The 57,671-nt window shown below is 34.6% G+C and carries 48 protein-coding genes, 4 pseudogenes and 1 riboswitch (2 of these 53 cut by a window edge); of the genes and pseudogenes, 19 read left to right on the top strand and 33 right to left on the bottom strand.

Going from position 1 to position 57,671, the window contains the following annotated elements:
* Positions 1-313: the end of a Cof-type HAD-IIB family hydrolase gene (locus JFU18_RS16140; protein ID WP_002130116.1), read on the top strand. The gene continues 509 nt to the left of window position 1, outside the view; only the last 313 of its 822 coding nucleotides appear in the window; the start codon falls outside the window, past its left edge; it ends in the stop codon at positions 311-313.
* Between the two features lie 209 nt (positions 314-522).
* On the top strand, positions 523-816 hold the full coding sequence (locus tag JFU18_RS16135; protein WP_000953390.1) for a DUF3817 domain-containing protein: 294 nt from the start codon (positions 523-525) through the stop codon (positions 814-816).
* Between the two features lie 38 nt (positions 817-854).
* Here JFU18_RS16135 and JFU18_RS16130 read toward each other — a convergent pair whose 3' ends face one another.
* From JFU18_RS16130 to JFU18_RS16110, 5 genes are read right to left on the bottom strand one after another with little or no spacing between them, the layout of a single operon-like run.
* A complete protein-coding gene (locus JFU18_RS16130; RefSeq protein ID WP_002192234.1) occupies positions 855-1,532 on the bottom strand; it encodes a uracil-DNA glycosylase in 678 nt (225 codons plus the stop codon).
* 19 nt (positions 1,533-1,551) lie between these two features.
* On the bottom strand, positions 1,552-2,544 hold the full coding sequence (locus tag JFU18_RS16125) for an ABC transporter permease (RefSeq protein WP_002089839.1): 993 nt from the start codon (positions 2,542-2,544) through the stop codon (positions 1,552-1,554).
* The gene (locus tag JFU18_RS16120; protein ID WP_201032198.1) at positions 2,537-3,454 is read right to left on the bottom strand and encodes an ABC transporter ATP-binding protein; all 918 of its coding nucleotides are present in this window, start codon (positions 3,452-3,454) and stop codon (positions 2,537-2,539) included. Before JFU18_RS16120 ends, JFU18_RS16125 begins: the two co-directional genes overlap by 8 nt.
* Positions 3,451-4,332 carry an SGNH/GDSL hydrolase family protein gene (locus JFU18_RS16115; protein WP_002034946.1) on the bottom strand — a complete coding sequence of 294 codons (882 nt, stop codon included), beginning with the start codon at positions 4,330-4,332 and terminating at the stop codon, positions 3,451-3,453. The genes JFU18_RS16120 and JFU18_RS16115 overlap by 4 nt, the downstream gene beginning before the upstream one ends.
* 10 nt (positions 4,333-4,342) lie before the next feature.
* Complete coding sequence (locus tag JFU18_RS16110) at positions 4,343-5,320, bottom strand: LacI family DNA-binding transcriptional regulator (RefSeq protein WP_201034563.1); 978 nt, start codon at positions 5,318-5,320, stop codon at positions 4,343-4,345.
* A 98-nt stretch (positions 5,321-5,418) separates the two neighbouring features.
* On the opposite strand from JFU18_RS16110, the gene JFU18_RS16105 reads away from it, so the two are divergent.
* The gene (locus JFU18_RS16105) at positions 5,419-6,045 is read left to right on the top strand and encodes a YczE/YyaS/YitT family protein (RefSeq protein WP_201032199.1); all 627 of its coding nucleotides are present in this window, start codon (positions 5,419-5,421) and stop codon (positions 6,043-6,045) included.
* A gap of 29 nt (positions 6,046-6,074) precedes the next feature.
* Here JFU18_RS16105 and JFU18_RS16100 read toward each other — a convergent pair whose 3' ends face one another.
* The 3 genes from JFU18_RS16100 to JFU18_RS16090 all read right to left on the bottom strand — a co-directional run bounded on the left by JFU18_RS16100 (position 6,075) and on the right by JFU18_RS16090 (position 9,696).
* Positions 6,075-7,370, bottom strand: coding sequence for a homoserine dehydrogenase (locus tag JFU18_RS16100; protein WP_085312885.1), 1,296 nt, complete (start codon positions 7,368-7,370; stop codon positions 6,075-6,077).
* Between the two features lie 138 nt (positions 7,371-7,508).
* Positions 7,509-8,414: a homoserine O-acetyltransferase MetA gene (gene metA, locus JFU18_RS16095; protein ID WP_085312886.1), complete on the bottom strand. Its 906-nt coding sequence runs from the start codon at positions 8,412-8,414 to the stop codon at positions 7,509-7,511.
* Positions 8,398-9,696 (bottom strand): bifunctional O-acetylhomoserine aminocarboxypropyltransferase/cysteine synthase, encoded by a 1,299-nt coding sequence (locus JFU18_RS16090; RefSeq protein ID WP_137058429.1) that lies wholly within the window; start codon positions 9,694-9,696, stop codon positions 8,398-8,400. Before JFU18_RS16090 ends, metA begins: the two co-directional genes overlap by 17 nt.
* Positions 9,697-9,787: 91 nt before the next feature.
* Positions 9,788-9,892, bottom strand: a riboswitch (SAM riboswitch).
* Positions 9,893-10,211: 319 nt separating this feature from the next.
* On the opposite strand from JFU18_RS16090, the gene JFU18_RS16085 reads away from it, so the two are divergent.
* Positions 10,212-11,441 carry a chloride channel protein gene (locus JFU18_RS16085; RefSeq protein WP_201032200.1) on the top strand — a complete coding sequence of 410 codons (1,230 nt, stop codon included), beginning with the start codon at positions 10,212-10,214 and terminating at the stop codon, positions 11,439-11,441.
* Positions 11,442-11,629: 188 nt separating this feature from the next.
* Here the strand turns inward: JFU18_RS16085 and JFU18_RS16080 are convergent, their stop codons facing one another.
* Entirely contained in the window at positions 11,630-12,325 is a 696-nt protein-coding gene (locus JFU18_RS16080; RefSeq protein WP_201032201.1) for a YjjG family noncanonical pyrimidine nucleotidase, read from the bottom strand.
* Between the two features lie 107 nt (positions 12,326-12,432).
* Between JFU18_RS16080 and JFU18_RS16075 the strand changes: the two genes are divergently transcribed.
* Positions 12,433-13,104 carry a transcriptional regulator YeiL gene (locus tag JFU18_RS16075; RefSeq protein WP_201034564.1) on the top strand — a complete coding sequence of 224 codons (672 nt, stop codon included), beginning with the start codon at positions 12,433-12,435 and terminating at the stop codon, positions 13,102-13,104.
* Between the two features lie 61 nt (positions 13,105-13,165).
* On the opposite strand, the gene JFU18_RS16070 is transcribed toward JFU18_RS16075, so the two are convergent.
* From JFU18_RS16070 to JFU18_RS16060, 3 genes are all read right to left on the bottom strand, one after another.
* Positions 13,166-13,792 (bottom strand): FMN-dependent NADH-azoreductase, encoded by a 627-nt coding sequence (locus tag JFU18_RS16070; RefSeq protein WP_201032203.1) that lies wholly within the window; start codon positions 13,790-13,792, stop codon positions 13,166-13,168.
* A 193-nt stretch (positions 13,793-13,985) separates the two neighbouring features.
* On the bottom strand, positions 13,986-14,633 hold the full coding sequence (locus JFU18_RS16065) for a response regulator (protein WP_002016393.1): 648 nt from the start codon (positions 14,631-14,633) through the stop codon (positions 13,986-13,988).
* Positions 14,634-14,653: 20 nt separating this feature from the next.
* Positions 14,654-16,225: a GAF domain-containing sensor histidine kinase gene (locus JFU18_RS16060; protein WP_201032204.1), complete on the bottom strand. Its 1,572-nt coding sequence runs from the start codon at positions 16,223-16,225 to the stop codon at positions 14,654-14,656.
* 134 nt (positions 16,226-16,359) lie between these two features.
* Between JFU18_RS16060 and pdxK the strand changes: the two genes are divergently transcribed.
* On the top strand, positions 16,360-17,184 hold the full coding sequence (pdxK, locus tag JFU18_RS16055; RefSeq protein WP_002016397.1) for a pyridoxine/pyridoxal/pyridoxamine kinase: 825 nt from the start codon (positions 16,360-16,362) through the stop codon (positions 17,182-17,184).
* A gap of 111 nt (positions 17,185-17,295) precedes the next feature.
* Here the strand turns inward: pdxK and JFU18_RS16050 are convergent, their stop codons facing one another.
* The 8 genes and pseudogenes from JFU18_RS16050 to JFU18_RS16015 all read right to left on the bottom strand — a co-directional run bounded on the left by JFU18_RS16050 (position 17,296) and on the right by JFU18_RS16015 (position 26,588).
* Positions 17,296-18,351 (bottom strand): diguanylate cyclase, encoded by a 1,056-nt coding sequence (locus JFU18_RS16050; protein WP_201034565.1) that lies wholly within the window; start codon positions 18,349-18,351, stop codon positions 17,296-17,298.
* 146 nt (positions 18,352-18,497) lie between these two features.
* Entirely contained in the window at positions 18,498-18,701 is a 204-nt protein-coding gene (locus JFU18_RS16045; RefSeq protein ID WP_002130134.1) for a YbdD/YjiX family protein, read from the bottom strand.
* A complete protein-coding gene (cstA, locus tag JFU18_RS16040; protein ID WP_002089870.1) occupies positions 18,694-20,769 on the bottom strand; it encodes a carbon starvation protein CstA in 2,076 nt (691 codons plus the stop codon). The genes JFU18_RS16045 and cstA overlap by 8 nt, the downstream gene beginning before the upstream one ends.
* Before the next feature lie 122 nt (positions 20,770-20,891).
* Complete coding sequence (locus JFU18_RS16035; RefSeq protein ID WP_002089871.1) at positions 20,892-21,608, bottom strand: LytR/AlgR family response regulator transcription factor; 717 nt, start codon at positions 21,606-21,608, stop codon at positions 20,892-20,894.
* Positions 21,609-21,816: 208 nt separating this feature from the next.
* A complete protein-coding gene (locus JFU18_RS16030) occupies positions 21,817-23,016 on the bottom strand; it encodes an MFS transporter (RefSeq protein WP_002138953.1) in 1,200 nt (399 codons plus the stop codon).
* Between the two features lie 154 nt (positions 23,017-23,170).
* Positions 23,171-23,911: a WecB/TagA/CpsF family glycosyltransferase gene (locus JFU18_RS16025; RefSeq protein ID WP_002016406.1), complete on the bottom strand. Its 741-nt coding sequence runs from the start codon at positions 23,909-23,911 to the stop codon at positions 23,171-23,173.
* A gap of 21 nt (positions 23,912-23,932) precedes the next feature.
* Positions 23,933-25,041, bottom strand: a pseudogene (locus JFU18_RS16020) (glycosyltransferase family 4 protein).
* Positions 25,042-25,136: 95 nt separating this feature from the next.
* The gene (locus JFU18_RS16015) at positions 25,137-26,588 is read right to left on the bottom strand and encodes an O-antigen ligase family protein (protein ID WP_201032205.1); all 1,452 of its coding nucleotides are present in this window, start codon (positions 26,586-26,588) and stop codon (positions 25,137-25,139) included.
* Positions 26,589-27,083: 495 nt separating this feature from the next.
* Here JFU18_RS16015 and JFU18_RS16010 point away from each other — a divergent pair, with 495 nt between their 5' ends.
* The 3 genes and pseudogenes from JFU18_RS16010 (at position 27,084) to JFU18_RS30530 (ending at position 29,138) form a co-directional block, all read left to right on the top strand.
* Positions 27,084-27,716 carry a trimeric intracellular cation channel family protein gene (locus JFU18_RS16010; RefSeq protein WP_002016412.1) on the top strand — a complete coding sequence of 211 codons (633 nt, stop codon included), beginning with the start codon at positions 27,084-27,086 and terminating at the stop codon, positions 27,714-27,716.
* 123 nt (positions 27,717-27,839) lie between these two features.
* A pseudogene (locus tag JFU18_RS30535) lies at positions 27,840-28,337 on the top strand (protoglobin family protein); the annotation flags it as partial.
* 99 nt (positions 28,338-28,436) lie between these two features.
* Complete coding sequence (locus tag JFU18_RS30530) at positions 28,437-29,138, top strand: methyl-accepting chemotaxis protein (protein ID WP_374101398.1); 702 nt, start codon at positions 28,437-28,439, stop codon at positions 29,136-29,138.
* 78 nt (positions 29,139-29,216) lie between these two features.
* On the opposite strand, the pseudogene JFU18_RS16000 reads toward JFU18_RS30530, so the two are convergent.
* A pseudogene (locus JFU18_RS16000) lies at positions 29,217-30,531 on the bottom strand (ArnT family glycosyltransferase).
* Positions 30,532-30,897: 366 nt separating this feature from the next.
* Between JFU18_RS16000 and JFU18_RS15995 the strand changes: the two are divergent.
* The 7 genes from JFU18_RS15995 to JFU18_RS15965 all read left to right on the top strand — a co-directional run bounded on the left by JFU18_RS15995 (position 30,898) and on the right by JFU18_RS15965 (position 39,461).
* Positions 30,898-31,410, top strand: coding sequence for an acyl-CoA thioesterase (locus tag JFU18_RS15995; RefSeq protein ID WP_000412118.1), 513 nt, complete (start codon positions 30,898-30,900; stop codon positions 31,408-31,410).
* Positions 31,411-31,628: 218 nt separating this feature from the next.
* On the top strand, positions 31,629-32,357 hold the full coding sequence (locus tag JFU18_RS15990) for a glycosyltransferase family 2 protein (protein WP_201034567.1): 729 nt from the start codon (positions 31,629-31,631) through the stop codon (positions 32,355-32,357).
* A gap of 6 nt (positions 32,358-32,363) precedes the next feature.
* Positions 32,364-32,708 carry a DUF2304 domain-containing protein gene (locus JFU18_RS15985; RefSeq protein ID WP_002016417.1) on the top strand — a complete coding sequence of 115 codons (345 nt, stop codon included), beginning with the start codon at positions 32,364-32,366 and terminating at the stop codon, positions 32,706-32,708.
* A 231-nt stretch (positions 32,709-32,939) separates the two neighbouring features.
* Positions 32,940-33,920 (top strand): glycosyltransferase family 2 protein, encoded by a 981-nt coding sequence (locus JFU18_RS15980; RefSeq protein WP_201032208.1) that lies wholly within the window; start codon positions 32,940-32,942, stop codon positions 33,918-33,920.
* A 93-nt stretch (positions 33,921-34,013) separates the two neighbouring features.
* Entirely contained in the window at positions 34,014-35,435 is a 1,422-nt protein-coding gene (locus JFU18_RS15975) for an oligosaccharide flippase family protein (protein ID WP_060750549.1), read from the top strand.
* Positions 35,436-35,757: 322 nt separating this feature from the next.
* The gene (locus JFU18_RS15970; RefSeq protein WP_201032209.1) at positions 35,758-38,430 is read left to right on the top strand and encodes a YfhO family protein; all 2,673 of its coding nucleotides are present in this window, start codon (positions 35,758-35,760) and stop codon (positions 38,428-38,430) included.
* Positions 38,431-38,522: 92 nt separating this feature from the next.
* On the top strand, positions 38,523-39,461 hold the full coding sequence (locus tag JFU18_RS15965) for a glycosyltransferase family 2 protein (protein ID WP_201034568.1): 939 nt from the start codon (positions 38,523-38,525) through the stop codon (positions 39,459-39,461).
* A gap of 48 nt (positions 39,462-39,509) precedes the next feature.
* Here the strand turns inward: JFU18_RS15965 and JFU18_RS15960 are convergent, their stop codons facing one another.
* Together JFU18_RS15960 and JFU18_RS15955 are read right to left on the bottom strand one after the other, a co-directional pair.
* The gene (locus JFU18_RS15960) at positions 39,510-40,448 is read right to left on the bottom strand and encodes an SDR family NAD(P)-dependent oxidoreductase (RefSeq protein WP_201032211.1); all 939 of its coding nucleotides are present in this window, start codon (positions 40,446-40,448) and stop codon (positions 39,510-39,512) included.
* A 58-nt stretch (positions 40,449-40,506) separates the two neighbouring features.
* A complete protein-coding gene (locus tag JFU18_RS15955) occupies positions 40,507-41,079 on the bottom strand; it encodes a TetR/AcrR family transcriptional regulator (protein ID WP_002130146.1) in 573 nt (190 codons plus the stop codon).
* 169 nt (positions 41,080-41,248) lie between these two features.
* Here JFU18_RS15955 and JFU18_RS15950 point away from each other — a divergent pair, with 169 nt between their 5' ends.
* Positions 41,249-42,802: an ABC-F family ATP-binding cassette domain-containing protein gene (locus JFU18_RS15950; RefSeq protein WP_002138941.1), complete on the top strand. Its 1,554-nt coding sequence runs from the start codon at positions 41,249-41,251 to the stop codon at positions 42,800-42,802.
* A gap of 23 nt (positions 42,803-42,825) precedes the next feature.
* On the opposite strand, the gene JFU18_RS15945 is transcribed toward JFU18_RS15950, so the two are convergent.
* On the bottom strand, positions 42,826-43,707 hold the full coding sequence (locus JFU18_RS15945; RefSeq protein WP_085312899.1) for a TetR/AcrR family transcriptional regulator: 882 nt from the start codon (positions 43,705-43,707) through the stop codon (positions 42,826-42,828).
* A 284-nt stretch (positions 43,708-43,991) separates the two neighbouring features.
* Between JFU18_RS15945 and JFU18_RS15940 the strand changes: the two genes are divergently transcribed.
* The gene (locus JFU18_RS15940) at positions 43,992-47,108 is read left to right on the top strand and encodes an efflux RND transporter permease subunit (protein ID WP_085312900.1); all 3,117 of its coding nucleotides are present in this window, start codon (positions 43,992-43,994) and stop codon (positions 47,106-47,108) included.
* A 25-nt stretch (positions 47,109-47,133) separates the two neighbouring features.
* On the opposite strand, the gene msrB is transcribed toward JFU18_RS15940, so the two are convergent.
* The 7 genes and pseudogenes from msrB to lytS all read right to left on the bottom strand — a co-directional run bounded on the left by msrB (position 47,134) and on the right by lytS (position 53,349).
* Entirely contained in the window at positions 47,134-47,586 is a 453-nt protein-coding gene (gene msrB, locus JFU18_RS30525) for a peptide-methionine (R)-S-oxide reductase MsrB (protein ID WP_370458379.1), read from the bottom strand.
* Positions 47,587-47,631: 45 nt separating this feature from the next.
* Positions 47,632-48,099, bottom strand: a pseudogene (msrA, locus tag JFU18_RS30520) (peptide-methionine (S)-S-oxide reductase MsrA); the annotation flags it as partial.
* A 101-nt stretch (positions 48,100-48,200) separates the two neighbouring features.
* The gene (locus JFU18_RS15930) at positions 48,201-49,235 is read right to left on the bottom strand and encodes an AI-2E family transporter (protein ID WP_002068682.1); all 1,035 of its coding nucleotides are present in this window, start codon (positions 49,233-49,235) and stop codon (positions 48,201-48,203) included.
* 334 nt (positions 49,236-49,569) lie between these two features.
* On the bottom strand, positions 49,570-50,262 hold the full coding sequence (lrgB, locus tag JFU18_RS15925) for an antiholin-like protein LrgB (protein WP_000168872.1): 693 nt from the start codon (positions 50,260-50,262) through the stop codon (positions 49,570-49,572).
* Positions 50,263-50,296: 34 nt separating this feature from the next.
* Positions 50,297-50,728 (bottom strand): antiholin-like murein hydrolase modulator LrgA, encoded by a 432-nt coding sequence (gene lrgA / locus JFU18_RS15920; protein ID WP_201032213.1) that lies wholly within the window; start codon positions 50,726-50,728, stop codon positions 50,297-50,299.
* Between the two features lie 133 nt (positions 50,729-50,861).
* On the bottom strand, positions 50,862-51,602 hold the full coding sequence (locus tag JFU18_RS15915) for a LytR/AlgR family response regulator transcription factor (RefSeq protein ID WP_201034569.1): 741 nt from the start codon (positions 51,600-51,602) through the stop codon (positions 50,862-50,864).
* Positions 51,580-53,349, bottom strand: coding sequence for a two-component system sensor histidine kinase LytS (gene lytS / locus JFU18_RS15910; RefSeq protein WP_002089899.1), 1,770 nt, complete (start codon positions 53,347-53,349; stop codon positions 51,580-51,582). The genes JFU18_RS15915 and lytS overlap by 23 nt, the downstream gene beginning before the upstream one ends.
* A gap of 328 nt (positions 53,350-53,677) precedes the next feature.
* Between lytS and JFU18_RS15905 the strand changes: the two genes are divergently transcribed.
* On the top strand, positions 53,678-54,976 hold the full coding sequence (locus JFU18_RS15905) for an MFS transporter (protein WP_002089901.1): 1,299 nt from the start codon (positions 53,678-53,680) through the stop codon (positions 54,974-54,976).
* 119 nt (positions 54,977-55,095) lie between these two features.
* Here JFU18_RS15905 and JFU18_RS15900 read toward each other — a convergent pair whose 3' ends face one another.
* Together JFU18_RS15900 and JFU18_RS15895 are read right to left on the bottom strand one after the other, a co-directional pair.
* Positions 55,096-56,664, bottom strand: a complete 1,569-nt coding sequence (locus tag JFU18_RS15900; protein WP_201032216.1) for a BCCT family transporter — start codon at positions 56,662-56,664, stop codon at positions 55,096-55,098.
* 363 nt (positions 56,665-57,027) lie between these two features.
* Positions 57,028-57,671, bottom strand: the 3' portion of a protein-coding gene (locus tag JFU18_RS15895; RefSeq protein ID WP_201032217.1) for a nitric oxide synthase oxygenase. The gene runs 427 nt beyond the window's last position; the window shows 644 of its 1,071 coding nt (coding positions 428-1,071); its start codon lies beyond the right edge, outside the window — the gene reads right to left on this strand; its stop codon occupies positions 57,028-57,030.

Here is a 57,671-nt window from a genome sequence, read left to right as displayed (position 1 = left end):
ACAACTAGAAGGCCAATTAAGCGTTATGCGTTCTAAACCATTCTTCTTAGAATTTACTGAACATGGTGTTACAAAAGGAACGAGCTTAAACCAATTAATCCAAAAACTTGGTATTAAACGCGAAGAAGTTATTGCAATGGGCGATAGCTATAACGATCAAGCGATGATTGAATTTGCTGGTCTTGGCGTTGCGATGGGCAATGCACCCGATGATATTAAAGAAATCGCAAACTATGTGACAGATACAAATATGAACGATGGTGTTGCTAAAGTTGTAGAGAAATTTGTACTAAAAAGCGAAGCGCTTGTTTAATATTTTCATTCATAAAACCTATTTGAAGTCAAATACTTCAAATAGGTTTTTATTTAAATTGCAATGCTTTTGTGACTATATTTTGAACTTTGCACTATTCTCGTAGTGTAAACTTTCTTTTTGTATATAATTAAACAAAATAGACTATTTTATTTTGAAAAAGAATACAAATTTACTATATACAAGCATACATTAAAGGAGGCTACTTCATGTTATCTACACCAATCGGAAGATTAAGAGCAATCGGCTTAATTGAGGGGATTTCTTTTCTATTACTATTATTTGTAGCAATGCCATTAAAATATTTTGCAGGGTTTGCAACAGCTGTTAAAATTACAGGCATGGCTCATGGCGTTTTATTTATTCTATTCATCTTTGCAGTAATTCAAGTAACAATCGTACACCGTAAATCAATTTTATGGGCACTTGGGGCATTCGTTTCATCAGTTATCCCATTCGGTACTTTTGTACTAGATGCAAAACTAAAGAACGAACAACAATAATAAAAAGGTAGTTAACAACTGTTAACTACCTTTTCTATTTATAAATTTGGAATTTCCCAATCAATTTCTCTTTCGCCCATATTAGCTAAAATCGTATTTACTTTAGAGTACGGCTTACTTCCAAAGAAACCTCGTCTTGCTGATAATGGACTTGGATGTACAGACTCGATAATACGATGACTCGTATTCGTAATTAACTTTTTCTTCGCCTGAGCATGGCGTCCCCATAATATGAAAATAACTGGCTTTTCACGTTCATTTAATAGCTCAATTACGCGATCTGTGAAATGCTCCCATCCTTTTCCTTTATGAGAATTCGCCTCACCTTGACGAACCGTTAACACAGTATTTAATAGTAAAACCCCTTGCTCCGCCCATTTTACTAAATAACCATTATTCGGAATTTCATAATCGTATTCATCTCGAAGTTCTTTGTACATATTTAGCAATGATGGCGGCGTTTTAATACCAGGTTGTACCGAAAAGCTTAAACCATGCGCTTGATTCGGTCCATGATATGGGTCTTGTCCTAAAATAACGACCTTTGTATTTTCATAACTTGTATACTGAAGAGCGTTAAAAATATCTTCTACCTTTGGATAAATCACATGCTCCTCATACTCTTCTTTTAAAAAGTTAGCTAAATTTTGATAGTATTCTTTCTCAAATTCTGGCCCCAGTAATGGTCCCCAATCATTCTGCAAAATGTTTTCCATGCCTTCACTTCCTATCCAATTAATTCACCATATCCTGCCTTGTAAATACTACAAACGAAATGATAAGAGATACTACTGCCCAAACCGTTAAATTTATTAAAGAAAATCCCATTGATAACCCTTGTAATGCAGGAAGTTTTCCTGATAAATAATCCGTTAGCGATAAGTTGACACTAAAAATGTATTTCGCACCTTCCCAAGACGTTGCGAATGAACTTAAAATGCCGCCTGCAATTAACGCAGCTAACATAACGCCCATACCAGCTGGTGTATTACGAATTAAAACAGAGACCATAAATGATATAGTTCCAACAACGATAGCAACAAACCAAGCTAGTCCGTACGCCATTAAAATGTATTGCCACTGCGGAATAAGGTGTACAAAGTTTGTATTTAACGTTTCCTTATCAATGACGAATCCTGTTAACACAGGTAAATTCCATCCAGAGTATCCAAATACAAGCCCTGATAATGCGTAAGCAAACAAACCGACAAGAAGCAATATGAGCGAAATGAAAAATAACATCGTCACATATTTACTAAGGAGTATTTTCCAGCGCCGAATTGGCCTCGTCAGAAGCATTTTCATCGTACCATCACTTCGTTCTCCTGAAACAATATCAATGGCGACAATCATAACGAGCAATGGAATAAATAACGTTATTCCTTGTTCAATAAACGCCCTCACAAATGTCGGTGCTCCTGGCGCAGTCGGATTAATATTATGATCTAAATAATATTGTTGTTGTTCCACCCTTACTTTTAACCAATCCCGCCATTCTTCTGGCAATCTAGAATTGTTCAAGCGGTTTTGTGAATCAACAATTTGTTGCTGTAATGATACTTTCCAATCGGTCGTACCAAGCCTTTTTTGCGTCGTTTCTATTTCACGATACTGAGCATACACAAAAAGTGGAATCAAGATTGCTAAAATAAGCATGACAACAACAATTCGTTTCTTACGATAAATCTTTTCTGATTCATTTAAAACTAGATTCGCAAATTCACGCATGTTGCTCACCCCTTGTGAGTTCAATAAATAAATCTTCTAGCGTAAATACAAGCTCTTTGACGCTATGTACATCTATCCCGTTTTCTACAAAATGCTTATTCCAAACATTAATAGATGCAACATCCATACGACATAATAAACGCTCATCTTCTACACTAACTTCCTCTATCTCTTCAGCAGCTTCTAACATGTCTTTCGCTTTGGAAATCGGTGTAACGACCCATTCCACACGATCACTCGCTGTTTTGATCAACTCCTCAATAGGTGCAACTGTTATCATTTTTCCTTTATGAATAATAGCAACACGGTCGCATATCAGTTGCACTTCACTTAGCAAGTGACTCGAAATAAATACACTCATATTTTCTTCTTTTACAAGCTTATGTATAAATTCCCTAAGTTCTCTAATCCCAGCTGGATCTAAACCATTCGTCGGTTCATCTAATATGAGCAATTTCGGATTTCCAAGTAGCGCCTGTGCAATTCCAAGACGCTGCTTCATACCAAGGGAATATGTTTTTACCTTATCGTGAATACGCTCATCTAAATGAACCATTTTTGCAATTTCAATAATACGTTCATCTGATATATCACCAAGCATGCGCGCAAATTGCTTTAAGTTTTCCCATCCCGTTAAATATGTATAAAGCTCTGGGTTTTCAACTATACTTCCAATTTGACGCATCGCTTCTCTGAAATTTTCCTTAATAGAATAACCACCGATAGAAATAGTACCTTCTGTCGCTTTAATCAGTCCAACTAACATTCGAATTGTTGTCGTTTTCCCGGCTCCGTTCGGTCCTAAAAAGCCAAACACTTCTCCTTGTTTTACATCAAATGAAATGTCCTCTACAAGCGTCTTCTTTCCAATTACCTTCTTCAAGTCTCGTACAGAAAGTATCGTCGTCATTTTATCCCTCCTTGCTCTAGTTTTAATTTACTTACGACGTTTTGGACTAATCGCTCTGCCATATATGTGTAGCCTACTTCATTCGGATGAAAATGATCGGAGTATAATAAATCTTTTCCACGATTTTGGAATAAATCAAATGTCGGTGTAATATATACATTTTTATCATTTAATGCTAACTTCTCTAAAGAAGCATTCCAATCAACAACAATATTTGATGAACCTCTTAAATCTTCTACATCCTCAAAAGGATTGTATAAACCTAGCCAAAAAATAGGACTATCTGTGTTTAATTTACGAATTTCTTCTATAATTTTCTTCGCTTCATTTTGAAACGTTTCCGTATCAGGACGATACGTCTCTAAATCTATCTTTCCGAGCGATTCCCATCCTGGGAATAAATCATTTCCTCCAATTGTTAAAACAATTACATCTGCTTGCTTAATTGAATATTGAGCTCCGCTGCTTTCGATTTGTTTTAATAAATCAGGCATTTTCGCACCACTAACTGCCAAATTGCTTAGTGCAACTTTTTGTTTATAATCTTTTTGTAAATTCTCTTTCATTCGTCCAATATAGCCAATTCCTTCTTTATCACCAACGCCGCGCGTTAACGAATCACCTAAACTAACTACTTGTAACGTTCCCGTTTTCTTTTTCTCTTTTGCCACTACGTCAGTCTTCGTAATTAATTTTGAAGCTTTCGGATTTAATACATCATTTACACCCGAAACAAAACCGTATGCAAATAAACAGAAAGACGCAATTGTAATGAGTAGAATTACTTTTACTAATTTTGATCTCATATCAAAACCCCTTTTAGCCCCTATAGATTGTCCATAATTATACCAAACGAATTTTCGAAAAGCGATTTTCACACCTTCTCTATTATGTCGTTTCCCTATCTACCAAATCTGGTAATAACTCTACATGTTTCACATCTATTTCCTCATCATTAATCTTTTCATATAATAATTCAAATGCCTTTACACCAACATTTTTACTAGAATGCGAAATCGTCGTAATACCTAATATATTTGCCACCTCTTGATCATCACATCCGATAATCGTAATATCCTCTGGGATACGAATTCCTTGTTTTTTCGCCTCCGTTACCATTCCTGCAGCAATATGATTGCAAGATACAAGAAAAGCCGTCGGTTTTACAGACATACGAGCCCATTCTCTGACTACATTGCGCCCATCTTCCACCGTAAAACAGCCCTTAAACTTCCAGGCATCTAACGGTGTTACAACAATCTGTTGAAGTGAATCCTCATACGCCTTTTTTCGCCTCTGGCTATTAATACTATTACTTCTTCCAATGCAATATCCGATACGTGTATGACCAGCATCTATTAAGCTTTTCATCCCGCGCAAAAATACTTTGTAGTAATCAATATGTACACTCGAAATGAAATTCGAATCTATTTCTTCACACATCACAATTGGACCAAACTTCGTATACTCTTCAAGTTTTTCCTTACTATTTGTCCGTGAACATATAATTACTCCATCAAGCTTTTTCATTTTTAACATATGTAAAATTTCAAGCTCTTTTTCTCCGCTATAATTTGTCTGGCAAAGCATCATATTATAATTGTTCTTTGCGGTTTCCTTTGATATCCCCCCAATAATGGCACTGTAATATTGATCATTTACGTGCGGCAATAAAACGCCAATTACATTCGTTTTTCCTTTCACTAAATGAATCGCATTCACATTTTGCGTATAATTTAATTCTTCAATAATCGCTAAAATCTCTTTTCGTTTCTGTTCATTCACATACGGATGATTATTGAGTACACGTGAAACAGTTGAAACAGATACCCCAGCAAGTTCAGCAATCTTTCTTATATTAGTCATCTCATTCTCCCCTTCCCTTCAAAAATTCTCGCTTGACCTGGTAAGCTTTCCACAGTATATCCTTTCTTAGCAAATACATTTTGAAAGGATATACAACTATGCTTCGATTCAAACTAGAATATATATTTTTCATTGGCGGTTTACTCATTCTCGCCATCGGTATTAATATGATGACGACAATTACTTCCTTTGGACTTAGCCCTTATGATTCCTTCTTTATTGCACTATATCAAAATTTTGGGATAAGTATTGGTTTTTGGATTTTCATGATTAACTTTGTTTTTACCCTGATCGTACTCTTTTGGGACAAAAAACAAATTACAATCGGCACAATTGTAACGATGATTCTTATTTCTCTTTTTGTTGATTGGGTTGGTTCTATTACGACCATTATGGAAATTATCCGCTCTCTTCCAAAATATATAACACTTATTTGCGGAAACCTATTCGTCGGAGCCGGAATTGGTCTTTACGTCTCTACTAACCTTTGTGCAGCACCTCAAGAGGCTTTCGTTTTAACTGTTGCTGAGAAAAAGAAATGGACATTTAGAAGAACAGAAATTTCATTAGCTTTTTTATTTTTAACATTAAGCTTCTTATTAGATGGGCCAATCTATTTTGGAACAATTATCTTATCCTTTACAACAGGTTGGATTATTCAAGCATTTATTCAAGTTGGTACGCAGATTTTAAATAGAAAAAACCCTATTAAGCAAGCCGCTTAATAGGGTTTTTCGTTTTATTAGAAGAGATACTACTTAGCATCTCCTTCAATTCGATAGTTTGCTTTCACACAATCTATTTCTTCATACGATTGCAATGTATGTAGAATGTACTCATAATCCGCAAGAGAAGCACGATGCGTTACAATTACGATTTCTGCTTTCCCTTTCTCTTCAAGTGGCATTTGAATAATCTTTTCAAAACTAACACCGCGCTCAGAGAACAATGATGTAATTTTTGCAAACACACCAATTTCGTCTTTCACATGAAGTCTTAAAAACTTTTTCACAACAATTTCATCTGGCTCTTTTAGTACCTTTTGATATTGCGGGACTACAGCACTATTTCCGTTTACACCTAGCCTAATATTTTGCATTACAGCAACTAGGTCAGAAACAACAGCTGTCGCTGTCGGTAAACTTCCTGCTCCCGGACCATAAAACATCGTTTCTCCTACCGCTTCACCATACACATAGACAGCATTATATTCATTTTGCACTGCCGCAAGAGGGTGTGCATTTGGAAGTAAAGTTGGCTCAACTGTAACCTCTAATTTCTCGCCATCTCGCTTTGCAAGACCAATTAATTTAATTGTATAGCCTAAGCTCTTACTATATTCAATATCTTCTGCTGTAATAGAAGTAATTCCTTTTACCTTCACATCTCCAAGCTCTACATTTGTAGAGAAACCAAGGGTAGCCAAAATCGTCATTTTTCTTGCTGCATCTAAACCTTCTACGTCTGATGTTGGATCTGCTTCTGCAAATCCAAGCTGCTGAGCTTCTTTTAACACGTCGTTATATGCTCTCCCTTCGTCTGACATTTTCGTCAAAATAAAATTTGTCGTTCCATTTACAATTCCCATTACTTTCGTAATAAGATCTGAGGAAAGTCCTTCTACGATGCTTCGTAAAATTGGAATCCCTCCAGCTACACTTGCTTCGTAAAATAAATCAGCCTTATTATCTTTTGCTACCGCTAAGAGTTCCGCTCCGTGTAACGCCATTAAATCTTTATTTGCAGTCACAACGTGCTTCCCGCTTTTTAAAGCTTGTAAAATATATGCTTTTGCATCATCAATGCCGCCCATTACTTCAATGACAACATCAATATTAGGATTATCTAAAATTTCATTCACATCTTGTGTTAATAGAGTAGAAGGCACGTCTACTTCTCTCTCTTTCTCAATGTTTTGCACCAATACTTTCGTTACTTTCACTGGACAACCTACTTGGTGTATAAGTCGTTCTTGATGATCTGTAATAATACGAACTACACCACTACCAACTGTCCCAAGACCTAATAACCCCACTTGAATTTCTTTCATAATACTGTCCACCCCTCAAAAATTGTGTTTAGATGCCATTATATAGACAAAAAATCTGAAAAACAATTTATTTTGAATATTAGGAAAAATAAAGGTTAATCTTTACAAATAAAACGCTACCACATGTTATACAATCATTTACAATATATAAGGGGTTTCTTGATACACGTAATAATTCAGCCAATTAGAGAATAATAAATTCCCATGACTCCTCCACCTAACAATCGGCTTCTCATTTGGATTATTATGTTTAAAATAATTTTTTGGCACATCAATATTTAACCCTTTTTGGCAGTCCCGTTCGTATTCTTTCTTTAACGTATCACAACTGTATTCACTATGTCCGAGTGCGAAAACTTGCCTTCCCTCTTGCCCAATAGCAAGATGAACGCCTGCTTCTTCAGAATTGGCTAGTAACGTTAATTCTTTCACCTTTTCAATATCGCTCTCTCGTACTTCTGTATGACGAGAATGCGGGGCAAAAAACACTTCATCAAACCCTTGTAACAATTTCACATGTTGCTCGCGAACCTCATGTTCAAATACACCAAACATTTTTTCTGCAAGAGGATACTTCGGCACACCATAGTGGTAATACAAACCAGCTTGTGCCCCCCAGCAAATATGAAGCGTAGATGTTACATTCGTTTTTGAATACTCCATAATACGTCCAAGCTCTTCCCAATAATCTACTTCTTCAAAAGAAAGAGTTTCAACTGGTGCTCCTGTAATAATGAGTCCATCAAATTTTTCATTCTCAATATCACGGAATGTTTTATAGAAGCTCGTTAAATGGTCCTGCGCTACATTGCGAGACAGATGCGATTCCATATGAAGTAAATGAACATCTAATTGCAACGGTGTATTTCCAATTAAACGAAGTAATTGCGCCTCTGTTTCTTGTTTTGTAGGCATTAAATTTAATATAGCAATTTTCAAAGCACGTATATCTTGTGTTACTGCTCGCTCCTTCGTCATTACAAAAATATTTTCCTTCTGCAATACTTTGCGAGCTGGTAAATCTTTATCAATTATGATCGGCATGTTGTTTGCCTCCGACTAGCGCCGCTTCTAAATCTGCAATAATATCAGAAACATCTTCTATACCGACCGATAAACGGATTAAATCAGATGTAACGCCAGCTAAACGCTGATTTTCTGCGCTTAATTGTCTGTGCGTTGTACTAGCAGGGTGTATTACACAAGTTCTTGCATCAGCTACATGCGTTACAAGAGTTGCAAGCTTTACATTTGCGATAAATTCTTTTGCTGCTTCTAATCCGCCCTTAATACCAAATGTTAAAACTCCACTAGCACCTTTTTTCAAATACGTTTGTGCTAACGAGTAATTTTCATTGCTATCTAGTCCCGGATAATTCACCCATTCAATACGTTCATGGTTAGCAAGCCACTTAGCAACTTCGAGAGCATTTTCACTATGACGCTCCATTCGTAAATGCAATGTTTCCAGGCCAATGTTGCTAATATATGCATTGAATGGGCTCATACAGTTTCCGTAGTCTCTTAATAACTGAACGCGTGCTTTCACAATATACGCTGCTGCTCCAAAATTTTGAACATAGCTTACGCCGTGATAACTCGGGTCAGGTTCGACAAGCTCAGGATATTTTCCATTTGTCCAATCAAAGTTCCCTCCATCTATTACAATCCCGCCTAGAGAACTTGCATGGCCATCAATATATTTCGTTGTAGAATGGACAATGATATTTGCCCCATGTTCAAACGCCTGGCATAAATAAGGCGTCGCCAATGTATTATCAACGATAAAAGGTACTTCTAATTCTTTTGCTGCCGCTGAAAGTTCTTTGAAATTCAAAACGTTCATTGCTGGATTTCCTAACGACTCTGCATAAACGAGTTTTGTCTTATCATTAGCAAGTGCCGCAATTTCATCTGCCGTTAAATTAGGATTAAAGAACGTAACATCGATGCCAAGCTTACGCAAACTCACTCCAAATAAATTAAACGTTCCTCCGTAAACAGTTGAAGAACAAAGTAAATGGTCTCCACTACCGCAAATATTTAAAACCGCAAGCATAATGGCTGCCTGCCCAGAAGCTGTTGCAACAGCCCCTACACCGCCTTCTAAATCTGATAACTTCTGCTCAAATGCAGCTAAAGTAGGATTTCCAATACGCGTATATATATATCCTTCTGCCTCTAAATTAAATAGTGCTGCTAAATCATCTGACGTATCGTATTTATACGTTGTACTTTGATAAAGTGGCAAAACACGCGGCTCACCATTTTTTGGCGTATAGCCACCTTGCACACAAATCGTTCCTTTCCCCCATGATTCTCCCATCTCTCATTCTCCTTTCTTTTATGCAAAATAAAAAACTGCCCCTTCCCTGAAAACAAGAAAGGAGCAGTTTGAAAACACGCTCTAAGGTTCTTTCTTATCTCTCAGGATTATTACCTGCAGGATTTGGCACAATTCCGTTATACGGCTGTTGCCAAGGTTTCATCGGGCCTGTCCCTCCACCTTTTCTTGATAAGACTATGCAATTACCGTTGATTTTATAGCAATAATTTCCTGATGTCAAATGGTTTTTCTGAATGTTCTAAATTAAATGAGAGGAATTTAATTTAAACAATAAAAGAAATATATTCCATATTCATTTGAAAAAGACCTTTTAAAAACTCCGATCAATATATAGAATTAAATAAGTGATTTAACCGCGTTAGTTTCAAATTTTCATGAGATTTCAATATATTGAATAAGCCAAACCCTCAAAAAGATACTATATATATTCCATTCATTTCACACTAGCATTTTTAATCCTTTCTACATGAAAACTTACATAACGGAGGTACAACATGACAAATAAAAAGGACATGCACTATATACTCGTCCTATATGGCATTCTTTTAGGCTCTATAGTAGGAGCTATAGTCTGGTTATTTTTAGTTTCAATAAATATCGGAATTCACTTTATTTGGGGATACTTACCTACTCTTTTCTCTTCTCCCCCTTATTACACCATTTGTGTAACAATCATCGGTGGTATTCTCGTTGGTTTAACACAAAAATACTTCGGTACATATCCACGTCTTATGCCCGAAGTGATGGTTGAATATAAAAAAACAGGTAGAATTGAATACAGTTTTGTACATAAAGCTACTTTAACTGCGATTATCGTTTTAATATTTGGAGCTAGTTTAGGACCAGAAGCTGCACTTGTTGGAATTATCGGTGGACTTTGTACATGGGTAGGGGATCGCTTTAAGTTTGCTTTAAAGGGAATGAATGAACTAACAGAGGTTGGAATTGGTGCTACTTTAAGTGTAATTTTTAATGCACCATTATTCGGTTTCTTAGCTCCGAATGAAAATGAGGGTGAGCAAATTAATGAATTTTCGAAAGGAAAAAAAGCAATTGTATATTTAGCTACCACTTTTGCCGGTTTTTCCGTTTACTTATTGCTTAGTAAACTCGATAATCGTGGATCCTTTATTGTTGATTTTGGGGAAGGGTCTCTTTCTATTAATGAATGGATCGCCTTCCTACCACTTGCTAGCATTGGTGCTATAGTTGGTTTCTTTTATTTCAAATTAGAATTCACATTAGAGAAATTAATCCACCCCTTCATTAAATACAAGGTATCACTTGGAATTATAGGCGGTATTTTATTAGGGGTTACAGGAACTTTTCTCCCGTACACTTTATTTTCAGGGGAACATCAATTAAAAGATTTAGTCGTTGAATGGAGCCATTTGTCCTTCTGGGTACTACTTCTTTCAGGGGTTTTAAAATTATGTATTACTGCCGTTTGTTTAAATACGGGTTGGCGCGGCGGACATATTTTCCCAATTATATTTGCTGGATCAAGTATCGGATATGCTATAGCTTCTATTATCCCTATAGATCCAATAGCTTCTGTAGCCATCGTCACGACAGCTATTTCAAGCTATGCATTAAGAAAACCAATAGCTATAACATTACTATTGCTCATGTTTTTCCCGCTCAATTTATTATTACCGATGCTCGGGGCAGCAGCGATTGGGAATGCATTTCCGCTTCCTAAACATAACGAAACTACAAATTAATAAAAATAGGCAGTGGGGACAAAAGTTCCACTGCCTATTTTTATCCCGCTATTTGTGGGCAGTAAGGCTCCCACCTCAAAATCCGGCGAGGGCGTTAGTGGGAGATAACTGCCCGTAAAAGCCCGATTGGTGAAGGCTAATAATCAGTGGGGATGGACAAAACCCCCACTGATTAAAGTTTCACTTTATTATACATGCTGCTTTAATAGTGCGTATAACTCTTCAAAATTATGCACTTCATATGTTGGCATAATCTCGCTATCATTTGATTTCTTTTCTGGATTAAACCAACAAGTATCAATTCCTGCTACATATCCACCTTTAATATCGGCACTTAACGAATCCCCAATAATAAGCCCTTCTTCAGGAGAAAAATTAGGAATCCGTTCAAAAACATAATCAAAATACTCTTTCATCGGCTTTTGGAATCCCGTATCTTCAGAAACAAAAATATCCTTAAACAATGAATGTAATCCTGCATTACGTAAACGTTTATCCTGCGTCTTAGAAATACCGTTTGTCACTACATATAAATCATACTCACTTTGAATTTGATTTATAAATTCAAACGCACCTTGCATTAGTTGGTTTCCTTCTTCTAAGTAGCTGCGATAATTATTTTCGAATAATATCCCATTTACTTCTTCCCCGTACTCTTTAAACAAAATAGAAAATCGTGTATTTACAATTTCATTTCGCGTTATTTCACCTTTTTCAAAAGAACCCCAAAGGCCTTTATTTATTTTTTTATAACGCTCCTCTATTTCATCGGTTAAAAGAAGCCCCTTCTCTTCAAAAAGCATCCGTAAAGCGATTTTCTCAGCCATTTGAAAATCTAACAATGTATCATCTACATCAAATAGCAATGTTTTATATTTTTTCATAAACCCCTCACACTCGCTTTTCTACAAAAATAACTTTACATAAATCGTATCATTCTTCCTTGTAAAAATAATAGGAGATATCTCATACTACAAACAGGGGTGAAAATATGAAAATCAGCAAAAATGAGAAAGAAATTTATCAACACATGCAAATTCACCAATTCCATACTCTTTTTTCCTTTCAGGTCTTGCCATATATAGAAATACATTCTTTTCAAAAAAAAGAGATGATATGTAATGAAGGAGTCGACCTTCCTTACCTCTATTACTTAATTTCCGGGAAAGCAAAAATATATATGAGCCATAAAAATGGGAAAATCTCCTTAATTAATTTTATTCAAGCACCTTCGTTCATTGGGGAATTAGGATTAATTGGCGTAGAATCCATTACGAAAGCGGTTGAGGTGATTGAAGATTGTATTTGCTTAGCTCTTCCTCTTAAAGATTGTCAGCATCTTTTATTGCAAGATACTACTTTTCTACAGAAACTATGCAAATTTATTGGAGAAAAAACAATTACCCGAACGGAAAATTACGCCAAAAACTATAGTTATCCGTTCGAAAATCGATTAGCTGCGTTTATTCTATTAACCGAACAAAATAATTGCTATACAGAAAAACATACTGAGGTCTCAGAATACTTAAACGTCAGTTACCGCCATCTTTTATATGTATTAAACCAGTTTTGCCAGCAAAATTATTTAAAAAAAGAAGGCCGAACATATTATATACAAGATCGAAATCAATTAGAAAAACTTGCTGATGAGCTAAAAATATAAAGAAACAGCATTAACATGTAAATGTTAATGCTGTTTTTTCGAGTGACGATTATATTTTTAATTAAAATTTACTTGCTACTTTAGCCGCTTCTTCAAGACCTGCAGTAATGATTTCTTCTGCTTTATCTGGGAATTGGTTATGTCCTTCAATAACTACCGTTTCCATATTTGTTGCGCCGAAGAAGCCCATCATGCTCGCTACATATTTAACAGCCATTTCCATTTCAGCTGCTGGTCCTTCAGAATATACGCCGCCGCGTGCATTTAATAACGCAATCTTCTTATCTCCAATAAGCCCAACTGGACCTTCTGGTGTATATTTAAACGTTTTACCAGCACGGTTTAAATAATCAATATACGTGTGTAATACGGCTGGAATCGTTAAGTTCCATAATGGGAAACCGAAAACTACTTTATCAGCTTCTAGAAATTGATTTAAATACTTATCAGCAACTGCTACCACTTTTGCTTCTTCTTCTGTTAAATCAAATCCTCTACCTGCTTTGAATGTACCATTAATCATATCTACGCCTACATATGGTAATTCTTCTTTATATAAATCAAGTTCTACCACTGTATCATTTGGATGCGCTTCTTTATAGTTTGCTAAAAATGCCTCGTATAATTTCACACTAACTGCTTGTTCCGCTGGGCGGTTGTTTGCTTTTACAAATAAAACTGTTGCCATGATTCTTTTCCTCCTACTACTCACTCTTATGTTGTTATATATTACTTACGAAAAAAGGGTACTCCCTTGTAATTGTTGTTGCTTACAAATACATTTTATCTTTATATCAAGACAATTTCGTCCTCACATAGACGTATTTTTCTATAAAAAAAGTCCACCTTCTAAAGGCGAACTAGGTCTTACGACTTTCGTCTTATACAATTCCATTTTTCACCGCATATAATGCTGCTTGTGTGCGATCGGATAAATGTAACTTACTCAAAATACTACTCATATGAGCTTTTACCGTTTTTTCTGTAATAACTAAAACAGAAGCGATTTCTTTATTACTCATGCCTTTCGCCAATAGCTGCAATACTTCATTTTCTCTCGCTGTTAATACATCCACTTGAACGGAAGGTTCTTCTTCTTTCTCTTCCTGTGGTAATGTTTGAGAAAGAAGGGCATTTGCTATATCTGGATGTAATTGAATATTACCTTTATACGCGCTTCGAATAGCTTCAACAAGCTGATCTGGTTCGATATCTTTTAAAATATAACCGCTCGCCCCAGCTTTTAGTGCCGGCAATACATGAGCTTGATCAGAAAAACTAGTCAATACAATTACTTTCACGTTTGGATATTCTTTTTTAATACAAGCTGTTGCCTCAATTCCATCCATCTCAGGCATATATAAATCCATTAATACGACATCCGGACTCGTTTCGCCTACTTTCACTAGCGCCTCTTTCCCATTGTTTGCTTCACCAACTAATTCAAAATCTTCCTGTGTGCTTAGAAAAAATGCTAATCCTTTTAAAACAACTGTATGATCATCAACTAACAATACTTTTATTTTCACAAACTTCCCTCATTTTCACATCATAATGGTACATTTACTTTTATACTCGTTCGTTTCTTACTACTTACAATTTTAATTGTTCCACCAACTAATTCTACTCTTTCACGCATCGTAGTCATACCGAGTGATTTCTTCTCTTTTATATCCTTTTCTACAAACCCATTTCCTTGATCGGCTATTTCTAATGATACATTTTTCTCCGTCACTTTGAAATAAATCGTCGCTTCTCTTACATTCGCATGCTTACTTACGTTATTTAAAGCTTCTTGTCCAATTCGCCATAGCGCTTCTTCTACTACACGCGGCAAATCACGTACACCTGTAACTTGTTCCCGAATTTTCAATCCTAAACTTTCACCATATTGCTTTAAAGCTGGTAATAACCCTTTCTCTAATCCAGCCGGACGGAGCTGCCAAATTAATGTCCTCATTTCCTTTAAGGCACCTTGTGCTAATTCACGCATCTCATACAAAGACTGATCTACCTTTTCATTTTGACCCTTTAAGACAGCTTCAGCGCCTTTCGTCATAAATGTTAATGAAAACAACTTTTGTGAAACAGAATCATGTAAATCTCTAGCTAAACGATTACGCTCTTCCATTCGTACAAGTTCGCGGCGTTTTTCATTTAATCTTAAGTTCTCTATCATTAATGAAATATGATTTGCTAACGCTTGTACTACATCTATCGTATTTATATCAAATTCTCCATTATTAGAACTTACACTTAATACTCCAAATATATGATCTTGAATATGTATCGGAATAGCGATAACTGTCCTATTGGGATGCTCTATATTACCAACCTGACGCTTCGACAAGACAGACTCTTCTTTTTCCAACGCTTCCTGTGCTGTTGCCCTCAAATCATCTTGTAGTTCACCTTTCTTATAAGAAGCTCTCACAGCTAGTTCATTTTCTTCTCTACTAAAGAATACAACTTGCTCCCATAGAAATAAGCTCCCTATTTGCATTACAATCTCTTCTGGTAATGCATTAAATTTATGAATTGTCCTTAAAGCTTGAATAAAGCGTTCTAACTTTACATAATAATGAGCTCTTCTCTTTTCATTTTCATACAGTTTCGTACGCTTTAATGCCGTTCCAATTTGAAAGGCAACTGATTGTAATAGTACTAATTCTTCTTCCGAAAAATGCGTTTTACCTGGGCTAGCTACATTTAACACGCCAAATTCATCTTCTCCCGCTTTTAGCGGTACTGTCGCATGATGTACAATCCCTTCTGTATCTCCCCAGTTGTATTCAATCGCATTATTAATTCTCTTACATTCAATAATATTAACTGCTCGCTCTAGTTTTCCTTCCACAAAGCGGTGTAAGCACCAGCAATTCCCCTCACACATCGGTCGTTTATTTTCGAATTTCAATCCCTCTGGTAATTGGTAATCAATTAACTTTGTATATCTACCATTTTCATCCGCAAGGAAAATCCATCCTGTCGTTAAACCAGTTACATTCAACAGCTTTTCCAGCACAGCTTGAAGTACGTGATATGTATCATTTGAGGTATTCAACGTTTCTGCAATCTCTTTTAATATAACTAATTCATTTGTACGATTCTCTTGAAACATAATTCGTCTCCTACATACAAGATTTTAAATAGTACTTAACATAAATCATCTACTTTTCACTTTGTACTTATTCGTAACATTGATATAATGGTGAAAACATAGTTTTCATTATATCACTTGAGGGGGCTTTCATAATGACATTGAATAAGGCACTTACTATCGCTGGTTCTGACACAAGTGGCGGTGCTGGTATACAAGCAGATTTAAAAACATTCCAAGAACTTGGTGTATACGGAATGACATCTCTTACGACAATCGTAACGATGGATCCACATAACGGTTGGGCACATAACGTATTCCCAATCCCAGCTTCTACATTAAAACCACAATTAGAAACGACAATTGAAGGCGTTGGTGTAGATGCTTTAAAAACGGGTATGCTTGGATCAGTAGAAATTATCGAAATGGTTGCGGAAACAATTGAAAAGCACAATTTCGAAAATGTAGTAGTTGATCCTGTTATGGTATGTAAAGGAGCGGATGAAGCGTTACATCCTGAAACAAATGACTGCTTACGTGACGTTCTTGTTCCAAAGGCATTAGTCGTAACGCCTAACTTATTTGAAGCATATCAATTAAGTGGTGTGAAAATTAATTCTCTTGAGGACATGAAAGAAGCTGCAAAAAAAATCCATGCTTTAGGCGCTAAATACGTACTGATTAAAGGTGGTAGCAAACTAGGCACAGAAACTGCTATTGATGTGTTATATGACGGCGAAACATTCGATCTTCTAGAATCAGAAAAGATTGATACGACAAATACACACGGTGCAGGTTGTACATATTCTGCTGCAATTACAGCAGAACTTGCAAAAGGAAAAACGGTGAAAGAAGCAGTAAAAACTGCGAAAGAATTCATCACAGCTGCAATTCGTCATTCATTTAAGATTAACGAATATGTAGGACCAACACATCACGGTGCATACCGCAAATTCGTTGCACCGAAAGAACTTGTCTAACATAACGCTTTTTATTAATAAATTTAAAAATAGATTAAAACCCACAGAACATTTATTGTTCTGTGGGTTTTAATTACTTTACAGAAATCTTTTAAAGTACTCCCCGAATTCCTATGATGCTGAACTAACCTTGTTTCTACCATTTCTTTTTGAATAATATAACGCATCATCCGCTGATTGAATAAATTGCTCAGGTGATTTTTTATATTCTGAAAGCCCAACAGAAACTGTAATTTTAATTTTTCCCCCATTTTGCAGTTGAAATGAATGCTTTTCAACTGCTAGTCGAATTTGTTCCCCTATACGAGTTCCAAATGCTACTCTCTTTTTTGGTAACAACAGAGCAAACTCTTCGCCACCCTTTCGAAAGACTAAATTTGGGAATGGTGCATTCTCTAACAAAATACGCCCTAGTTGTTTTAACACTTCATCTCCAGCAGGATGACCGTACGTATCATTTACATACTTAAAGTGATCAATATCGATAAGTAATAAACAAAGTGAATCATTTTTCATATGCTTACTATCAATATGACGATTCATCTCAAAATCAAACTGTCTTACATTTCCTAGATTCGTTAATGCATCTATCGTTGTATAATGCTTCATCGTTTGAAATAATTCATTGGATTGCAATATGTAACTTGCACTTATAAATGTGATATATGCCGCTACAATACAACAAATTAAATATAATACCACTACATATATATCCTTAAATAAAATATAAAGTGGTAGTATTAAAATAGACAAACTGTACACATTAAACCATATCCATTTTGTAAATATAGAAATCTTCATCCGCCAAATGAGAGTAATGCCAATCCCTATTGCCACGATAGTATAGCAAGCCAATTCAGAGGCTAAAGAATACTCAGTAAAAAATACCCGCGTTATTAAAATAATCATAACAGTTATACTACTAGCTATTGGGCCACCAATTATAATTGCCAAAACAACAGCTAAATAACGTAAATCCAACATAATATCTTCAATATGCACACCAAAATGCATCAACAATATACTCAATATTCCAGTTAAAATACCGACCAAACATTTCTGCCAAAAAGAGAATCCTTCTTTTAATGGCTTATCTCTTAAAAGCTGAGCACCCACAAAGATAAAGGACAGAATAATTGTCATATTTACAAATAGATCTCTGAACATAAAATAATCTCCCTACTTTTTCTTTTCCATCTATCCCTTTCTATATGTTATTGTATTACGAAATCCCTATAATTCCCAAACTTTTTATTTTATTGTTCCACGTGGAACAGCAAAATAAAAAAGGAGACGAAATTTCGTCTCCTTTTTTAACAACATCGTGATATCTTTCCGCCTTTTGCATTAAATCTAGCTTCTTGTGCCTCAGCAAAAAATTGCTTTTGACATAGAATTTTCTCTTCTGGATGATTTATTTTCATGTGATTTACATATGTTTCATAACTTGGAACTCCGACAAGTAAACTAATAAATTGCTTTCTCTTTCCCCATACGTTCCGTAAATTTTTAAGCATAGTTCCTCGACTCACTTTCATCTTTTGGAATATATGGTGCCTCTTTTAATGGCATTGGCTTATTTCTTAATACTTGAATCCAAATTCGAAGTGCAGAAATTAATACAGCAATTACAACTATCATAAAAATTCCACAAAGTGCCGCATCAATATAGTCATTAAAAATAATTTGTTTCATTTGCGCAACATTTTTAGCTGGAGCTAATACCTTACCATCATCTAATGCTCCCTGAAATACTTTCGCATGTGATAGAAATCCTATTTTAGGATTTTCATGAAATAACTTTTGATAACCAGCTGTCATCGTTACAATAAGTAATCCTATAGTCGGAATAAGCGTTACCCAAACGTATGCCTTTTTCCCCATTTTGAATAAAATTGTCGTTCCAAGTAATAGTGCAATCCCCGCTAACATTTGATTTGCAATACCGAAAAGTGGCCATAGCGTATTAATTCCACCGAGAGGGTCAACCACCCCTTGATATAAGAAGTACCCCCAGCCTAATACGCATAACGTTGTAGCAACCACATTCGCTATTGTGGAATCTGTTTTCGCAAACGGCTTGTACACATGCCCTAAAATATCTTGAATCATAAATCGTCCTACACGTGTTCCAGCATCAATCGTTGTTAAAATAAATAGTGCTTCAAAAAGAATGGCAAAATGGTACCAAAATGCCATCATCGCCGTTCCACCTATTACTTGTGAAAATATATGTGCCATACCAATTGCTAATGTTGGTGCGCCACCTGTACGTGATAAAATGGTCTGTTCTCCGACGTTAACAGCAAGTTCTTTTAATTCATTCGGTGTAATAGCAAATCCCCACGAAGAAATAACTTGAGCCGCTTGTGATACATCTGTTCCGATCAGTGCTGCTGGACTATTAATTGCAAAATAAGTTCCTGGTGTTAATACACAAGCTGCAATCATAGCCATCGCTGCTACAAATGATTCCATTAACATTGCCCCATAACCAATTGGCTGTGCATGACCTTCTTGCTCAATCATTTTCGGCGTCGTACCTGATGAAACGAGAGCGTGGAATCCAGAGACAGCACCGCAAGCTATTGTAATAAATAAGAACGGAAATAAATTCCCGGAGAAAACAGGGCCTGTTCCATCAATAAACTTAGATACTGCCGGCATCTTCAAATCTGGAGCTACAATTAAAATACCAATTGCTAATCCAAGTATCGTTCCTATTTTTAAAAATGTACTTAAATAATCACGTGGTGCAAGGAGCATCCAAACTGGTAATGCCGATGCAATGAATCCATATACGATAAGCATAATAGCAATTGTTTCACCACTAAAAGTAAACATACTTGCAAGTGTTGGATTTTCTGCTACATACTGTCCACCAATAAGCGATAGGACTAGTAGAACAATACCGATTACTGATCCTTCCCCTACTCGCCCTGGTCTAATGTAACGCATGTAAACTCCCATTAAAATAGCAATTGGAATTGTTGCTGCGATTGTAAACATTCCCCATGGGCTTCCAACAAGTGCCTTCACAACTACTAAAGCTAATACTGCTAATAAAATGATCATAATACCTAAAATACCAATCATCGCAATTAATCCTGTAACAGGACCAATTTCATCTTTAATCATTTCTCCTAATGATTTACCATTACGTCTCATTGAAGCAAATAAAATTACAAAATCTTGTACAGCTCCGGCAATAACTACCCCAACAATAATCCAAATAGTCCCAGGTAAATACCCCATCTGCGCCGCCAAAATTGGTCCTACTAAAGGACCTGCCCCTGCAATCGCAGCGAAGTGATGTCCGAATAAAACCCATTTATTTGTTGGAACATAATCCTTCCCATCATTTAACGTATGAGCAGGCGTTTGCCTATTATTATCTAGGCCAAAAACTTTCCTTGCTATAAATCTACTATAAAAGCGATAAGCAATCGCATACACTGATACAGCAGCAACTAATAGCCATACAGCATTAATTGTCTCACCTTGTGATAAAGCTATTACACCAAAAGCAGATGCTCCTACTGCTGCAATAACTCCCCAAAGTAAAATTGATTTCAATGTTTTCACGTACAATCCCCCCATTACTACTTCTTAGAGGAGATTGTACTAAATTTTCTGAATATTTAATTTGAATCCTCCTTATCATGAAGGATTTCTAGGCTATTATGTTAAAATTCTCTCATTACTTGTCATAGCTCAATTTTATTTCGAAGCCGTTTTACATAATTACGGCTTACTGGAATCGGTTGCTCATCGTACCTGTCTAAATGCAAATTATACGTGCCATTATAATAAGGTTTAAGTTCTTGTACATATGACATATTAATTAAATAGCTTTTATGTACACGTAAAAAATCATATGCATTTAGTTTATTTTCTAATTCCTGGAGTGTGTATGTTGAAATATACTGATTATTCGTTGTATAAATTGAAACGGTTTTGTTTTCCTTATTTTTACTAATATATACAATATCCTCCGGGAGAATATATCTAATCCCCTCATGGCCTTCTATCGGCAGTTTACGCAGATGACTCTTTGCTTTCTCACCTTGTTCTTTTCCCATTTTATATAAAATGAATTGTAAATCTTCTTCACGAAATGGTCGTAATAAATAATAAAACGCTTGGAAACGAAAAGCTGTAATTGCCTCTTCTATATCCTCACCAATAAAAATAAATTTCGTATAACAATTCACTTCTCGTAGCAAACTCGAATATTCAAAACCAGTACCATCCATTAATTGCGAATTTAAAAAAACAAAATCAGGTGTATGTTTTTTCATTATTAGCAAAGATTCTGTTCCAGTTTTCGCTTCAAAACATTCTACATTTCGAATGTTTTCAGTAAAGTTCTCAACTAATTTTCTTCGCTCTTCTGTTTCTTCCATGATAAGTAAGATTTTCATTTATCCAGCCACCTAATTCCTTTGTCCATATGTCTTGTTGTATACATTCGCTTTAGTAAGAAACATTCCCTTTTTCTTACTATACCATTATTTATCTAAAAAAACAGAAAAAAGGAAACCACTTTGGTTCCCCTTTTCTTTTATCCCGATTGGTGCGGGCTAATAATCAGTGGTTGATGGACAAAACACCACTGATTAAGGTTTCTCTTTATACTAATTCCCTCTGTTTCGTTTCTTGACCAAGTATAACTACAGCAAGTGCCCCAATTAAAATTGATCCACAGAAAATCGTAAATATTAGCGATAGTGAAGCTTGTGAAGCAACTAAATACCCTACTAATAGTGGTCCAAGAATACCACCAATACGCCCAAATGCAGCTGCCATTCCTGCACCTGTACCGCGAATAGTTGTTGGATACTGTTCCGGTGTATAAGCGTATAATGCACCCCAAGCACCTAAATTAAAGAAGGATAGTAACATACCCGCCACTATTAATGCTGTTAATGAATCCGCAATTCCGAACACATAAGCACTACATGCTGTACCAATTAAATACGTAACCAATACAAATTTACGACCAAGACGTTCAATAAACCATGCAGCTGTGAAATATCCTGGAAGTTGAGCTAAAGTCATAATGAGTACGTACTGAAAACTTTTTATTAAACTAAAGCCTTTCAGTACCATTACACTAGGTAACCAAAGGAACATTCCATAATAGGAAAAGACCACACAAAACCATAGAATCCATAACATAATTGTTGCTTTACGATATTCTCCAGACCAAACCGATTTTATATTTTCAATAACAGATGGCCTTTTTGCAACCTTTTGGAACCTTGGAGAATCGGGTAAATTCCATCTTAAATATAAAGCATATAACGCTGGAACTGCACTTATTACCATAGCAACTTCCCAACCGTATTTAGGAATAACAAAATATGAGATAAGAGCTGCAATTAACCAACCACCGGCCCAAAAGCTTTCTAATAGTACAACTATTTTTCCACGTTCGTGCGCTTCAACACTTTCTGATACAAGAGTAGATGCAACTGGAAGTTCCCCGCCAAGTCCCATACCAATTAAAAAGCGTAAAACGAGGAACATCGCGAATGTCGTCGTTAAAGCAGTTAAACCACTACCGATAGAAAATAGTAATAATGTAATAATAAAGACTGATTTCCGTCCTATTTTATCTGATAGTATCCCAAAAAGGAGCGCTCCTACTGCCATACCAATTGAATTAACGCTACCTATCCAACCCATTTCTTGAGTACTTAATCCCCAATCTTTTTGGAGTGCTACGATTACAAATGAAAGCATTCCAACATCCATTGCATCAAATAGCCAGCCAAGCCCTGCTATACCAAGTAGCTTTCGCTTCGAAATTTCTTTTACCTTGCTCACAAGAAGTCCTCCTTACACAGCTGTCTTTACACATCATTTTACATGTGTATATTTCATAAGTAAAATACTTTCTTATAAAAAATTCTCCTTCATCATTCCCAAAAAGTAAAATGTTTATCAAAAATAAACAAATAAAAAAAGTAGCGATGTTCCGCTACTTTTTTGAACGCATTACTTCTTTTAAAAATTCAGCTAATACTAACTGACGACGCCAACGTGTTGGATTACTACATAATCTGTAAAACCACTCTAAATGAATAGATTGAATCCATTTTGGCGCACGCTTTACCTCTCCAGCCCACACATCTAAACTACCGCCTACTCCAACAGCCATTTTCGTTTCTAAACGATGCTTATTGTTTTGGATAAAGTTTTCTTGTCTTGGAAAGCCAAGTGCTACAAGTAATAGATCTGGTTTTGCCTCTTGAATACGTGAAACAATATTCTCTTCTTCTTCTTGTTTAAAATATCCATCTTGTATCCCCACGATAGATGCAGCCGAATATGTCTTCGTTAAATGATCAGCCGCGGCTTGTACAACATGTGGTTTTGCACCTAATAAGAAAACAGATACTGGTTTATTCTCTTCTGATAACTTCGCAAATAAATTACACATTAAATCAAAACCTGCTACACGTTCTTTTACAGGTGTACCAAGCATACCACTTGCTTTTACAACCCCAATACCATCAGGTGTAATTAAATCGGTATTTAGTAATGTTTTATGGAACTCTTCATCCTTTTTTGCACACATAACAATTTCAGGATTTGCTGTTACTACCTGAAAAGTATGAGTTTGCTCCAATTCTAGTTGTTCCTTTAAATATTGGACCGTTTCATCCATTGTCATTGTAGAGAAAGGAACACCTAGAATATCAACCGTTTGTACTGCCATATTTAACTATCCTCTCTATCATTAAAGGTTTTTCGCTATTAATTGCTTATATGTTTCTTTCGTATCTTCATATAATTTTTGAAGTGAGAAGTTCATAGTAGCATGCTCATAAATATGCTTGCCCATTACTGATAACTCTCCAGTTTTCCACTTATCATACGCCTCTTCTAATGCCGATGCCAATGCTTTTCCATCACCAGTTGGTACAATCCACCCATAAGTTTCATCTGCAATTAACGGTTCGATTTCTCCAGCTCTAGTCACAATTGATGGTACACGTTGATTTGCCGCTTCTAATAAAACTAATGGAAATCCTTCGCTATGGGAAGTTAACAAATTGACATGTGATGAAGCAAATAATTGTTTCACATCTTGACGATGCCCTAAAAATTCAACTTTATCATTAATCCCTTTTTCAGTAGCTAACGCCTTTAGTTCTCTTTCTAACGGCCCGTCACCAACTAATAACACTTTAATTTTCTCCAATTTTGTTTGTTGTAACGCATCGAATAAAACTTCATGTCCTTTAACAGGATGCAAACGCGCTACTTGGATTGCCGTAAATACATCTTCATCAATATTAAACATTTCCTTTTTATTATAGCCATCTGCTTTTTCCTGATCATATTCAATCCCGTTATAGATAACATGCATCTTTTCATTTGAAATACCTAATGCGGCTAAGCTTTTTTCAACCTATTCGTTACAACAAAAAATAAATCTATATTTTTTAAAGCTTTCAAATTTAATTTAGTAAAAATCCAGCCTTTTAAGCCTTGTTTAGTAAAGTCTTGAAATGGATCACTATGAATTGTCGTAACCCATTTTGCCGCGAATTTTTTCTTCATTAGAGAAACAAAGAAATTCGCCCTAGGACCGTGTGTATGAACTACATCAAATTTTTCTTTATTAATGAATTCACTTATGTTCTTTAAAATGGATAAATCATAGCGAGATTTTTGTGAAAACACATGAACTTTTATTCCTAGCTCTCTTGCTTCTTTCGCAACAATTCCATCTTCAAATACTGCTAATTCTACTTCACCATCCGGAAACTGATCGAGCAGTGAAATAATATGTGTTTTTCCTCCACCATCTTCTGCCCCTGCATTCATATGCAATATCCTCATATTTTTTCCTCCTTTAAATCCTCGCTACATTTCCATCTATCTTTATTTTACTGTACTAAAAAATAAAAGCTAACAAAAGTTAGCTTTTATTTTTATCATTCAATTTCTAAATCTACAATTAGACAAGCTAACACCACTACAAAGTAAATCCCTACTCCTGGTGCTGTCAAAATATGTCCTGCAATATATGCAATACCTAATGCTAATACTAAGCTTGCTGTAATCATTCCATATTTCACATTAAATATTTCCTTAAATCTTGTAACAAATGCTAGTAGGATTCTTACGCCGTAATAAATAAATGGAATCATCATTAACGCAAAACCAATAATTCCGAAATCATAAAACCAATCATGGAAGTCCATTTCGATTAGCTTCGGATCTGGCTCTTTTTGTTCATTATACTTAAAGTTACCTGCGTAACCCATTCCAAATAATTTTTGTGACATTGGCGCTTCTTTAAAGAACTGCTTATGTCGCTCTTCATATACTTGACGTCCACTGAAAATAAGATTTTCTTGATTTTCTTTCTTTTGCTCTTTCTCAAGCTCTTTCTTAACTTCAGCTTCTACCTTCGCCTTTTCTTCTGGTTTCTCAACTTTATGTTGTTTTTCTTCTTTTTTAATTTTCTCTTTAATTTCTTTTTCTTTTTGACCTTGCTGCGCTACATTTTGTTCTGATAAATAATTGTTATGAATACCCATATTTTGTGCTAATGGCGTCATTTTAAACGTTCCAACAACACCAGCCAATAGGAAAATAGCAATTAATCCATTAAGTACAAGCGACATTTTGTTTGGATTTCTTCTATCAAATAATAATTGTAGTACGATAATCCCGATTGCTGCTGCTAACGTAGCACCAATTGAGCCCATCCCTACTTTCGTACCAACTTGAATTAACGAGTAAATCATTAAAAGCGATGGAATCCAATATAAAACGTGTTTCACGCTCTTTGTTTTTTGAATAGAATATAGTACCACAATAGGGAAAATAATAGCTAAGATTGACCCTAGTTCATTACCTGCATAGAACCACCCTCGGGAACCAACTTTCATCCATTGATAACTACCAAAGTCTGTAGATGTCGAAATAGAAATAACCATAATAGCGTTAATGATTAATGTTGAATACACAATACTATTTCTGACTTTGTCACTAATATTTACTTTCTTTTTCAATGATTTTAAAGCTAAAATGTATGATCCTAGCATGATATATATATATAATGCCTTCGCAACAAACTTAACTTCTTCACCAAGTACAATAGGATTCTTAACTAGTTTATTATTAATAAACCCTATCCCTAAAACTACTGCTAATAGTATTAAGTAAATTAAAAACTTCCTATTTTCCTTCTCTTTTGCCTGAATTAAAATGTAAATACCACCAACAGCCATAATAAGAAATCTTACCAAAATTCCAACAGTGGCATTTGACTTTAATAAAACGATACTAAGAGACGTTAATAAATCTAAAACAGGCTGTAAAATAATAAAAAAGAGCAAAAAATGCTCAAATCTAACCCTAGCTTGATTTGCTAACATTCCAAGACCTCCATACAAAATCTTCACATTATCTTTTAATCATAGTTTTCTACTGTTTAAACACACCTAGCAATTATAACATAACTCATATTTAAATTGAGAACTATTTTTCATGCCGAAACTAGTCAAGTCCAGCATTATTAGTAACCGAAAACATTGTCCTTTAGCTATCCTTCCCTATCCCTATAAAAACTATCTAACACATACGCACTTATTTTCGACCGTACAGAAATATTTTTTTATCATTTTATACAAATGTACAAAACGGACTTATCTTATTGTACCATCCCTCCAACTAAGCTACATCAAAAAACTATACTATTAATCTTTCCACACTTTTTCGCTTTACTTTATTGCTACTTATCAAGCATTTTCAAACGCTTTCTTTAGCTATTTCATCCATTTTTCTACATGTAGCGAAAAGTAATTGTTATTTCCAAAACTTTAGTGTATATTTTTTCTCTGGAACATCTTTAAGAGGAAGGAATTAAAGCCATGTTATTAATCGATATATTTACGTTTCTTGGCATTATCGCCGCTGCCATTTCTGGTACATTAGTTGGTTTAAAAAAAGATCTAGATTTATTTGGTGTCCTTTGTTTAGCTGTAGCTACTGCGCTCGGCGGCGGTATTATTCGTGATATTATGATTGGTAACCTGCCTCCTGTCGCATTTGTAAAACCCATTTACTTTTTCGTAAGTGTACTATCAGCATTATTCACATGTATGTTTTTTGAGCGCATTAATAAACTTCAAGTTGTTATTATGCTTTCTGATGCTGTTGGTTTAGGGGTATTTACAGCTATTGGTGCAAATGCAGCAATGTCACATCACGTTGACGCCTCGTTTTTAGTCGTTTCAATGGGAGTTATTACAGGTATTGGGGGCGGTATTTTACGTGACATTTGCGCTCAAGATATCCCGTATGTATTCCGAAAAGAGATATATGCAATTGCTTCTATTCTAGGAGCAGTTAGTTTCTTAATTACACATGCAATGGGGGCACACATATTAGCTTTCTATGTCTGTTTATTAATAACATTCGTTATTCGTGTAGTCACCGTAATATATAATGTACATTTCCCAGTTTTCTTTAAAACACATGCAAAAATTAATAAAGGCCATTAAGAGAATTCTACATAGAATTCTCTTAATTTATATACAATTCCATCTACTATAGAGTAATTGTATATAAAAATATATAATTACATTAGAATAAAAAATGAAAACGTTTTATAAACAGGGGGAAGAATGATGCTTGGGGTTTTTAAAAAAAATAAAACAAACACCAGTATAATTGAATTAAGCAAAGGTCAACAAATCATATTTAACGTGCCTGCTAATTCTGAACTAAAAACTCAAATGGATATGCTACATATTTCAAAGGAAGATTTACAAATTGTTAAAGTATTACAGCCATTTATTTATGAGGAAATAGATTGGATAACAGAAAAATTCTACACCAACATCACAAAACAACCTAATTTAATTGCTGTTATTGAACGCTACAGCTCTATTCCCAAATTAAAACAAACTTTAAAGACACATATTAAAGAATTGTTCAGCGGGAATATGAATGAAGATTTTATTGAACAACGTGTTAGAATTGCAAAAAGGCACGTACAAATTGGTTTACATAGAAAATGGTATACCGCTGCTTATCAAGAATTATTCCGCTCCGTCATAAAGATTTTGCAAACGAAAATTTCAACGATAGACGATTTTTCTTATTCTATAAACGTAATAAATAAATTATTCACATTAGAACAAGAACTTGTTATTTCAGCTTATGAATCCGAATATGAAAGAATCCAAAAAGAACATGAAAAAGAAAAAGAACTGACAACTATGACGATTACACATATTGCAACAGAACTAGCGACAGTATCTGAAAAAACAAGCTCTTCTATTCAACAGTTAACATCTAAATCAGAAAGTATCGTAGGAATTGCAAAAACAGGTACATCATTAGCTACGACATCAGAAGAAAAGGCCAATAAAGGAAAAGAACAATTAAATCTGCAAAACAAACGAATGGAAAGCATCCAAACGAATATGGAAACTATCATTACTGATACTCATGAACTTCTTGATATTTCTAACAAAATTAACGAAATCATTGATATTGTAAAATCAATCGCCGAGCAAACAAATTTACTAGCATTAAATGCTGCTATTGAATCTGCACGTGCTGGCGAATTTGGTAAAGGTTTTTCAGTCGTAGCGGGAGAAATCCGAAAGTTATCAGAGCAAACGAAAGAATCAATTTCCAACGTTACAAAACTCGTTGAAAAAACTAATGAACAAATTATACACGTCTCTTCTTCCGTGGAACAAATAAGCTCTCTCGTATCTGAAGGGACAGATAGTATGCATGCGACAGATCAATATTTCCAAGAAATCGTAAAAGATATGTCTAACTCTAAAGAACAAAATAAAAAAATTGAAAATGAATTAGAGACTATCTCACAAGTAATGAAGAGTATTCAAGACGATTCCTCAACAATGGCCTTAACAGCGGATAATTTACAACTAGAACTAAACCGATAAGACGAATCGATACAAAGTGGAGATTCTTCATCTCCGCTTTGCATTCATCTACAAAAAAAGAATCCAAAATGGATTCTTTTATTTTCTGAAAAATATTTTTTGGCAATAAAAATAACTCATATAAACACCAAAGCTTTGTAAAATAAACAAAGCTGGCATAATAATATTATAATATGCCATATCTACTCGGAAGAGCCTTAACGACACGTATCCGGTAATTAATAATACAAACAACATATATCCTTCATTTTGCTGTTTCTTAATTAGAAAATGTAATAAAGCTATGGCCATAAATAATGTCACCACTATATATATAAGCTTTTCACATTTAAAAATAATAGAATTTATTCCCTCGTCTGAAAGTCTGGTTAATAACTGGTTTTAACAGTTTAAATCTTTCTACTTCCATTTCTTTTAACTCTTGATCAATGTGCTCTTTTACACTTTTATTTTTGGATGTTTTTTCTTCATTTTGACTTTTTCCAATTAAAACAGATTGAAAATAAGTCTGATTAGAAATCGTATACTGTGACATTCCCATCATCTTGATACCATAGTTCACACCAAAATGAGTACTATAAAACAGAATAAGTATTCCCATCATTTTTAATAGTAATTTTTGTTTCGCCCCTGATTGAAATAATTCAATTAACAGCACATATACAACTATAAAAATAGGTAAAAATAACCCCATTGGGAAAATCATATTGCTAAGCGCAAATAAAATGGATGAAATTACCCACATATAAGGATGGTCTAATCCCTTATATAAAAATATGTAACAAGCACAATAAAATAAAAATATTGCGAGTGATTCCGCCGTTAATACAGAACTCATAAATATATTTGGAATATATAAAGCGTAAAACATTGATGCAATACGACCACACTCTTCTCCAAAGACCATTGACGCAATGCGATAAATGAAAAATGCAGTTCCTGTACAAAATAAAATATTAAATAATTGTAAAGCGAATACCGTATCACCAAATATACGAATGATGATCGATTCATAAATAATAAAAGGTAACTGTGCTATATTTTCTATATTATTGCCAACTGCAATCTGCTTTGCAGACTCATACATAGCTTTCATATCACCTATCATTGGAACATCTACAAATAGAACTGTGATAAGTCTTACAACTGTAGATATGCTCATAAGAAAAACAAGAAATTGTTTATCTGTAAAACGATATTGCAAAATTGATGCTACTAACAAAATAAGAATAACAAAAATCACTAATACAATTGTTATACTTGTTGTACTTCCCCCAAAAAATTGCTTACTTGTTTCAAAAGCCGACCAACAACTATAGACAAAAAATGCGAGCATCGCACCAATCATTATTTTACTGAAGAAAGACGAAAAATTTGTTCTTATATGATTCATATGTCCATTGCACCTCTATTTCCATTCATAACAAAACGATTCTATCATGAATAAGCACAAGGTTAATAGGGAATTTCTATGACAAATACATAGTCATTACTTTTTCACTTGCAATGTAAGCGAATCCTCTTTTACACTACATTTTATATATGATAAATTTTCTTTCAGTTACATGAATACAAATACAGAAATTTCAATAAAGTGAAACTTTAATCCACGGGGGTTTTTTTCATCCCCCACTGACTATTAGCCCGCAAATAGTGGGATAATCCTCTTTTGGAACACTTTACTTCATTAAATATCTAATATGGGTACTCCACTTACACATGTCACTCTGATTGAAAACAGAAAATAGGGGATGAATATATGGAAAAGAAATTCATGCGAGAATCAAAAGCAATTAAAACAACACGTGTTTTTCCTAACGATTTAAATAATCACCAAACACTTTTCGGGGGGAAATTATTAGCAGAAATTGATAGTATAGCTTCAATTGCAGCTGCGAGACACAGCCGCAAACATTGCGTAACAGCATCTATCGATTCCGTTGATTTTTTAACTCCAATTCACCAAGCAGATTCTGTTTGTTATGAAGCATTCGTATGTTATACAGGAAAATCTTCAATGGAAGTTTTCGTAAAAGTAATTGCAGAGGATCTACTAGCAGGCGAGCGTAGGATGGCCGCAACATGTTTCATTACATTTGTCGCATTAAAAGACGGAAAACCTTCATCTGTACCACAAGTAATTCCTGAAACAGAGGAAGAACATTGGCTACATACAACTGGTTCAGAGCGTGCAGAAAATAGAAAAAAAGGGCGTTTGAAAAGTAAAGAAATGGCTGAAGTGTTAACTTTAAGTAAGCCTTGGAATATGTAACATTAGGATTTTAGCTTATACATGCACAGGTGTTTTCTTCCTTGCATGTATTTTTTATTATAATAAAGTGTTACACCTTAGCGTTTTTATTCGATGCCTGTTTCCTAAAATCACCCATCAGCTTTTCCTTTATTTTATTATGCTATTAATGGTATATTAAATAATGTTCGTTTAAAAATAACCATAATATGATTAAGTATATAAGGGATGGTGCGGTAATGTCTATTGAGGTACCAATTTCAATACCAAAAGCGTTAATTATTATTCCAGCGTATAACGAGGAAGAAGCAATTGCAGATACATTAACAAGATTATTAGAACTAAAACAGCATTTTACAGCATTAAGCATTTGCGTTATTAATGATGGATCAAAAGATAAAACAGCTCAAATCGTAAAAGATTTCCCTGTTCATCTCGTTAATTTACCATACAATCTAGGTATCGGTTCAGCTGTACAAACTGGATATAAATACGCTTATGAGAACGGATATGATATTGCGATTCAGTTCGATGCTGATGGACAACATAATCCTGATGATTTATACAAAATCATACAGCCTATTGCCGAGGATCAATGCGATATGGTGCTGGGTTCACGTTTTACAGAAAAAACAGCATATAAAGGTAGTATTTCCCGAAGAATCGGTATTTTTTATTTTACCGCTCTATTGAAAGTACTAACGAAACAAACATTTATGGATCCAACTTCTGGGTATCGTGCTATCAATCGAGAAGTAATTAAGATTTTTGCACACAATTATCCAAAAGATTATCCGGAGCCAGAAGTCCTTATTCATTTAAAAAAGAAAAAACTTCGCATTAATGAAATATCTGTAAATATGCAAGAGCGACAAGGTGGACAATCTTCCATCACTCCCCTTAAATCTGCATATTACATGGTGAAGGTAAGTCTTGCTATATTGATGCAAAAAATCGTGAAAGGTTGATAATAAATGCATATAATTACCTTTTCATTTATCTTTATTTTATTACTATTCTTCTTAATTATTAATTCCATTCGTCGTGGGACTTTAGAAACAAAATATGCTATTTTATGGATTTTCGTTTGTGTTGCAATGGCTATTTTAAGTTCTACGGATAAAATTATAAACTGGATTGGAAAACTATTAAAAGTAGAATATCCTCCGTCCATTTTATTCTTATTCGGACTATTATTCTGTTTTATCCTAATTTTTGACCTGACGAGAAAAATCTCCAAATTACACCATCAACTTGTAACATTAACGCAAGATTATGCATTATTAAAACAAAAATTAAAGATAACAGATAAAGAATAACTTCCTAACTAAATACTAATATATAAAAGCTCCTGAATTTTGCTTGAAAAATTCAGGAGCTTTTATCATTTCAAATTATTTCTTTCTAATTATAAGAGATACCACAATAGAAAGTTGATTTACAAAGTTTATATGCGTTAAACTTATACAGATGTTCTTGTAGTCTTCTTCCTTTCAAAAGGCTTGTATATATGGTACAAAACATAAAAAATTTGAGGAGATAAAAACTCTATGATGGAACAAAAACAACTCGTTTCCGTTGTCATACCTCTGTATAATACGGAAAAATATATTGAAGAAACGATGCAATCAATACTAGATCAAACATATAAAAACATTGAAATTGTAATTGTAGATGATGGAAGCAAAGATCAATCACCTTCCATCGTAAAAAACCTTGTACAAAAGTACCCCGGACAAATAAAATACGTCCCACAAGAAAATCAAGGCGTTTCAGTTGCTCGTAATACAGGAATTGAAAATGCTAGCGGAGAATATGTTGCTTTTCTTGATAGTGATGATTTATGGCACCCAACAAAAATAGAAAAACAAATCGATAGTATGCATACAAACAACATGAACGCTTGTTATTGTGGCTATATGAACTTTTACGAAGAGACTGGTGAAAAAGTTGAGCACACGACAAACTTTATTAAAGGTGATATGACAAAAGCTTTCTTAACACATCAAGTTGTTGCTCAGACGAGCACTTGGATTTTCAAAAGATCTATCGTGATGGATCATAATATTCGTTTCACACCAGGATGTAGCTGGGGAGAAGACTTAGAATTTCTATTTAAATTAATGAGTGTAACAAATGTATGCTATGTAGATGAATATTTAACATATTATCGAATCTTATCCGAAGGAAATCTTTCTTCAAAGTATAAAGATTATGAATTAAAAACAGCAAAAGAATTAGAAGTATTTAATCGCATGAAGGATTGGGTTCATAATAAATCAAAAGACTTGATCGTGAATGATTCTACAGAACTTATTGAAATCCTTGAAACTTATCTATTCCCATATACAGTCATTAACAATGCTTGTATATACATTAAAGGAAGCTCTAAGTTAGATAAATCACAAGTTCAATTAATCAAGGGCGATATAAATAAATATTGTCGCAAAATTTATTCAAAAAATGGAAAACGAAGCAAAAAGCTATACGCAATGCTTTGGTTTGTACGAATAAAGTTTATGTTTTCTTAAATAAAGAATACGCTTTTAAACATACTTTCCGTAAACAAATCAAATTTACAAATAGGACGAAGTGCGTCCTGAAAAATAGAAAGGTCTTGTTCCATGAAAACAAATAAAATCCTTAAAAACGCCTCCTACCTATTTGTAGGAAATATTACTGTTCGATTTGTACTTGCTATTGCGACCATTTTCTTTGCAAGATATGTTTCACCAAAGGAGTATGGGATGTTTACAACTGCTTTAGCAGTTTCCGCTGTTATTTGTTATTTTACAGATGCAGGTTTGACACATACATTTATGCGTGAAGGAACGAGAAGCAACGCTAACATTAGCGTACTAATTAGTAGTTATTTACGTATTCGTTTAGTATTGGCTATCGTAATTTCTGTGCTCTTCGCTATTTTCGCTCAGTTCTTCTATCCCGATGCTTACTTACGTGCCATGGTATATTGGGTTGTACTGCCGACAATGTTTGGAGCCACTTTACAAGGTGTTGGGATGGCTTACTTCCAAGTAACAGAACGCATGCAATTTACAGCGATTATTTCTGTAATACAAGGTGTAACAGCCGCAGCTGCTCTTCTACTAGGAATGTCCTTTAAATGGTCACTTATGATGGTTGCTGCCATGTACGGGATATCTAGTCTTGTAACAGGACTTATCGCCTTTATAATGGTAATTCGCCATACAACAGTTCATAAGGGCTGGGATAAAGGCATTTTAGATCAATTGCTCATTTTCACGATCAATGGCATTATCATTATGCTCTTACCACAGTTAGGGCCTATTATATTAGAAAAAGTCTCAACATATGAGCAAGTTGGATTCTTTGGCGCTGCATCGAAAATACCTGCTGTACTTTATCAAATACCGGGCGTAATTGCAGCAGCCTTTTATCCAAAGTTATTTGCTTTTGGAAATGAAAAGAATATTGATGAACATAGAAAACTATCTCAGTTCGAATTAAAACTTATGTCTTTCTTAGGAATGGGAATTTCCATCCCATTTATCGCCGATCCAAGCTTTTGGATTGTTACTTTATTAGGTGAACAATATGCACCAGCCGGTGATGCTCTTGCAATTTTAGCCTTTATGGTTATTTTACAATCTATCAACTATCCACTTGCTGATAATTTAACAACTATTGGTCAACAGTGGAAGCGTGCGACAACGATGGGAATTGGATTAGCTGTCGCTATCGTAAGTTACATCGTATTAGGTAGCCAATTTGGAATGATGGGAGCTGCGGTAGCTGCTATCATTACTGAGGTTACTTTATTAATCGGATTTACTTTATTCGTTCGTAAAGGATTTACATTACTATTCAAAGGGATTGTATTTAATACACTAGCATTTATAATCAGTTACGCCCTATACCGCACAGTATTAATTAACTTACCACCACTGGTAGCTCTAACACTTACTGGTATATTGTACGGTATTATTGGCCTTGCAATTGATCCACAAATACGCGGGTTGATTTTAGGATTTGTAAATAAAAAATTAGTTCGTAAAAACGCTTAAAAGCCAAAAGCTTTTCCTATTAAGAATGGAAAAGCTTTTGGCTTTTTATATACCACCATTTACAGAACATAAATTCTGAAGACTGCACTTCATTATTCTCGAATTTTCAGTGGTTAAAAAATGCTATATATTCCATGTCAAATTGACTTACTTTCTGAGAATGCTTTATACTAAATTACAAGTAAACTATGAAACTCAATGCTTGTAAAATATATATGATACAACAAAATATATATTTTTTTATGCTAAAACTAAAAAACACACCTTCATAATTGGTGTGTTTTTATATGTAACAACTTTCGAAGGAGGATTATAAATTTTTATGAGCATAAAGCCGAACAATAAGATTTTCTCAAAGAAAACTATAATGATTATTCCGATATTATTATTGTGTGCTTTTGCTTTTCATTATTTCTTTTTAACATCTAATCAAATCTTTTCTGGTACAGGTGATGCATTAAGCCAATTTGGTTTCTTTACATTTCTCCTGCAACATGCCTTTAAAGATGGTAATCTTTTTTGGTCTTTTGATTATGGATTAGGTGGAGATTTATTTGGAGAGTTTAGTTATTATTACAGTACAGCGCCGTTCTTCTGGATTACGCTGTTACTTCCTAAATTAAATATTGAACAAATCTATGATATGAAATTATACATGAGTATTTTAAAAAACTTTTTAGCTATGTTATTCATGTATGGTTCTTTACGTTATCATAATAAAACAGTCTTCTCATCTTTTATTGCTGCTATTATGTATGGCGGATGTATTACTTTTATGCGCCATTCATTACTTTGGGATTTCATGGCTGATGCCATCGTATTTTTACCATTAGTAATATGGGGACTTGATAAATATATTATAGAAAAGAAACGTGGACTTTTCTTAGTAGCTGCTACTTTAATGTTAGCATCGAACTTTTATTTTGCTTTTATTACAAGTATTTTCATTTTCATTTACGCATTTTCCCAATACTTTGCCACACAGCAAAATAAAACAATCGTCTCTTTTCTAGCCTATTATATTAAAATTGGATTATTATACGGTCTATCACTTGGCTTGGCTGCAGTTTGCTTTATTCCATCAGTCAATGCGGTATTTAGTGCGGATCGGTTAACGAAGAAATTTGATATACCTTTATTCTTTGAAGATACATTTTATAAAGATCTAATGGAAACTATCTTCTTCGTATATGATGCTGAAAATCATCAATTAGCTTTACCAGCTTTAATTTTATTCCTAATCATATTTGGAATGTTTATACGTGATAAACTTGTTAAAAATAAAGTATTCTTTACATTTTTCATGTTCATTCTGTTTATGCTTCCGTATACATACTCTGTATTTAATGGTTTCTCAGCAATGCAATATAGATGGCTTTATTTATTTGTATTTGTAATTGCTCAAACTATAGCATACATCTTAGATTGGATGATTGTTCATAAGAAAGAACATAAATTACCTTATATAATGAGTTCATTAGTATCAATAGGATTATTCATTTATGCATTTTATAGAAAAGTAAATATAAATGTAAGTGATAAACCTTTACAGGCAGTTGACAATATTTTAATCGGAACTATCGTTCTTTCTCTCATTACAGTATGTTTATGGCGTTATCTTTCTAAACCTTTCATACAATTTTTAGTTGTAGTGAACATACTCGTTAGTACAATTTCCATGAATTACATGTATGCTAATAATATACTTAGTACCGTTTTCGGACAAAGCAATGCTACAAAAGAAGCTTTACATGTATCTGGCTATGATAACAAAGATGAGATTGCTGCCATTCGTTATATACAAGAATATGATAAAGACTTTTATCGTATTCTTAACCCAGGTAGCGCCCATAACACACCAATGTTACAAGGTTATCATGGTACAAGTACGTACCAAAGCTTGATTAATTATTATGTTCATGACTTTATGAAAAATAAATACAACGTATTCCAAGGGTTCGACACTCCTTCGATGTTCTTCCAAGTTGATAGTCGACTACTACTTGAAAATATGTTAGGTGTAAAATATCGCGTACTAAGCGCTGATACAGATCAAAAAAATATACCATATGGATATAAACTATTAAAACAAGTAGGACCGTATAATATTTACAAAAATGACTATGCTTTACCGTTAGGGTATGTATATGATTCTAGTATAAGTGAAGAAGAATTTTCTAAATTAAACTTCGCTCAGCGTGACCAATTATTATTACATGCTGTAGTCGTTAATAATGGAAAAGACTTTTCATTAACCCATTTTGATAAAAAGAATCTTAATTCAAAAGCGGTATCTATCAAAATGGAAAAAGTACAACTAGAAAATATGGAAAAAGAGAATAATAAACTCATTGTCCATGGCAATGGAAATATGATTGTACCTATAAATTATCCTAATACTCCTGGAGACTTAATTGTAGAATTAAAGATAAAAAATAAAGGTTCATTCCATGCAGTAGTTAACGGGAAAGATATGGGGAAAGGTGAAGACACTGGTGCATACTCATATCCTTTAGAAAGATTTGTTTATAATTTAGGTAAAGACGATCGTCCAGACCAACTAACTATTTCTATTGATGCACCAGGTGAATACGAACTTGAAGACTTACAAGCAAATATCGTAAATTACGAAGGTGTACAAAAAGAAACAAAAAAACTAACTGAAAATAGACTTCAAAATATTTATTATAAAAACAACTATTTAAAAGGTGAAATCAACTCGAAAAAAGATGGATTACTATATTTATCTGTTCCATATAGTAAAGGTTGGACTATAAAAGTTGATGGAAAAGAAACAGAATTCACGAAAGCAAATTCTGCATTTATTGGTGTCCCAATTACAAAAGGAGCACATATAATCGAAATGACTTATGTTACACCTTACTTTAAATTAGGTATGATTATATCAATTATTTCACTAATTATTTGTGTAGCCTTACTAGTTTTTACAAATCAAAAAGGACGCCGAAAATTGCCTTTTAAAAAGCCGCAATGAGCACTCAATAAATTATGAAGCTATCCAAAGCGGATAGCTTCATAAAAAATATTAAATAACGTTTTAACCATTATAAACAAGGAGGGGCAAAAATGACTCTTTCAATAGTCGTACCATGCTACAATGAAGAAAAGATGCTTCGAGCCTTTTATTCAGAGACTTCTCTAGAAATTCATAAATTAACTACCGATTATGAATTTGTTTTTGTAAATGATGGTAGTAAAGATGATACATTAAATATTCTACGTGATTTGGCAAATTCAGATGCAGCTGTTCATTATATATCATTTAGTCGGAATTTCGGCAAAGAAGCCGCTATGTTAGCTGGTTTAAAATACGCTACAGGTGATGCAGTTGTTATTATGGACGCCGATTTGCAACATCCTCCTACACTAATAAAAGAAATGTTAGAAGGATATAACGAAGGTTACGACCAAGTTATTGCAAAAAGAACAAGAACAGGTGATTCACCCGTTCGCTCTTTCGTTTCTCGTCTATACTATAAAGTGATGAATAAGTTTGTAGATGTTGAACTAGTAGACGGCATTGGAGATTTTAGACTTTTAAGTAGAAGAGCTGTTGATTCTCTATTATCTTTAAGCGAATACAATCGCTTCTCAAAAGGTTTATTCTCCTGGATTGGATTTAATGAACTAATTATTGGATATGAAAATGTATTACGTTCTGATGGAGAAAGTAAGTGGACTTTTTCTAAATTGTTAAATTACGGAATAGATGGTGTTATCTCATTCAATAATAAACCATTAAGACTATCTATATATCTTGGATTATTAACAACTATTTTAGGGATTTTATACGTAATTACTACATTTATTCAAATTATTGTTGGTGGTGTTGAAGTCCCAGGATACTTCACTTTAATTTCCGCTATATTATTTATTGGTGGTATTCAACTCATTTTCCTAGGTGTTATGGGTGAATACATCGGTCGCATTTATTATGAAACAAAACGTAGACCACATTTTATTGTAGCTGAAAAGAAAGTTAGTGAAGTCAAACAAAAAGCATAATAAAAAAGTTACTTCTACCTACAGAAGTAACTTTTTTTATACTAATATTTACACACCTTTATGTTGCATAGATATAATCGTTTCTTTTAGCCCATTATAATAAGAAGTTTTTGGTATATTCCCAATATACCTCTCATATTTCTCTCCGCTTAATACAACAGGATTTTCTGTCAAATATAGCATTTCCACAAATTCTTTCATCTGCTTATCAAATAGTCCGATTAAATTTATCATACCTTTTTTTACTGTCATTACTGTTTTTGTATATCCCGTTAATTCTTGTATATGTTGAATCATCTCTTCACCTGTAATGACACCACAACCCGGTATGTTCCAATTTTGTCCATAGGCCTCATCACGTAAAGCTAATTCAACCATTGCTTTTGCACCGTCTGGTGTGAAAATATATTCACGAGCAATCTTTTTATCTCCAACAAAGCTTGATAACTTATTTGCAAGTACACCTTTTAAAGTATGATGAACAAGCGTACTTTCTGCATTCGGACCATAGAAATCTGGAAAGTGAGCAATAAACATTTTTACACGAGCTTGTTTTGCCATCATTTCTAGCTGTAACCGAATTTTCCCTTTCTTCGTATGTGGTGCCTTTTTAACTTCTTCCACTACAAGTTCTTCCCCTTGCCTCCCATACGCATAAATATTATCAACTATCCCTAACTTACTGTCGTAATACATTGCTACTTCTAATATATTTTTTAATAATTTTGGTTGCTTCTTCTCCCAATCTGAATATGGAATGTTTACAGCATGAAATATAATATCAACGCCTTTCGCAGCTTCCATTATATCCTCCTGTATAAATACATCTCCCGCTACAACTTTCACATTTTCTTCTCCAGAAAATAATATCTCTAATTTCTCTTTATTCCTCGCAAAGGCCACTACATGAATTCCTCTGCTACATAATTCTTTTACAATTGCATACCCCATTGATCCAGATGCTCCTAGCACTAAAGCTTTTTTCATTATATATCCCCCCTAAATTAATTAACCGCTGTTCAATTAATATTAAAAAGAAAATCACTTACATAAGAAGTGATTTTGAAATAAACTCCACGTGTACTTTAGCTAATCCTTTTACTTCTTCAAATGTTTGATCATTCCCACAATAGTGTGCCACAAACCCATGTAATGATAGAAAAACAGACCATATTGTCATTACATTTACCTTCTCATTACACAAAGAAGATACAACAGTAGCAAATTTTTCGTAACTAACATTTGGGCCATCTGCTAAACATTCTTTTAACTCATCATCTCTAATTAAAAACATGATTTCATAATGACTTTGATTTTGCAAACCAAATTCAATAAAACCAAATAAAACAGCTTTCAATTGTTCCTCTTGTGGTAAATTTTGATCATTAATCTCATCTAATTTTTGATTTAGCAATTGAAAATCTTGCTCTACCATCGCATAGAAAAGCTCTGCTTTATTTTTAAAATGATAATAGATGGCACCATGGCTATATCCTAGTTCTGTTGCAATTTTGCGCATTGAAGTATGCTGATAACCTAATTTTATAAATAAGTCTCTTGCTACATTCATAATCATTTCTCTCGTTAATTCTTGTTTAACTGCCCTTCTTGGCGACATTTTTCATACCTCACAATTTAATTGACCACTGTTCAATTAATATTATAACCTTTTCCTAAAAAAATACAATTAGTTTCTTACAAAAAGATACATTTTGAAAGGATAGCATTATACTCAATAATTTAGTATCATGATTCAAGGTACTATTTCAAGTTGGACGGAGGATACTATGAGCTTATTAACAGTAGAAAAACTAGGCCATACATTTGGCGATCGCACATTATTTAAAGATGTATCCATGCGTTTACTAGCAGGAGAACATGTCGGATTAGTCGGTGCAAACGGTGTTGGTAAATCAACATTTATGAATATTATTACTGGTCAACTTATCCATGATGAAGGCCGTGTAGAATGGACACCTGGTACAAATTACAGTTACTTAGACCAGCATACAATTTTAACACCTGGTCGCACAATTCGTGATGTATTAGCTGACGCGTTTTTACCTTTATTTGAAAAAGAAAAAGCTTTAAATGAAGTTGCAGAAAAAATGGGAACGGCAACACCGGAAGAATTAGAGGACCTTCTTGAGCAGATGGCAGAAATCCAAGATGCTCTCGAAGCAGGTGGTTTCTATTTACTAGATATGAAAATCGAAGAGGCAGCAAGAGGTCTTGGAATTGATGCAATCGGTTTAGATCGTGATGTTTCAGCACTAAGTGGTGGACAACGTACAAAAGTATTACTTGCAAAGCTATTACTTGAGCAACCAGAAGTGTTATTACTCGATGAGCCTACTAACTATTTAGACGTTGAACATATTCATTGGTTAACTAATTATTTAAAAGAATATCCACATGCATTCTTATTAATTTCTCATGATACGGAATTTATGAACAAATGCGTTGATGTTATTTTCCATCTAGAATTTACAAAAATGACGCGCTATACAGCGACATACGAAAAATTCCTAGAGTTAGCCGAAATTAATAAAAATCAACATATAAATGCTTATGAAAAACAGAAAGAGTTTATTAAAAAGCAGGAAGACTTTATTGCAAAGAACAAAGCTCGTTATTCAACGACAGGTCGTGCAAAAAGTCGTCAAAAACAACTTGATCGCATGGAGCGTATTGATCGTCCTGAAACAGCAATTAAGCCAGAATTCTCATTTAAAGAATGTCGTGCAAGTAGCCGTTTCGTCTTTGAAGGTGAAAATGTAGAAATCGGATATACACACCCATTACTACCAAAACTAACAATGACAATTGAACGCGGTGAAAAAATTGCTATCGTTGGATGTAATGGTGTCGGTAAATCAACATTACTAAAAACAATTTTAGGAAAAATTAAACCTTTAAGCGGTAAAACGAGTCTTGGTGACTTCTTAGAGCCTGCATACTTTGAGCAAGAAGTAAAAGCGGATAATATAACACCAATTGATGATGTTTGGAACACATTCCCTAGCATGGACCAACATCAAATTCGTGCAATGTTAGCAAAATGCGGATTAAAAAATGAGCATATCTCTCGCCCGCTAAATCAATTAAGTGGTGGTGAACAAGCAAAAGTTCGTTTATGTAAGCTAATGGGTGAAGAAAGTAACTGGATCCTATTCGATGAGCCAACAAACCATCTTGATGTTACAGCAAAGGAAGAACTTCAAAAAGCTCTGAAAGCATATAAAGGGACAATCCTTCTTGTATGTCACGAACCAGAATTTTATGAAGGCTGGATAACAAAAACTTGGAATGTTGAAGAGTGGTCACAAAATAATTCTTAATTATAATAGAAAATCCTTGCGTTCTATATGCAAGGATTTTTTATATTATAGTATGCCGTAAGCCTCAATCGAAACTCATTTAAACTAGGATATACCGCTAAATTAGCAAGCATACCTCTAATGACTGGAATTCTTGGATTTGGCAATCTCATTTCTGCTTCTAAAACATCTAAAGTCACAAGTAACTCATCATTTTCTAATTGATCGGCTAATGTTCGTTTAAATACAATAATTTCACTTAAAAAATGTTCCTTCACCTGTTCCTTAATAAGCTCGGAACTGCAAAGAAATTCTCCAAGTCTCTCTTCATGTAGAACAGGTTCCTCTGAAGATTCTAGAAGCCCCTCTACTAAATTGTCTATCCTTTTTAAAATAAAAGCTGAGACATAGGACAAATCAATTTCTGGCGCATTTAAAATAATTAATTCTAAATACCCACGGCATATCCCTTCCACCATAATTACTAGATCTAACAAGTATGGAATAACCTTTTCACCATAAATGGACAGTAAGCTATTTCGATAAAATGCATGAGACTCTAATTTCATCCGCATCATAAATTCTTCTACTTCTTTATTAAATGGAATAGCATTTTCTCTCGCATGCATAATAATAAATTCCTTATGCTTCTGTACATCTGTAAACTGGCAACACAATTGTTTTTCAAATTTTTCACGTGGCAATAAAGATTCTCTATCAATATCCAGCATTTTCTTTTGGATTTTGTCATAATAATATCGAAGTGTCGCTAATAACAACTCATCTTTCGATTTAAAATATAAATAAAAAGCCCCCTTAGATATGCCACAAGCTGTCACAATTTCTTGTACTGATGTCGCATTGACACCCTTAGTCGCAAATAACTTCATAGCCGATTCTATAATTAAACGCTCTTTTTCTTTCATATCTTCTCTCCTAGACTTAATCTCGCATCTTATGTAAATTCAAACTTGATTTCATTCCACATTAACAGAAAATAAGACTTCTTCCCTAAAATTTAATGGAGCAAATGGTTTATATAGAAGCCTTTCCATCTGTCAAAATCAATAATCATTAAGGAATAGGAAACCGACTACTTACAGTTTCACTTTATTATACCATCCCTTTTCATTGACGACTGACCAATCAGTCAGTTATATTATGTATTAGACTGACCGATTGGTCAATATAATAAAAAGGGAGCGCAAACATGAACAAAATCATCAATTTCACGTTAAAAAATAAGTTCGCAGTTTGGCTACTAACCATTATTGTTACTATTGCGGGTATTTATTCTGGACTCAATATGAAGCTGGAGACAATTCCTGATATTACAACACCGATTGTAACAGTAACCACGGTTTATCCTGGTGCTACACCAGAAGAAGTAGCTGATAAAATTTCAAAACCAATGGAAGAGCAACTCCAAAATTTAAGCGGTGTAAACGTTGTTAGTTCATCATCTTATCAAAACGCATCTTCTATTCAGGTAGAATATGATTTTGATAAAAATATGGAAAAAGCCGAAACGGAAATTAAAGAATCGCTCGCAAACGTGAAACTGCCAGAAGGTGTGAAAGACCCGAAAGTCTCACGAGTAAACTTTAATGCCTTTCCTGTTATTTCATTAAGCGTAGCGAGTAAAAATGAATCTTTAGCTGCCTTAACAGAAAATGTAGAAAAAAATGTTGTTCCTGGATTAAAAGGACTTGATGGTGTCGCATCTGTTCAAATCGCAGGTCAACAAGTAGACGAAGTACAGCTTGTCTTCAAAAAAGATAAGATGAAAGAATTAGGTTTAAGTGAAGATACTGTAAAAAATATGATTAAAGGTTCGGACGTATCGTTACCACTTGGCTTATATACATTTAAAGATACGGAAAAATCAGTTGTTGTCGATGGTAACATTACAACAATTAAAGCATTAAAAGAATTAAAAATTCCAGCTATCCCTTCATCACCGAATGGTCAAGGTAGCCAAAACGCTGGTGCTGGAACACAAGCACCACAGATGAATCCGGCTGCTATGAACGGCATACCAACGGTTACATTAGAAGAGATTGCTGATATTAAAGAAGTTGGAAAAGCAGAATCCATTTCTCGAACGAATGGAAAAGAAGCAATCGGTATTCAAATTGTGAAGGCTGCTGATGCGAATACAGTTGATGTTGTAAATGCAGTTAAAGATAAAGTAAAAGACCTTGAGAAAAAATATAAAGACTTAGAGATTATTTCAACATTCGATCAAGGTGCGCCTATTGAAAAATCAGTCGAAACAATGCTTAGCAAAGCTATTTTCGGTGCTATCTTTGCGATTGTTATTATTATGTTGTTCCTGCGAAACATTCGAACAACACTAATCTCTGTCGTTTCTATACCACTTTCTTTATTAATTGCAGTTTTAGTAATAAAACAAATGGATATTACCCTTAACATTATGACACTTGGAGCAATGACAGTTGCTATTGGACGCGTTGTTGATGACTCAATTGTTGTTATTGAAAATATTTACCGACGTATGTCTTTATCAGAAGAGAAATTACGTGGGAAAGATTTAATTCGTGAAGCTACGAAAGAAATGTTTATCCCGATTATGTCTTCTACAATTGTAACAATCGCTGTATTCTTACCTCTTGGACTTGTAAAAGGTATGATTGGTGAAATGTTCTTACCATTTGCTTTAACAATTGTTTTTGCCCTACTTGCTTCCTTACTTGTGGCAGTTACAATTGTGCCGATGCTAGCACATTCCTTATTTAAGAAGGAAAGCATGAGAGAAAAAGAAGTACATCATGAGGAAAAACCAAGCAAATTAGCAAACGGCTATAAACGTATACTTGAATGGGCGTTAAACCATAAAATTATTACATCAAGTATCACAGTCCTCCTATTAGTAGGCAGCCTTGCACTTGTACCAATCATCGGTGTCAGCTTCTTACCATCTGAAGAAGAAAAAATGATTATCGCAACGTACAAACCTGAGCCAGGTCAAACGTTAGACGACGTTGAAAAAATTGCAACGAAAGCTGAAAAGCATTTCCAAGATAAAAAAGACGTCAAAACGATTCAATTCTCATTAGGCGGCGAAAACCCAATGAGCCCTGGTCAAACAAATCAAGCGATGTTCTTCGTTCAATATGATAACGATACGAAAAACTTTGAAAAAGAGAAAGAACAAGTCGTTAAAGATTTACAAAAGATGTCTGGAAAAGGTGAATGGAAAAACCAAGATTTCGGAGCAGGTGGCGGTAGTAACGAAATTATGCTATACGTTTATGGAGATAGCTCTGAAGAAATTAAGCCTGTCGTGAAAGACATTCAAAATATCATGAAGAAAAATAAAGATTTAAAAGACATAGACTCTAGTGTTGCAAAAACATATGCAGAATATACTTTAGTCGCTGATCAAGAAAAGTTAAGTAAAATGGGGCTAACTGCTGCTCAAATTGGAATGGGACTTTCTAATCAACATGATCGCCCTGTTCTTACAACAATTAAAAAAGATAATAAAGATATAAATGTATATGTAGAAACTGAAAAACAAAACTATGAAACGATCGATGACTTAACAAATCGTAAAATTACAACACCACTTGGTAATGAAGTTGCTGTTAAAGATGTTATGACTGTAAAAGAAGATGAAACTTCTAACACAGTAACACATCGTGATGGCCGTGTTTATGCGGAAGTTAGTGCAAAACTAACATCTGATGACGTTTCAAAAGCATCTGCCGCTGTTCAAAAAGAAGTAGATAAAATGGATCTTCCTTCTGGTATAGATGTTTCTATGGGTGGTGTTACACAAGATATTCAAGAATCATTCAAACAACTTGGCTTAGCGATGTTAGCTGCGATTGCCATTGTATACTTCGTTCTTGTTGTTACATTTGGCGGTGCCCTTGCACCATTCGCAATTTTATTCTCGCTACCATTCACAATCATTGGTGCACTCGTTGCCTTATTAATCTCTGGCGAAACGTTAAGCGTATCTGCGATGATTGGGGCTCTTATGCTAATTGGTATCGTTGTAACGAACGCAATCGTGCTCATTGACCGTGTTATTCATAAAGAAAATGACGGCCTATCAACACGTGAAGCATTATTAGAAGCTGGTACAACACGCCTGCGTCCTATCTTAATGACTGCAATTGCAACAATCGGGGCTCTTATCCCGCTTGCATTAGGGTTTGAAGGTAGCGGCTTAATTTCTAAAGGACTTGGCGTAACAGTAATTGGTGGATTAACAAGTTCAACGTTATTAACACTTCTTATTGTTCCAATCGTTTATGAAGCATTAAGCAAATTTAAAAAGAAAAAAGTAAAATAAAAAAATAACCTCGCTGACTGCGAGGTTATTTTTTATTCCCAAACAAGATTAGGAAATCACCATATCCTTCTTTTTCTAAATCTTCTTTTTGAATAAAGCGTAGCGCTGCCGAATTAATACAATAACGAAGGCCGTTTTGTCCTGGGCCGTCTGGAAATACATGCCCAAGATGTGAATCTCCCTCTTTACTTCTCACTTCCGTACGCGTCATATTATGGCTAACATCCATTTTTTCTTTCACACTAGCTGACATAACTGGTTTCGTAAAACTCGGCCATCCACAGCCGCTATCGAACTTATCGAAAGAAGTAAATAATGGTTCCCCCGAAACAATATCTACATAAAGCCCTTCTTCTTTATGATTCCAATACTCATTTTGGAAAGGCGGTTCTGTCCCATTTTCCTGTGTTACATAAAACTGCATCTCATTTAATCTTTCTTTTAAATGAGCATTATTCTTTGGCCAATGTTGTTTAATAAAAGCATCTCGACCTGAGCCTTTACGATATAACTCATAGCGAAATGTATTCTTCTTATAATATCCTTGGTGATATTCTTCAGCTGGATAAAACGTAGCAGCTGGCAATATTTTTGTCGCAATTGGCTTCGAAAAATGCCCACTTTTCTCGAGCTCTTCTTTTGAAGCCTCTGCCTTTTTATGTTGTTCTTCATTATGATAAAAAATCACCGTTTCATAAGACTGTCCACGGTCGTGGAATTGTCCCCCTATATCAGTCGGGTCAATTTGTCTCCAATATATATTTAACAACTCTTCATACGGCATTTTATTTGCATCAAATGTAATTTGTACTGCTTCATAATGCCCAGTTGTTTCCGAGCACACTTCTTTATACGTTGGATCCTCTTTATGGCCACCTGTATAGCCTGAAACAACCTGTATAATCCCTTCCATCTCTTCAAATGGCGAAACCATACACCAGAAACACCCTCCGGCAAACGTAGCTAACTCTATCTTTTCATTTACAGCCATTATTTCACCCCTATTCTATCTTCTCCTTACAGTATGGCATAAGGAACGTCATGTTATAAAAGAAAAAGCATCGAACATCGATGCTTTTTCTTTACTTCACTTTATTTTTTTTCAACGTCCTTCTCCATTTCATCACTTGTCACATCTAAGACATCTAATAAGAAAATGAAGATTGGAATACCGATAATAAGTCCCCACACACCTAAGAAATGCTCAGAGAAAATTAATACCATAAATGTGTAGAAGATTGGTAAGTTTGTTTTTTGTGACATAAACTTCGGATTTAATACATAGCTCTCAAGTGCATGAATTACTGTTACGATAACTACAATATAAACGACATACATAATACCGCCAATATTGTAAGCAATCATACAGAGTGGGAATAACGAGATAATAACACCCGCCACTGGAATTAAACCAAGCAAGAAAATCATTAACGCTAAACCTAGTAATTGCGGGAATCCTAATATCCATAATGCAATAACAGATAAAACACAGTTAACAATTGCAATTAAAAATTGTGCTTCGATTACTTTTCCGAATGAACGTGCAAATTTCTTTCCGAAATACTCTATTTCGTTATAGAAAATTGCAAGTCGGCTTTCTTTAAATTTCGAAGTAAAAGCAACGATACGTGCTTTTTCAAGTAAGAAAAATAAGCTTAAAATTACAGAAAGTAAAACTTGAAGGCCAAATTTCCCAACATTCGTAATAGATTTATACAAAATGTCTACGCCTTGCCCCACATATTTAGAAAGCTCCATATGATTAACAGCATTAACTGCATACTTAATTAATTCACTATCAGGTGGATTTCTTAAAAATACATTAAATTGATAAATCAATTGTGAAATTTGTATTGTTAATACCGGTAAATATTTAAATAGCGTAATGGCAATTCCTGCCACTAACATTACATATAAAAGCGCTATAATAATTTTTCGATTAATTGGCATGAAATGATCTAATTTACGAGAAATAAACTTTTGGAATCGATCCATTAAATACGTCAACATAAACGTAATTAAAATTAAATTTAACATACTTTGCATCCCATACAATATGAGAGCAAGTAATACTAATACGATTAACCTCTGAAATCCTTTGCTTTGAAACAGGTTTTTTATTTGCATAATCGACGAGTACTCTCTCCTGTCCTATAAAGTAAAACGTTAACAAGTAGATCTCTCTCTATTCTCTACTTATAATTATCCTTTAATATTAAAGCCATTGCGAGCAATTTATATTCAACCCTAACCACCCGTTAATTGTGCTATATATTATGTTACTTCTTATTTTACAATACAATGACCTATTTCAGAACGCATTATACGTAGTATTAATGAAGATTTAAGGAAACTTTTATCCTTCAATAGGTCTTACCACTACTGTAACATAAAAAGCAAGCTATCAGTAGAAATCCGTCCTACAAATAACTTGCTTTTATATTTTTTTTAGTAAGTTTTATCATCCAATAAACGGCATGAACATTGGAATAACCACCACTGTTACGACACCAACCACTGTCACAGCGATACTGGCCATAGCTGCTTCTACTTCACCCATTTCGATACCTACTGCAACCCCTAACGCATGTCCTGCTGTTCCAAGCGCTAAACCTTTAGCAATCGGATGTTTAACTCTAAATGTTTTTAAGAATAAAGCTCCTAATGCGTATACGATAACAGCATTAAAAATAACTGCAAATGATGTAATTGCTGGAATACCACCGATACTTTCAGAGATTGGTAATGCAATTGCTGTTGTTGCTGCTTGTGGTAACATTGAGTTCATTACAGCTGTATCTAGACCAATTGCTTTTGCGACAATGAACACAACAACCACTGAACAAATAGATCCAACCACGATAGCCGATAAAATTTGCCACCAATATTTTTTTAACTTATCAACTTGTTTATATAATGGAATTGCAAACGCGATTGTTGCTGGTTCTAAGAAGAAGCTAATCATTTTTCCGCCAGTATTATATTCTTCAAAAGTAAAGTTACCTACTTTTAGAAAGACAATCCCTAATACCATCGCTACGAATAATGGTGTGAATAAGAAGAATCCTTTTGAATGCTTAAATAATAATGTTCCGATTCCGTATGCGATTAATGAAACGACGATTCCGAAATATGGAGTCATTGTGCTTGCCATGTTCATTCCCTCCTAACAATATATACTAAATTGGTTACGCAACTTTTCCGTGCTTACGTCCTTTATTTACTACTTTCAATTCTTTCATATCTTCTATTTCTTTATCGTCTTTTCCTAAAATAAATTGTGCAAATAATCCTGTTACAGCGAGTAAAATAATTGTTGCGACAACAATTACAGTTAAAATTTGTACAAAATATTGTCCCATTACACCGAGAGAATTAATAACCGAAATACCTGATGGAACGAAAAGGAATCCGATAATACCTGTTAAAGCCGTTCCGAGTGATTCAACTTGTTCCAATTTAATAACTTTTAAACATAATAGGCTAAATAAAATAACTAATCCGATTACCGATGAAGGCATCGGAATTGGTAAATGCGTTGCAATAATATTAGAAACTAACATAATAACTGAAAATATGAATGCTTGTGATAAGAAACTATATACTTTTTTCGTACTCATTTTGGCCACCTCTTTCGATTTGGTACCTTTATTGTATAAGATAAAACCAAAACTGTAAGCGTTTACATAACAGAACGTCAAATATACAAAATTAGTTACAAAAATAGGCAGACGAAATACAAAAAGCTGCTTCTTAAATACGAAGCAGCTTTTTAAGTTCTTTTGCATATGTACGGCTAACCGGGACTTTGGATCCCTCTTTCATAATTAAGTTATAAGTCGAATTAAACCACGGCTGTATCTCAGAAATATGATTAATATTAGCAACGAAACTACGATGAACACGCATAAAAATTGTTTGTGGTAATTTCTTTTCCAAAATGACAAGCGTATCATGTGTTACATATGTTTCTTTCATTGTTTTTACAGTTACTTTCCCATCTACAAGCCCTACATAAATAATATCTTCAATGTTAGCAAGTACAATTGATTCCTCAATTGGTAATGCTAATTTATGCATCTCGGCCGTTACATCTACACTCTTTACATCTTGCTTTGTTTCTAACTTTATTTGCTTTTGTTTTTTATATTTCTTTAATGTCTGTACGATACGTTCTTCATCAAATGGCTTTAAAATGTAGTCTAACGCATCTACTTCAAATGCTTGCAATGCATATTGATCATAGGCAGTAGCAAACACAATTGAAGGTGGATTTTTCATTTTCTTTAATATATTTGCGATTTCAAATCCATTATCATCAGATAACTGAATATCTAGAAAAACAATATCTGGTTTGTTTTTCATTAATTCTTCTAATGCATCCTCTACACAATCCGCCTCACCAATTATCTCTACTTCTTTTGTTTTCTCTAATAAATATTTCAATTCATCCCGTGCTAACATTTCATCATCAACTACTAATACTTTTAACACTCCGTTTTTCCTCCTCTACTTTTTTCGGAATCACAAAGAGGATCTTTGTCCCTTGCTCTAATTCACTTTCAATTTGAAGCATTGTCTCTTTCCCAAATAACCCGATAAGTCGTTCATTAATATTATATAAGGCTGTTCCCGTCCCTTTCTTTGATGGAACTACCATTTTTCCTAATTGCTCTAGACGTTCACTCTCAATCCCTTGTCCATTATCCTTTACTTCAAAGTGAACCATCCCTTCTTTTTCAAACACATGTACCTCGACTTGGCACACTGGCTGCTTTTTCGGAAAAGCATGGCGCAATGCATTTTCAACTAATAGCTGAAGCACAAATGGTGGAACTAAAGTCACCTTTAGTGCCTCTTCAATGTACATCTTCACTTCATACTTATTCGGAAACCTCGCTTGCTCTAACGATAAATATGCATGTACATGATTCAACTCTTGTTCTAATGGAATAAGTAATTGTCGTGCCCCTTGCAAATTACAACGAAAATAAACGCTAAGCTGCAATAATAATTTTCTCGCTTTCTCTACATCTGTTCGGCATAAAGCTGATACTGTATTAATTGCATTAAATAAAAAATGCGGATTGATTTGTGCTTGCAACGCTTTTATTTCGGCATCTTGCAATAACTTACTTTGTAACTCAGCTTCACCTAACTCAAGCTGTGTGGAGAATATTTTCGCTAGCCCTTCCGCTAACTCTTCTTCAACACGACTTAATTGATTAGGGTTTTTAAAATAAAGTTTTAATGTTCCTATCGTATTTCCATGTGAAGTTAATGGAATAACAACTGCCGCTTGTAATGGACACCCTTCATGTTGACAATTAATAATCTCACGTGATTTTGCCTTCATTATTTTCCCTGTTTTTAATACTTCTTTTGATAAACCTGTTATTAAACTGTGTGAAGGAATATGATGATCTGATGCTAATCCAACGTGAGCTAAGATTTCCTCTGTATCTGTTAAGGATACCGCATCTGTTCCCGTAAAGCGGTGAATAATTTGTGCCACATGTTTACAAGACTCTTCTGTTAGCCCTTGGCGGAAATATGGTAACGTCTTATCAGCAATTCGTAATACTTTATGCGTTTGCAAAGCTTTTGCGTTTTCTTCTTGTCGTAAAATAGCTAGTATCATCGAAAGTAAAATGAAACTGCCAAAACTATTTACAAGAATCATCGGTAGCGCAATTGTTTTCACAACACTAAGTCCATCTTCTATAATTAATAGAATCATAAGCATTTCTAAAGTAACGATAAAAACACTTAAAATCGCAGAAAATTTAGGAGTAATAGTACGGTTATATTTTTTGAAAATGTATCCAATATAACCTGTTATAATCCCAGCCAAAATTGATGAAATTGCACAACTTACTGCCGTCGTCCCACCAAGCATATAACGATGAATACCCGCAATAGAACCTACTCCAATTCCGACGATAGGACCGCCAAGCAATCCACTAATTCCAACACCCATGATTCGTGTATTCGCAATTGTGCTGGATGATGAAACACCTTGTAACCAATTTTCATTCATAATAGTATTTCCTGCTATTTCAATCCCTGTGTAATTGCTTACAATTGTAAACACTGAAAAAATACAAATAAGCTTAAACTTATCTACATATCCGTCTTGCTTATGAAGAAGACGCCGGAACGTTTTAATATGAGAGAGTAAAAATCCTAAAATAACAATAAGCCCGACGCGTTCAATCATCATAAGTACTAAATTTAGCATCTGTGATTCATTCCTTTTTATATGAGTTATTTTTATTATGGGAAAATAATGAAGCGTGCGTCAAGGAGAATGAAATGTTTTTTGAAATATTTTACACATAACTATCCCCTCTTTATTTGACAATCTAACAGAAGAGTGCTAAAAATAAAGTAATATAATACAGTCCTTTAACCCAACCCCGTGAGGTTGAGAAGGAAGTCGGAATATACTATACGTATGGTCTTTTTTAGGGATACGTATGCTTTTTTGGCCTTCTCATCATATCAGGTGAGAAGGCCTTTTGTTATTCTTCCATAGCGACTGTAGAAGAAAATAAGGAGGATTAATGATGAACGTCACTACTGATGTACAATCAACAACAGAGGAGACGAAAGAGAAAAGATATAAAACATTGTTTGGTTCTGCGCTAGGATATGCAGCAGAAGGTTTAGACATGTTGCTCTTATCTTTCGTACTCGTCTACATTTTAAAAGAATTTCATTTAAGCCCTGTTGAAGGTGGAAACTTAACATTAGCTACCACAATAGGAATGCTAATCGGGTCTTATTTATTTGGATTTATTGCTGATTTATTTGGGCGTATCCGTACGATGGCCTTCACAATCTTACTATTCTCACTAGCAACAGCACTTATTTATTTCGCAACAGATTATTGGCAATTATTAATTCTTCGCTTTTTAGTTGGAATGGGAGTTGGTGGTGAATTCGGGATTGGGATGGCCATCGTAACTGAAACATGGTCTAAAGAAATGCGCGCTAAGGCGACATCCGTTGTTGCACTTGGATGGCAATTTGGCGTACTAGTCGCTTCACTCCTTCCGGCATTTATCGTCCCGCATTTTGGATGGAGAGCTGTTTTCTTATTTGGACTCATTCCCGCTCTACTAGCTGTTTACGTCCGCAAAAGTTTAAGTGAACCGAAAATATGGGAACAAAAACAACGATACAAAAAAGAATTGTTACAAAAAGAAGCTAAAGGTAATTTAACAACTACTGAGGCAGAACAACTAAAGCAAATGAAAAAGTTCCCACTTCGAAAGTTATTTGCCAATAAAAAAGTAACGATAACAACAATTGGTCTTATTATTATGTCATTCATCCAGAACTTCGGATATTATGGAATTTTCACATGGATGCCAACTATTTTAGCGAATAAATATAACTACACATTAGCAAAAGCGAGCGGTTGGATGTTCATCTCTACAATCGGCATGCTAATTGGAATTGCAACTTTTGGTATTCTAGCCGATAAAATTGGCCGCCGTAAAACTTTTACAATCTATTATGTCGGTGGTACTATATACTGTCTCATTTACTTCTTCTTATTCACAGACTCAACATCATTGTTATGGGGAAGTGCACTGCTTGGATTCTTTGCCAATGGCATGATGGGGGGATTCGGAGCAGTTTTAGCTGAAAACTATCCTGCTGAAGCTCGCTCGACAGCAGAGAACTTTATTTTCGGTACAGGACGTGGATTAGCTGGATTTGGACCTGTTATTATCGGCTTACTTGCTGCAGGTGGTAATTTAATGGGAGCATTATCTCTCATCTTCATTATCTATCCAATCGGTTTAGTTACAATGCTATTATGTGTCCCAGAGACGAAAGATAAAGTATTAGAATAGATTGAAACTGTACGAAATGTTTATCCAAATACTGTCCCCTCAGGAAAAGTATTTGGATAAATAGCAAAGAGGAAGCATCTCAAATGAAATGCTTCCTCTTCTTATATAAATACAATTATTTATTTTGATTTACTAGCTTTTTGGAACAAGAAGCTAGTTTTATCTTCTTCTTTTACAATACCTTGTTTTAACGCTAATTCCCCTGCGACTTTAGGCGCTAGCCATAGCATTGGGAATAACAGAATAGATACCGGAACAGCCGTCACTACAATGAAGGATTGTAAGGCGTTAATACTTCCCTCACCCATATATAAAAGAATCGCCGCAACTGCGCCCATAATAAGCGACCAAAAAACTCGCAAACTAATTCTAGGATCTCCATCTCCAGTCACTGCCATTGAAATCGAATAAGCCATTGAATCTCCTGTTGTCACTACAAATAAAATTGTTAATAAAAGAAATGCAGGTCCAATAATATTAGATAGTGGCAGTTGCTCTGTAATTGCAATCATAGCCGCTGGCATACCAGATTCACTTAATGCGGTCGAGATAGAACCAGGATTCATTAACTCATAAAACACACCTGATCCCCCTAGTATAGTAAACCAAAACGTTGTAATAATAGGTGCAATAATTCCAATTGCAACGATGATTTCTCGGATTGTTCTTCCTCTTGAAATTCGGCTCACTAAAATTGCCATCATCGGTCCATATCCAATAAACCATCCCCAGAAAAAGATTGTCCACGATCCTAACCAAGCTGTATCACCACGATATGTGCTCATTGGAATAAATTCATTTATATAAAATCCAAACGAAGAAACAAATGAATCGATAATAAATCCACCTGGTCCAAATATTAATACAAATACCATTAATAGAACTGCTAATCTAACATTTAAATTACTTATAATTTGAATCCCTTTATCAATTCCTGTTACCGCAGATATAGTAGAAACAGCTACTACACAAACAATAATGGCTAATTGAGTAGTAAACACATCAGGAATGTTAAACAATGCTTGTAACCCATAACTTGCTTGTAGTCCTAAAAATCCGATTGGACCAATCGTCCCTGCAGCTACCGCAATAATGGCAAATACATCGATCATTGTTCCAAGCCAACTCTTTCGCAATTTCTCTCCAAAAATAGGATATAAAAGCGTTCGAGGTTTTAAAGGCATATCTTTATGATAATGCCCGTACATCATAACTACCGCACTAATTGTACCTAAAATCGTCCAAGCCAGGAAACCCCAGTGCATATAACTTTGTGCTAAAGCAGGCATTACCGCTTCTTTCGTTCCAGCAGTTATACCTTCATGTATTGGTGGCACCGTCATCAAATGGTACATCGGCTCTGCGGCTGCCCAAAAAACGCCACCTCCAGCAAGTAATGTAGACATAATAATAGCGAGCCATTTTGTCGTACTAATCTCAGGTTTTTCTAGCCCCCCAAGTTTAACTCTCCCATATTTTGAAAACGCCATACACATTGCAACAACAAATGTACCAATTAATAAAACCTGCCAAAAGGCACCAAAATATTTAATTGAAGCTGTAAAACTGCTATTAATGGCTCCCTCTACGTAACTTTTATTTAAAATAACTGCAATTACAAATAATAAAAGTGAGCCACCACTAATAAGAAATACAGGCCAATCCGTTTTTCGACTCTTCATCCTCATTTACACTTCCTCCTTCCTCAGCAATCTAAAAAAACAACTTTATTATGTTTTCTTGTTTACACCCAAAACACAATGATTATATAAGCATAATAATTCATCAATTTCCTACACACTTATGTTGTCCCTAAAAATATGCTAAATCCCTTATTTAAAAGAAAATTTCTATTCCTATTACATAAAAAAGCAAAACAAAAGACCTTATATTTCTATAAGGTCTTCGAAACAGAAATTTGATTATAACATAAGGAACTCCTTGGTTCAAAAAGTCCTTTCCAAAAATAACCGATAGTAAAGGCTTCCATTTGCTACGTAACAGTAATTAAAAAAAATTATATTTTGCAGAAAAAAAAACTATACTAGCTATTATTTATGAAAGAAATTCGGCTTCAAAATTTCATTTGGATACGGTTTATGATAAATATGAGTGGTAGCTGGCGACAACGGTGGTATGAGCCACACCCAATTACCAGTTACAACCCGTCCACATGCCGCTTCCTGCTTCTCAAATTGTTGAAATTGTTGTGCAGCTGTATGGTGATCCACAATACTAACTCCTTGTTTTTTAAAAGAATGTAAAACAGCCACGTTTAATTCAATTAGCGCCTTGTCTTTCCATAACGTACCGTTTCTCGATGTATCGAGCTTCATCATCTCCGCAACAGCCGGAAGTAAATTATAGCGATCATGATCCGCTAAGTTACGAGCCCCAATCTCCGTTCCCATATACCATCCATTGAACGGGGCTGCCGTATAAGAAATACCGCCAATTTCTAAGCACATATCTGAAATCATTGGAACCCCATACCATTTTGCTCCAAGTGACGAAATCGGGTATTCTGGGTGTTCAATTGGCACTTCTTTTACTTCTTCTCTCGGAATTTCTATATATATAGGTGCCTTCCCGTTTATAGAAAACACAAGTGGCAATACATCGAAATTCGTACCTTCTCCTTGCCAGCCAAGTTCCTGACAAAAATCTGTAAACGCAGTGGAATGAGAGTCACCAA

The organism is Bacillus sp. TH22, from assembly GCF_016651015.1.
GTDB lineage: Bacteria > Bacillota > Bacilli > Bacillales > Bacillaceae_G > Bacillus_A > Bacillus_A mycoides.
This window is presented reverse-complemented; position numbering and strand designations above follow the sequence as displayed.

Coding starts and splice junctions, on each gene's coding strand:
- JFU18_RS16135 (WP_000953390.1), top strand. CDS start 523: ATGTTATCTACACCAATCGGAAGATTAAGAGCAATCGGCTTAATTGAG.
- JFU18_RS16130 (WP_002192234.1), bottom strand. CDS start 1,532: ATGGAAAACATTTTGCAGAATGATTGGGGACCATTACTGGGGCCAGAA.
- JFU18_RS16125 (WP_002089839.1), bottom strand. CDS start 2,544: ATGCGTGAATTTGCGAATCTAGTTTTAAATGAATCAGAAAAGATTTAT.
- JFU18_RS16120 (WP_201032198.1), bottom strand. CDS start 3,454: ATGACGACGATACTTTCTGTACGAGACTTGAAGAAGGTAATTGGAAAG.
- JFU18_RS16110 (WP_201034563.1), bottom strand. CDS start 5,320: ATGACTAATATAAGAAAGATTGCTGAACTTGCTGGGGTATCTGTTTCA.
- JFU18_RS16105 (WP_201032199.1), top strand. CDS start 5,419: ATGCTTCGATTCAAACTAGAATATATATTTTTCATTGGCGGTTTACTC.
- JFU18_RS16100 (WP_085312885.1), bottom strand. CDS start 7,370: ATGAAAGAAATTCAAGTGGGGTTATTAGGTCTTGGGACAGTTGGTAGT.
- metA (WP_085312886.1), bottom strand. CDS start 8,414: ATGCCGATCATAATTGATAAAGATTTACCAGCTCGCAAAGTATTGCAG.
- JFU18_RS16090 (WP_137058429.1), bottom strand. CDS start 9,696: ATGGGAGAATCATGGGGGAAAGGAACGATTTGTGTGCAAGGTGGCTAT.
- JFU18_RS16085 (WP_201032200.1), top strand. CDS start 10,212: ATGACAAATAAAAAGGACATGCACTATATACTCGTCCTATATGGCATT.
- JFU18_RS16080 (WP_201032201.1), bottom strand. CDS start 12,325: ATGAAAAAATATAAAACATTGCTATTTGATGTAGATGATACATTGTTA.
- JFU18_RS16075 (WP_201034564.1), top strand. CDS start 12,433: ATGAAAATCAGCAAAAATGAGAAAGAAATTTATCAACACATGCAAATT.
- JFU18_RS16070 (WP_201032203.1), bottom strand. CDS start 13,792: ATGGCAACAGTTTTATTTGTAAAAGCAAACAACCGCCCAGCGGAACAA.
- JFU18_RS16060 (WP_201032204.1), bottom strand. CDS start 16,225: ATGTTTCAAGAGAATCGTACAAATGAATTAGTTATATTAAAAGAGATT.
- pdxK (WP_002016397.1), top strand. CDS start 16,360: ATGACATTGAATAAGGCACTTACTATCGCTGGTTCTGACACAAGTGGC.
- JFU18_RS16050 (WP_201034565.1), bottom strand. CDS start 18,351: ATGTTCAGAGATCTATTTGTAAATATGACAATTATTCTGTCCTTTATC.
- JFU18_RS16045 (WP_002130134.1), bottom strand. CDS start 18,701: ATGCTTAAAAATTTACGGAACGTATGGGGAAAGAGAAAGCAATTTATT.
- JFU18_RS16035 (WP_002089871.1), bottom strand. CDS start 21,608: ATGAAAATCTTACTTATCATGGAAGAAACAGAAGAGCGAAGAAAATTA.
- JFU18_RS16025 (WP_002016406.1), bottom strand. CDS start 23,911: ATGGCAGTACAAACGGTTGATATTCTAGGTGTTCCTTTCTCTACAATG.
- JFU18_RS16015 (WP_201032205.1), bottom strand. CDS start 26,588: ATGTTAGCAAATCAAGCTAGGGTTAGATTTGAGCATTTTTTGCTCTTT.
- JFU18_RS16010 (WP_002016412.1), top strand. CDS start 27,084: ATGTTATTAATCGATATATTTACGTTTCTTGGCATTATCGCCGCTGCC.
- JFU18_RS30530 (WP_374101398.1), top strand. CDS start 28,437: ATGACGATTACACATATTGCAACAGAACTAGCGACAGTATCTGAAAAA.
- JFU18_RS15995 (WP_000412118.1), top strand. CDS start 30,898: ATGGAAAAGAAATTCATGCGAGAATCAAAAGCAATTAAAACAACACGT.
- JFU18_RS15990 (WP_201034567.1), top strand. CDS start 31,629: ATGTCTATTGAGGTACCAATTTCAATACCAAAAGCGTTAATTATTATT.
- JFU18_RS15985 (WP_002016417.1), top strand. CDS start 32,364: ATGCATATAATTACCTTTTCATTTATCTTTATTTTATTACTATTCTTC.
- JFU18_RS15980 (WP_201032208.1), top strand. CDS start 32,940: ATGATGGAACAAAAACAACTCGTTTCCGTTGTCATACCTCTGTATAAT.
- JFU18_RS15975 (WP_060750549.1), top strand. CDS start 34,014: ATGAAAACAAATAAAATCCTTAAAAACGCCTCCTACCTATTTGTAGGA.
- JFU18_RS15970 (WP_201032209.1), top strand. CDS start 35,758: ATGAGCATAAAGCCGAACAATAAGATTTTCTCAAAGAAAACTATAATG.
- JFU18_RS15965 (WP_201034568.1), top strand. CDS start 38,523: ATGACTCTTTCAATAGTCGTACCATGCTACAATGAAGAAAAGATGCTT.
- JFU18_RS15960 (WP_201032211.1), bottom strand. CDS start 40,448: ATGAAAAAAGCTTTAGTGCTAGGAGCATCTGGATCAATGGGGTATGCA.
- JFU18_RS15955 (WP_002130146.1), bottom strand. CDS start 41,079: ATGTCGCCAAGAAGGGCAGTTAAACAAGAATTAACGAGAGAAATGATT.
- JFU18_RS15950 (WP_002138941.1), top strand. CDS start 41,249: ATGAGCTTATTAACAGTAGAAAAACTAGGCCATACATTTGGCGATCGC.
- JFU18_RS15945 (WP_085312899.1), bottom strand. CDS start 43,707: ATGAAAGAAAAAGAGCGTTTAATTATAGAATCGGCTATGAAGTTATTT.
- JFU18_RS15940 (WP_085312900.1), top strand. CDS start 43,992: ATGAACAAAATCATCAATTTCACGTTAAAAAATAAGTTCGCAGTTTGG.
- JFU18_RS15930 (WP_002068682.1), bottom strand. CDS start 49,235: ATGCAAATAAAAAACCTGTTTCAAAGCAAAGGATTTCAGAGGTTAATC.
- lrgB (WP_000168872.1), bottom strand. CDS start 50,262: ATGGCAAGCACAATGACTCCATATTTCGGAATCGTCGTTTCATTAATC.
- lrgA (WP_201032213.1), bottom strand. CDS start 50,728: ATGAGTACGAAAAAAGTATATAGTTTCTTATCACAAGCATTCATATTT.
- lytS (WP_002089899.1), bottom strand. CDS start 53,349: ATGCTAAATTTAGTACTTATGATGATTGAACGCGTCGGGCTTATTGTT.
- JFU18_RS15905 (WP_002089901.1), top strand. CDS start 53,678: ATGAACGTCACTACTGATGTACAATCAACAACAGAGGAGACGAAAGAG.
- JFU18_RS15900 (WP_201032216.1), bottom strand. CDS start 56,664: ATGAGGATGAAGAGTCGAAAAACGGATTGGCCTGTATTTCTTATTAGT.